At 69.4% G+C, this 57671-nt stretch carries 47 protein-coding genes, 1 tRNA gene and 1 other RNA gene (2 of these 49 running past the window's edge); 40 read left to right on the top strand and 9 right to left on the bottom strand.

The genetic code is table 11. The annotated features are described in order from the left end of the window. The 8 genes in view from ASC65_RS06745 to ASC65_RS06710 are tightly spaced (at most 47 nt apart) and all read left to right on the top strand, a layout consistent with a single transcriptional unit that may run on beyond the window. Window positions 1-909 carry the 3' portion of an oligosaccharide repeat unit polymerase gene (locus ASC65_RS06745; protein WP_082525914.1) on the top strand. 429 nt of this gene lie to the left of the window's left edge, so only the last 909 of its 1338 coding nucleotides appear in the window; its start codon lies off the left edge, out of view; it ends in the stop codon at window positions 907-909. Further along, on the top strand, window positions 906-2921 hold the full coding sequence (locus ASC65_RS06740) for an acyltransferase family protein (protein WP_056450870.1): 2016 nt from the start codon (window positions 906-908) through the stop codon (window positions 2919-2921). The genes ASC65_RS06745 and ASC65_RS06740 overlap by 4 nt, the downstream gene beginning before the upstream one ends. Continuing rightward, complete coding sequence (locus tag ASC65_RS06735) at window positions 2911-3837, top strand: NAD-dependent epimerase/dehydratase family protein (protein ID WP_056450867.1); 927 nt, start codon at window positions 2911-2913, stop codon at window positions 3835-3837. Before ASC65_RS06740 ends, ASC65_RS06735 begins: the two co-directional genes overlap by 11 nt. Window positions 3838-3884: 47 nt before the next feature. After that, the gene (neuB, locus tag ASC65_RS06730) at window positions 3885-4916 is read left to right on the top strand and encodes an N-acetylneuraminate synthase (RefSeq protein WP_056450864.1); all 1032 of its coding nucleotides are present in this window, start codon (window positions 3885-3887) and stop codon (window positions 4914-4916) included. Between the two features lie 2 nt (window positions 4917-4918). Further along, on the top strand, window positions 4919-6049 hold the full coding sequence (neuC, locus tag ASC65_RS06725) for a UDP-N-acetylglucosamine 2-epimerase (RefSeq protein WP_056450861.1): 1131 nt from the start codon (window positions 4919-4921) through the stop codon (window positions 6047-6049). A gap of 1 nt (window position 6050) precedes the next feature. Continuing rightward, window positions 6051-6659 carry a NeuD/PglB/VioB family sugar acetyltransferase gene (locus tag ASC65_RS06720; RefSeq protein WP_056450858.1) on the top strand — a complete coding sequence of 203 codons (609 nt, stop codon included), beginning with the start codon at window positions 6051-6053 and terminating at the stop codon, window positions 6657-6659. Beyond that, a complete protein-coding gene (locus tag ASC65_RS06715; protein WP_056450855.1) occupies window positions 6660-8135 on the top strand; it encodes an aminotransferase class I/II-fold pyridoxal phosphate-dependent enzyme in 1476 nt (491 codons plus the stop codon). It begins immediately after the preceding gene. Next, window positions 8132-8701 carry a sugar transferase gene (locus ASC65_RS06710; RefSeq protein WP_442854120.1) on the top strand — a complete coding sequence of 190 codons (570 nt, stop codon included), beginning with the start codon at window positions 8132-8134 and terminating at the stop codon, window positions 8699-8701. Before ASC65_RS06715 ends, ASC65_RS06710 begins: the two co-directional genes overlap by 4 nt. 18 nt (window positions 8702-8719) lie before the next feature. Here the strand turns inward: ASC65_RS06710 and ASC65_RS06705 are convergent, their stop codons facing one another. Then, window positions 8720-10636 (bottom strand): UDP-N-acetylglucosamine 4,6-dehydratase family protein, encoded by a 1917-nt coding sequence (locus tag ASC65_RS06705; RefSeq protein ID WP_056450852.1) that lies wholly within the window; start codon window positions 10634-10636, stop codon window positions 8720-8722. A gap of 381 nt (window positions 10637-11017) precedes the next feature. On the opposite strand from ASC65_RS06705, the gene ASC65_RS06700 reads away from it, so the two are divergent. From ASC65_RS06700 to ASC65_RS06685, 4 genes are all read left to right on the top strand, one after another. Then, window positions 11018-13216, top strand: a complete 2199-nt coding sequence (locus ASC65_RS06700) for an AGE family epimerase/isomerase (RefSeq protein WP_056450849.1) — start codon at window positions 11018-11020, stop codon at window positions 13214-13216. An 88-nt stretch (window positions 13217-13304) separates the two neighbouring features. Further along, on the top strand, window positions 13305-14099 hold the full coding sequence (locus tag ASC65_RS06695; protein WP_056450846.1) for a tyrosine-protein phosphatase: 795 nt from the start codon (window positions 13305-13307) through the stop codon (window positions 14097-14099). A gap of 20 nt (window positions 14100-14119) precedes the next feature. Then, window positions 14120-14809 carry a polysaccharide biosynthesis/export family protein gene (locus ASC65_RS06690; protein ID WP_056450843.1) on the top strand — a complete coding sequence of 230 codons (690 nt, stop codon included), beginning with the start codon at window positions 14120-14122 and terminating at the stop codon, window positions 14807-14809. Between the two features lie 4 nt (window positions 14810-14813). Then, window positions 14814-15836, top strand: coding sequence for a M48 family metalloprotease (locus ASC65_RS06685; RefSeq protein ID WP_056450842.1), 1023 nt, complete (start codon window positions 14814-14816; stop codon window positions 15834-15836). Here the strand turns inward: ASC65_RS06685 and ASC65_RS06680 are convergent. After that, the gene (locus tag ASC65_RS06680; RefSeq protein ID WP_200939812.1) at window positions 15826-16272 is read right to left on the bottom strand and encodes a VanZ family protein; all 447 of its coding nucleotides are present in this window, start codon (window positions 16270-16272) and stop codon (window positions 15826-15828) included. The genes ASC65_RS06685 and ASC65_RS06680 overlap by 11 nt on opposite strands. A 331-nt stretch (window positions 16273-16603) precedes the next feature. On the opposite strand from ASC65_RS06680, the gene ASC65_RS06675 reads away from it, so the two are divergent. The 5 genes from ASC65_RS06675 (at window position 16604) to ASC65_RS06655 (ending at window position 23452) form a co-directional block, all read left to right on the top strand. Beyond that, window positions 16604-18892 carry a GumC family protein gene (locus ASC65_RS06675; protein ID WP_082525910.1) on the top strand — a complete coding sequence of 763 codons (2289 nt, stop codon included), beginning with the start codon at window positions 16604-16606 and terminating at the stop codon, window positions 18890-18892. After that, window positions 18889-20169, top strand: coding sequence for a hypothetical protein (locus ASC65_RS06670; RefSeq protein ID WP_156459581.1), 1281 nt, complete (start codon window positions 18889-18891; stop codon window positions 20167-20169). The genes ASC65_RS06675 and ASC65_RS06670 overlap by 4 nt, the downstream gene beginning before the upstream one ends. 145 nt (window positions 20170-20314) lie before the next feature. Next, window positions 20315-20539, top strand: a complete 225-nt coding sequence (locus ASC65_RS06665) for a hypothetical protein (protein WP_056450838.1) — start codon at window positions 20315-20317, stop codon at window positions 20537-20539. A 44-nt stretch (window positions 20540-20583) separates the two neighbouring features. Further along, window positions 20584-21936, top strand: coding sequence for an O-antigen ligase family protein (locus ASC65_RS06660; RefSeq protein WP_056450837.1), 1353 nt, complete (start codon window positions 20584-20586; stop codon window positions 21934-21936). 4 nt (window positions 21937-21940) lie between these two features. Then, the gene (locus tag ASC65_RS06655; RefSeq protein ID WP_056450836.1) at window positions 21941-23452 is read left to right on the top strand and encodes a tryptophan halogenase family protein; all 1512 of its coding nucleotides are present in this window, start codon (window positions 21941-21943) and stop codon (window positions 23450-23452) included. 1 nt (window position 23453) lies between these two features. On the opposite strand, the gene ASC65_RS06650 is transcribed toward ASC65_RS06655, so the two are convergent. The 3 genes from ASC65_RS06650 to ASC65_RS06640 all read right to left on the bottom strand — a co-directional run bounded on the left by ASC65_RS06650 (window position 23454) and on the right by ASC65_RS06640 (window position 28649). Beyond that, window positions 23454-24059, bottom strand: coding sequence for a hypothetical protein (locus ASC65_RS06650; protein ID WP_056450835.1), 606 nt, complete (start codon window positions 24057-24059; stop codon window positions 23454-23456). Between the two features lie 105 nt (window positions 24060-24164). Continuing rightward, the gene (locus ASC65_RS06645) at window positions 24165-25679 is read right to left on the bottom strand and encodes an MFS transporter (RefSeq protein ID WP_056450832.1); all 1515 of its coding nucleotides are present in this window, start codon (window positions 25677-25679) and stop codon (window positions 24165-24167) included. A 186-nt stretch (window positions 25680-25865) separates the two neighbouring features. After that, a complete protein-coding gene (locus ASC65_RS06640; RefSeq protein WP_056450827.1) occupies window positions 25866-28649 on the bottom strand; it encodes a TonB-dependent receptor in 2784 nt (927 codons plus the stop codon). A gap of 290 nt (window positions 28650-28939) precedes the next feature. On the opposite strand from ASC65_RS06640, the gene ASC65_RS06635 reads away from it, so the two are divergent. After that, window positions 28940-30757, top strand: a complete 1818-nt coding sequence (locus tag ASC65_RS06635; RefSeq protein ID WP_056450826.1) for an alpha-amylase family glycosyl hydrolase — start codon at window positions 28940-28942, stop codon at window positions 30755-30757. 2 nt (window positions 30758-30759) lie between these two features. Beyond that, window positions 30760-32388: an alpha-amylase family glycosyl hydrolase gene (locus tag ASC65_RS06630; protein WP_235561422.1), complete on the top strand. Its 1629-nt coding sequence runs from the start codon at window positions 30760-30762 to the stop codon at window positions 32386-32388. A 5-nt stretch (window positions 32389-32393) separates the two neighbouring features. Here ASC65_RS06630 and ASC65_RS06625 read toward each other — a convergent pair whose 3' ends face one another. Further along, a complete protein-coding gene (locus ASC65_RS06625; RefSeq protein WP_200939809.1) occupies window positions 32394-33437 on the bottom strand; it encodes a LacI family DNA-binding transcriptional regulator in 1044 nt (347 codons plus the stop codon). Between the two features lie 71 nt (window positions 33438-33508). On the opposite strand from ASC65_RS06625, the gene ASC65_RS06620 reads away from it, so the two are divergent. The 8 genes from ASC65_RS06620 to ASC65_RS06585 all read left to right on the top strand — a co-directional run bounded on the left by ASC65_RS06620 (window position 33509) and on the right by ASC65_RS06585 (window position 44397). Further along, window positions 33509-35602: a glycoside hydrolase family 97 protein gene (locus ASC65_RS06620; protein ID WP_235561421.1), complete on the top strand. Its 2094-nt coding sequence runs from the start codon at window positions 33509-33511 to the stop codon at window positions 35600-35602. 95 nt (window positions 35603-35697) lie between these two features. Beyond that, on the top strand, window positions 35698-37143 hold the full coding sequence (locus ASC65_RS06615) for an MFS transporter (protein ID WP_056451417.1): 1446 nt from the start codon (window positions 35698-35700) through the stop codon (window positions 37141-37143). Continuing rightward, on the top strand, window positions 37140-38081 hold the full coding sequence (locus tag ASC65_RS06610) for an alpha/beta hydrolase (protein ID WP_056450824.1): 942 nt from the start codon (window positions 37140-37142) through the stop codon (window positions 38079-38081). Before ASC65_RS06615 ends, ASC65_RS06610 begins: the two co-directional genes overlap by 4 nt. Window positions 38082-38087: 6 nt before the next feature. Next, window positions 38088-40505, top strand: coding sequence for a glucan 1,4-alpha-glucosidase (locus tag ASC65_RS06605; RefSeq protein ID WP_056450823.1), 2418 nt, complete (start codon window positions 38088-38090; stop codon window positions 40503-40505). 39 nt (window positions 40506-40544) lie between these two features. Next, the gene (locus tag ASC65_RS06600; RefSeq protein ID WP_056450822.1) at window positions 40545-41222 is read left to right on the top strand and encodes a hypothetical protein; all 678 of its coding nucleotides are present in this window, start codon (window positions 40545-40547) and stop codon (window positions 41220-41222) included. A 39-nt stretch (window positions 41223-41261) separates the two neighbouring features. Next, window positions 41262-42278, top strand: coding sequence for an NAD-dependent epimerase/dehydratase family protein (locus ASC65_RS06595; protein ID WP_056450819.1), 1017 nt, complete (start codon window positions 41262-41264; stop codon window positions 42276-42278). 19 nt (window positions 42279-42297) lie between these two features. After that, entirely contained in the window at window positions 42298-42687 is a 390-nt protein-coding gene (locus ASC65_RS06590) for a hypothetical protein (protein WP_056450813.1), read from the top strand. Window positions 42688-43077: 390 nt separating this feature from the next. After that, window positions 43078-44397, top strand: coding sequence for an ammonium transporter (locus ASC65_RS06585; protein WP_056450809.1), 1320 nt, complete (start codon window positions 43078-43080; stop codon window positions 44395-44397). Window positions 44398-44450: 53 nt separating this feature from the next. Here the strand turns inward: ASC65_RS06585 and ASC65_RS06580 are convergent, their stop codons facing one another. Continuing rightward, a complete protein-coding gene (locus ASC65_RS06580) occupies window positions 44451-45179 on the bottom strand; it encodes a 3-deoxy-manno-octulosonate cytidylyltransferase (protein WP_082525908.1) in 729 nt (242 codons plus the stop codon). Window positions 45180-45328: 149 nt separating this feature from the next. On the opposite strand from ASC65_RS06580, the gene ASC65_RS06575 reads away from it, so the two are divergent. Then, entirely contained in the window at window positions 45329-46048 is a 720-nt protein-coding gene (locus ASC65_RS06575) for a c-type cytochrome (protein WP_056450807.1), read from the top strand. A gap of 68 nt (window positions 46049-46116) precedes the next feature. Here ASC65_RS06575 and nudC read toward each other — a convergent pair whose 3' ends face one another. Next, entirely contained in the window at window positions 46117-47046 is a 930-nt protein-coding gene (gene nudC / locus ASC65_RS06570; protein ID WP_056451413.1) for an NAD(+) diphosphatase, read from the bottom strand. A 71-nt stretch (window positions 47047-47117) separates the two neighbouring features. Between nudC and ffs the strand changes: the two genes are divergently transcribed. From ffs to ASC65_RS06560, 3 genes are all read left to right on the top strand, one after another. Then, an RNA gene (gene ffs / locus ASC65_RS16700) (signal recognition particle sRNA small type) lies at window positions 47118-47211 on the top strand. 167 nt (window positions 47212-47378) lie between these two features. Next, window positions 47379-47765: a DUF3597 domain-containing protein gene (locus ASC65_RS06565; RefSeq protein WP_056450804.1), complete on the top strand. Its 387-nt coding sequence runs from the start codon at window positions 47379-47381 to the stop codon at window positions 47763-47765. Window positions 47766-48003: 238 nt separating this feature from the next. Then, window positions 48004-49857: a DNA polymerase III subunit gamma/tau gene (locus ASC65_RS06560; RefSeq protein WP_056450801.1), complete on the top strand. Its 1854-nt coding sequence runs from the start codon at window positions 48004-48006 to the stop codon at window positions 49855-49857. Window positions 49858-50295: 438 nt separating this feature from the next. Here ASC65_RS06560 and ASC65_RS06555 read toward each other — a convergent pair whose 3' ends face one another. Continuing rightward, the gene (locus tag ASC65_RS06555) at window positions 50296-50910 is read right to left on the bottom strand and encodes a malonic semialdehyde reductase (protein ID WP_056450800.1); all 615 of its coding nucleotides are present in this window, start codon (window positions 50908-50910) and stop codon (window positions 50296-50298) included. Window positions 50911-51104: 194 nt separating this feature from the next. Here ASC65_RS06555 and ASC65_RS06550 point away from each other — a divergent pair, with 194 nt between their 5' ends. The 9 genes from ASC65_RS06550 to ASC65_RS06510 all read left to right on the top strand — a co-directional run. Further along, a complete protein-coding gene (locus ASC65_RS06550; RefSeq protein ID WP_056450799.1) occupies window positions 51105-51434 on the top strand; it encodes a YbaB/EbfC family nucleoid-associated protein in 330 nt (109 codons plus the stop codon). Further along, the gene (locus ASC65_RS06545; RefSeq protein ID WP_056450798.1) at window positions 51434-51946 is read left to right on the top strand and encodes a nuclear transport factor 2 family protein; all 513 of its coding nucleotides are present in this window, start codon (window positions 51434-51436) and stop codon (window positions 51944-51946) included. Before ASC65_RS06550 ends, ASC65_RS06545 begins: the two co-directional genes overlap by 1 nt. A 325-nt stretch (window positions 51947-52271) precedes the next feature. Further along, a complete protein-coding gene (gene recR / locus ASC65_RS06540) occupies window positions 52272-52874 on the top strand; it encodes a recombination mediator RecR (RefSeq protein WP_056450797.1) in 603 nt (200 codons plus the stop codon). A 488-nt stretch (window positions 52875-53362) separates the two neighbouring features. Next, on the top strand, window positions 53363-54598 hold the full coding sequence (locus ASC65_RS06535) for a DNA recombination protein RmuC (protein ID WP_056450796.1): 1236 nt from the start codon (window positions 53363-53365) through the stop codon (window positions 54596-54598). Between the two features lie 92 nt (window positions 54599-54690). Beyond that, the gene (locus tag ASC65_RS06530) at window positions 54691-55152 is read left to right on the top strand and encodes a hypothetical protein (protein WP_056450795.1); all 462 of its coding nucleotides are present in this window, start codon (window positions 54691-54693) and stop codon (window positions 55150-55152) included. A gap of 10 nt (window positions 55153-55162) precedes the next feature. Next, window positions 55163-55354, top strand: a complete 192-nt coding sequence (locus ASC65_RS06525) for a helix-turn-helix transcriptional regulator (protein ID WP_056450791.1) — start codon at window positions 55163-55165, stop codon at window positions 55352-55354. 32 nt (window positions 55355-55386) lie between these two features. Continuing rightward, on the top strand, window positions 55387-56370 hold the full coding sequence (locus ASC65_RS06520; protein ID WP_056450788.1) for a TraB/GumN family protein: 984 nt from the start codon (window positions 55387-55389) through the stop codon (window positions 56368-56370). A 97-nt stretch (window positions 56371-56467) separates the two neighbouring features. Further along, window positions 56468-56542: transfer RNA gene (locus tag ASC65_RS06515), tRNA-Gly, on the top strand. A gap of 29 nt (window positions 56543-56571) precedes the next feature. After that, on the top strand, window positions 56572-57671 hold the 5' portion of the coding sequence (locus ASC65_RS06510; protein WP_056450787.1) for a putative 2OG-Fe(II) oxygenase. The gene runs 382 nt beyond the window's last position; the window shows 1100 of its 1482 coding nt (coding positions 1-1100); the start codon lies at window positions 56572-56574; its stop codon lies beyond the right edge, outside the window.

Raw genomic sequence — 57671 nt, 5'->3', positions numbered from 1 at the left:
GAAGTGGCCTACAGGTCCCGGCCGGTCTGGTGGCGAGCCGCAGCTTTCGGCTTGGCTCCAGTCGTAATCACCTCGCTAGCGATGGGGGGACGGGCCCCCCTGTTCTACGCGCTTCTGATGATCGTCTTCGGCTTCGCCCTGAGGCGGCAGCTTTTCCCGGTCCGTCCTTCGCCGCGAGCGGCGCGTGCTCGCTCCCGTCGTCCGTTCAAACTCGGAACTTCGGCGAAGGTAGGCATCGCCGCACTCGGCGGGATCATGCTGCTCTATTTTGTCCAGGTCTTCTTCGCCCGCGCTGATGTCGCGGGCGGCGTCGAAGGCATGTTCGGCGTGGCCAGCACCTCATGGGGTGTGAACTTCAACGGGCGGTTTTCCAACGTCTTCTTCGCGCTGCTCGGGCCCGACGGAACCTATCTGGTGTTCGTCTTCGTGTGGTACCTGGTGCAGGGGCTGGTGATGTCCAATGCGATCTTCACAGACTACAACGGTTCGATGATGCTCGGTTCCTATGGCGTAGACTTGGTCGCCGCCGCCACACGCCGCATCAATGGACAGTTCATTGCGGACGGATACGCCGTTCTTCTACGGATGAACACTTACGGATTCCTGCCGTCGGCGTTCGGGTCATTATATGTCGATTTTCGATTCTTCGGCCTGATACCCTGCTTCCTTTGGGGATGGCTCAGCGGGAAGGTTTACGCCAATGTCAAAAGAGGCATGGATGATCGCTGGATGCTCCTTGTGCCGTTCGTGACAGTTGGCATCTTCTTTAGCTTGATCAACACCCCTATCGGCTTTTCGAATGGCTTCGTGACTCACGTCTGGATGATCGTTGCTTTCTTGGCCGCCAAGGTTCAGCGGGCATCCTTCCCGCCAATGCCGCAGGGCGCGATGCGACTCTCTGCGCGATGAAGATCAGCGAGGGGGGATACCGGCCCGAAGTTGACGGGCTGCGGGCCGTTGCTGTCGTTTCGGTGATATTGTTCCACACCGGACTGGGCATCGCGACTGGAGGCTACGTTGGCGTAGACATCTTCTTTGTTATCAGCGGATACCTGATTTCCGCGATTATTCTGCGGGAGATCAACCAGGGATCATTTTCGTTTCTTGGTTTTTATGAGCGTCGAATTCGAAGAATATTCCCGGCCCTGTTCGTCACACTGATTGCGACATCCGTTGCCTCTTGGATTATTCTGCCTCCAGATCAACTTCAGACCTACGCCCAGAGCCTGGTCGCCACCACAGGCTTTGCTTCAAACATCTTCTTCTGGCTTAAGAGCGGGTACTTCGGCGGCGATGCCGAACTCTATCCGTTGCTTCACATGTGGAGCCTGTCAGTCGAAGAACAGTACTACATCGCGTTTCCGTTCCTAGCGATCGTTGCGGGATGGGGGCGCCGGTGGCTTCTCGACGCCCTGATGGCCGCGGCACTTCTGGGATCATTCTGGCTATGCGTCGACTATGCGCCCAGAGAACAGATGATGGCGTTCTTCCTCACCCCTATGCGGGCGTGGGAACTCCTGTTTGGCGTATTCGTCGCGATTCATGAGGTCTCGTGGCGACGGGCCATTATGCGCATACGCTTCGCGAAACCGGCGCTCGAACTGATCGCCGCGGCTCTCATTGCGCTACCGATTTGGTTCTACGACAGCACGACCCTTTTTCCGGGCTGGAGCGCGGTTCCGCCGGTCCTGGGCACGGCACTGCTCATACTACTTGCCACTCCAACCTCGATGACCGGACGGATACTGGCCAGTCGACCCTTCGTGTTCGTCGGCCTGCTGTCCTACAGCGCCTACCTCTGGCACCAGCCGCTGTTCTCGCTTTCCCGAATGCAAGGCTTCGCTGAACACGGTTGGCCCGCGTACGCCGTGCTCATCTTGGCGACCTTCGCGCTAGCCTGGTTTTCGCTGAAGTGCGTAGAAACGCCTTTTCGAAACAGACAAAGATTCTCTCGGCTCCAGATCTATTCCCTTTTCCTCATCGGCTCCGCGCTCTTGATTGCCGCTGGCATGGCCGGCCATGTGAACAAGGGCTTTCCCGATCGCTTCAGTGAACGCACGCTTGCCGTCGCAGCAACCGGTGCGCCCAGCCCCCTGCGTGATGAATGCCACGTGGAGGGTGTGGACGCCCGAGGGCCGGACGGGGCCTGTCGCTACTTCGTGAAGGAACGTGTGCATTGGGCGGTCTTTGGGGACAGCCATGGCGTCGAGATCGCCTATGCACTGGCCGAACGCCTTCAGACCAAGCAAGAAGGGGTGCTGCACTTGACGTTCAGTGGCTGCCAAGCGGCCCTGACTTTCGAGTCGGATAACCCGGGATGCACGGCTTGGCTGAACAAGGCCGTAGAGTACCTTGAGCGGGACACCGAGATCACGAATGTGATCCTAGTTTTCCGTCACAGCTATTATCTTTATGGGGACCAGACGAAAACTTTCCCGAAGACGCCGACGGCACGACCCAACTTCCTGCTGGATTTACCGCCTGACGAAGCACGCCAGCGCTACGTCGCGAGCCTAGAACGGATCGTTGAGCGGCTTACGGCCTCAGGCAAGCAGGTCTACCTCGTTGCCCCGATCCCAGATCTCCCGACCCACGTCGAGCGCTACACGTTCACCGGCAACCCCAATGATTCAGACCGCATAACAGGGACCACGATTGAGTTTTACCGCGAGCGCAACGCGTTCATCCTTCCCGTTCTGCAGCGTCTGGCGCGCATGCCCAGGGTCTCTCTTCTAGACCCGAGCCAAGCCGTTTGTAGCACGAAAGGGTGCGCTTCCCTGATCGATGGAAAATCAATGTACTTCGACGACAACCACTTCAGCATCGAAGGTGCGCGTCGATTCCTTTCCGTCGAAAATGACCGCGGGGCACTGGCGCTCCCACCGATGCAATCCGCCGCGGTACAGTCAGTTGCCCCCTGAAAAAATCTTCGTCACGGGCGCGTCCGGCTTCCTCGGCCGGGCTGTGGTCGGGCGTCTGGCGGCGGGGGGGCGCTCCGTCCGCGCCGCCGCGCGCCGCGACGCCGGCGGTTGGCCCTTGGGCGTTGAGGCCGTGGGCTCGCCCGATCTTGCCGCGGGAGCGGACTGGTCTGCGGCGCTCGCGGGCGTGGACGCCGTGGTGCACTGCGCGGCGCGGGTGCATGTCCTCAAGGAGACGGCGGGGGATCCGCTGGCGGCGTTTCGGGCGGTGAATGTCGAGGGGACGCTGGCGTTGGCGCGACAAGCGGTCGCGGCGGGGGTGCGGCGGTTCGTGTTCGTGTCGAGCATCGGGGTGAACGGGGCCGAGACGCACGGGCGCGGGTTCCGGCATGACGATGCGCCGGCGCCGCACTCGCCCTATGCGGTGTCCAAATGGGAGGCCGAGCAGGGGCTTTGGGCGCTGGCGGCGGAGACCGGGCTCGAGGTGGTGGTGATTCGGCCGCCGCTGATCACCGGGCCGGAGCCGAAGGGCAATCTGGCGACGCTGGAGCGGATCCTGGCCAAAGGGCTGCCGCTGCCGTTCGGCCTGGCGGGCGGGAACCGGCGCGACCTGGTCTCGGTGGAGGTGTTGGCGGATCTGATCGACGTCGTCATCGACCACCCGGCGGCGGCGGGCGAGACCTTCCTGGTCAGCGACGGGCGGCCGGTGTCGACGCGGGCGCTGCTGGAGACGATGGCGGCGGCGCAGGGGCGACGACTGACGTTGCTGCCGGTTCCGACGGGGCTGCTGGCGGCTCCGCTGAAGCTGGCGGGCAAGGGGGCGATGGCCTCGCAGCTGTTCGGCGACCTGGAGGTCGACATCGAACACACGCGCGAAGTGCTCGGATGGGCTCCCAAGTCAGCGGTTTCAACTACCTGAGCCGCGCGGCTTGGGTTAGACCGGTCGGGCAGCCGGGAGGAGCCCATTTGAGCGTCTTCATCATCGCCGAAGCGGGCGTGAACCATAACGGCGACGCCGACCGGGCGTTGGCCATGGTCGATGCGGCGAAGGCGGCGGGGGCCGACGCGGTCAAGTTCCAGACCTTCTCGGCCGACAAGCTGGCCGCGCCGGGGGCGGAGAAGGCCGACTACCAGAAGCGCGAGACCGGCGAGGGCGGCCAGCACGAGATGCTGAAGGCGCTCGAGATGTCCGAGGACCTGCACCACCGGCTGATCGCGCGCTGCCGCGAGGTCGGGGTGGAGTTCATGTCGACCCCGTTCGACGAAGAGGCCGCCGACTTCCTGGTCGGCGCCGGCATGGCGCGGATCAAGGTTCCCTCGGGCGAGATCGTCAACCATCCCTTCCTGCGCCACCTGGCGGCGCTGGGTCGGCCGATGATCGTCTCGACAGGCATGGCGACGATGGACGAGATCACCGAGGCCGTGGCGGTCATCGCCGCGACGCGGGCGCAGCATGGCTTCAGGGAGCCGATGGCCGAGGCGGTGACCATCCTGCACTGCACCTCCAACTATCCGGCGGCTCCGTCGGACGTGAACCTGCGGGCCATGCGGACCATCGGCGAGGTCACCGGCCTGCCGGTCGGCTATTCGGATCACACCCTCGGACTGGCGGTGTCGACGGCGGCGGTGGGGCTGGGCGCGACGGTGATCGAGAAGCATTTCACGCTGGATCCGACCCTGCCCGGCCCGGACCACCGCGCCTCGCTGACGGTGCAGCAACTGACGGATCTGGTGGGCCAGATCCGCGACGTAGAGGCGGCGCTGGGCTCGGCGGTCAAGGCCCCGACCGAGGCGGAGCTGCCGGTGCGGGCGGTGGCGCGGCGGTCGGTGATGGCGCGCACCGCCCTGCCCGCCGGCCATGTGCTGAGCGCGGCCGACCTGATCCTGCTGCGCCCGGCCTCGGGCATCGCACCCAAGCATTTCGAGGAGCTGCCGGGCCGCGCGCTGAAGGCGCCGGTGGCGGCCGGCGAGCCCCTGACCTGGGAGCATCTGGCCTGAGCATGCGGCGCATCTGCTACATCTCGGGCACGCGGGCCGACTTCGGCCTGATGCGGTCGACGCTGCAAATCCTGCGCGACCATCTGGAGCTGGAGCTCGCGGTCATCGTCACCGGCATGCACCTGTCGCCCTACTACGGGAACACGGTGGAGGAGATCGAGGCGGCCGGGCTGCGCATCGCCGGGCGGGTTCCAGTGCCGCTGGACCCCGCCACCGGGGCGACCATGGCGCGGAACATCGGGACCATGATCGCCGCCTTCACCGACATTCTGGAGAGCGAGCGCCCCGACGCGGTGCTGCTGCTCGGCGACCGGGGCGAGATGCTGGCCGGCGCGCTGGCGGCGATCCACCTGAACATCCCCGTCGCCCACATCCACGGGGGCGAGCGTTCGGGCACGGTGGACGAGCCGGTGCGGCACGCCATCTCCAAGCTCAGCCACCTGCATTTCGCGGCCACCGAGGAGGCCGCCGAGCGGCTGGTGCGGATGGGCGAGAGCCCGGCCAACATCCACGTCACCGGGGCGCCGGGGCTGGACGGACTAACCGACGACGACCTGCCCCCGCGCGACGAGGTGATCCGGCTGCACGGGCTGGATCCGGCGCGGCCCTTCGCCCTGATGGTCTACCACCCGGTGCTGCAGGAGGCGGAAACGGCCGCCGACGACGCGCGCCGCATCCTCGACGCCCTGCTTGCGGCGGGCCTTCAGGTGCTGGCCCTGCTCCCTAACGCCGATGCGGGCAGCGAGGGGGTGCGGGCGGTGTTGACCGAGGCCAAGGGCGCGCCCGGCCTGACCGTGCGCACGCACCTGGCGCGGCCGGCCTTCGTTGCGGCGATGGCCCATGCGGACCTGATGGTCGGCAACTCCAGCGCCGGCATCATCGAGGCGGCCAGCTTCGGCACGCCGGTGCTGAACGTCGGCCCGCGCCAGAACCTGCGCGAGCGTAATGCCAACGTGCTCGACGTGGCGGCGGACGAGGGCGCCTTGGCCGAAGGCGTGGCCGCCCTGCTGGCGCGCGGCCGGTCTGAGCCGGCCAATGTCTATGGCGATGGGCGGGCCGGCGAGCGCATCGCGCGGCTGCTGGCCGGCGCGCCGCTGGATGCCTCCCTCCTGATGAAGGTCAACGGGTACTGAGATGATCCATCTGATCGGCGCCGGAGGGCATGCACGCGTGGTGCTGGACGCCCTGATGGAGGGCGGCTCCAACCTGTCGACCGTGGTCGTCCGGGCGAACGACCCGGGCCCGCCGCTGTTGGGCCTGCCGGTCGAGATTCCGGAGATCGCCCCGTCGATGGCCGGCCTGTCCTTCCATGTCGCGATCGGCTCGGCGGCGGCGCGCCAGAAGCTGCACCACCGGGCCGAGGCGGCCGGGGCCGCGGCGATGACCGTGCGCCATCCGGCGGCGAGCGTGTCGCGCTCCGCCAGCGTCGGCGGCGGCAGCTTCATTGCGGCCCAGGCCGTGGTCGGACCCCAGGCCAGGCTGGGGCGAAGCGTGATCGTCAACCACGGAGCGGTCGTGGACCACGACTGCAGCGTCGGCGACTTCACCCATGTGGCGCCCAACGCCAGCCTCGGCGGCGGGGTGTCGGTCGGCGGACGCTGCCTGATCGGCGCGGGCGCCGTCGTCCTGCCCGGGGTCCGCATCGGCGACGACGTGACCGTCGGCGCCGGCGCCGTGGTCACCCGCGACATCGCCGCCCACCAGACCTGGACCGGCGTGCCCGCCGCCCCGAAAGCCTCCTGAATGACCGAAATCGAGACCTTCAGCGCCCCGCGCACCGCGACCATCCGCGACGCCATGGCGACCATCAACGCCTCGGGCATGCAGATGCTGCTGCTGGTCGACGCGGCCGGACGGTTCGAGCGCACCGTCACCGACGGCGACCTGCGCCGCCTGCTGCTCGCCGGTTCGGAAATGGGCGACACCCTGGAGCGGCTGCCGGCGCTGGAGTCGGTGACGGCGCCCGAGGTGGTCACCCGCAAGGCCGCCCTGGCCCTGATGGACGCCAACGAGATCAACCATCTGCCGCTGATCGACGACGAGGGCCGGGTGGTGCGGGTGCTGAACCGCCGCGACATCGGCGCGCCGATCCTGCTGTCGACGCCGCATATGGGCGAGGCGGAGCTGCAGTTCGTCGAGGAGGCCTTCCGCACCAACTGGATCGCCCCGTTGGGGCCGAACGTCGACGCCTTCGAACGCGAGATCGCGGCGCTGGCCGGGGTGAAGCACGCCGCCGCCGTCTCCTCGGGCACGGCCGCCATCCATCTCGCGGTGCGGATGCTCGGGGTGAAGCCGGGCGACAAGGTGTTCTGCTCGACCCTGACCTTCGCGGCCTCGGCCAATCCGATCGTCTACGAGGGCGGCGAGCCGGTCTTCATCGATTCCGAGCCGGACAGCTGGAACATGTCGCCGGCGGCGCTGGAGCGGGCCTTCGATGCGGCCGTCGCCGAGGGCTGGCTGCCCAAGGCGGTGATCGTCGTGAACCTGTACGGCCAGTCGGCCGACATGGATCCCCTGCTGGCCATCTGCAATCGGCACGGGGTGCCGGTGATCGAGGACGCGGCCGAGAGCCTGGGCGCGACCTACAAGGGCAAGGAGTCGGGCTCGTTCGGCCTGATGGGGGTCTTCTCGTTCAACGGCAACAAGATCATCACCACCTCGGGCGGCGGCATGCTGGTGTCCGACGACGAGGAGCTGATCAAGCAGGCGCGCTTCCTCTCGACCCAGGCGCGCGATCCGGCCCCGCACTATCAACACAGCCAGATCGGCTTCAACTATCGCATGTCGAACATCCTGGCCGGGGTCGGCCGCGGCCAGCTGGAGGTGCTGGGCCGGCGGGTCGAGGCGCGCCGGGCGGTGTACGAGGCGTACCGCGAGGGGCTGGCGGGCATTCCCGGCCTGGAGTTCCAGCCGGAGCCGGAGTGGAGCTGGTCGAACCGCTGGCTCTCGGCCCTGACCGTCGACCCGGAAGTCGCAGGGGTCACCGCGTCCGAAGTCATCCAGCGCCTCGCCGACGAGATGATCGAGTGCCGTCCGGTGTGGAAGCCGATGCACCTGCAGCCGGTGTTCAGCCACTGCCGCCACTTCGCCCACGGCAATGAGCCGGTGTCCGACCGAATCTTCGAGCGCGGCCTGTGCATGCCCTCGGGGTCGAACATGCGTCAGGATGAAATCGACCGCATCATCGACGCCATGCGCAAGGCCCTGAACGCCCGATGAGCGTGCTGAAACGCGGATTCGACATCGTCATGGCCGGCGGAGCCCTGGTCGCCCTGTCGCCGGTCATGCTGGCGACGGCGATCGCGGTGAAGGCGACGTCGAAGGGGCCGGCGATCTATTGGTCCGACCGGGTCGGCCGGGACAACCGGATCTTCAAGATGCCCAAATTCCGCTCGATGCGGATCGAGACCCCGGCCGTGGCCACCCACCTGCTGAGCGACACCACCGTCTGGCTGACGCCGATCGGCGGCTTCCTGCGCAAGTCCAGCCTCGACGAACTGCCGCAGCTGTGGAGCATCCTGGCCGGCGACATGTCGATCGTCGGGCCGCGCCCTGCCCTGTTCAACCAGGATGACCTGATCGCCCTGCGCACCGAGGCCGGGGTGCATCGCCTCCGACCGGGGCTGACCGGCTGGGCGCAGGTCAACGGCCGCGACGAGCTGCCCATCCCGGACAAGGTGCGGCTGGACGTCGAGTACATGAACACCCGCACCTTCGGCCTCGACCTCAAGACCATCTGGATGACGGTCGGCAAGGTGCTGCGGGCCAAGGACATCTCGCACTAGGGCGAGACGCGACGGCGATCAGGCCCGCCGGATGGGCACCACGGCGGGGCGTTCCTCGGTCGGAACGGCGCGGACCTGGGCCACGGTCTCGAAGATCAGGGCGCGGGCGGCGGCGGCGTCCCCCGAGCGCGCGATCCGCTCCAGCTTCTGCACCGTCTGCTCGGTCATGCGGGCGCCCTTGATGCGGTCGGTGACGCACATGAGGCTCTGGCCGCACATCTCCGACATCTCGCTGGAGTCGACCAGTTCTTCGAACAGCTTCTCGCCGGGGCGCAGGCCGGTGACCTCGATCTCGATGTCGCGGCCGGGGGTCTTGCCGGAGAGCTCGATCAGCTGGCGGGCCAGATCCATGATCTTCACCGGCTTGCCCATGTCGAGAACGAAGACGCCCAGCGGGCCGTCGGGCTGGTGCGCCGAATGGGCCGTGGCGTGCAGGACCAGCTGCACCGCCTCCGGGATGGTCATGAAGTAGCGCTCGATGTCCGGGTGGGTGACGGTCACCGGTCCGCCGCGCTCGATCTGGGCGCGGAAGGTCGGCACCACCGAGCCGGCCGAGCCGAGCACATTGCCGAAGCGGACGACGCTGAAGCGCGTATTGCCCTCGCTGGTCTGCTGGGCGCGGACCACGGCCTCGGCCAGGCGCTTGGTGGCGCCCATGACGTTCGGCGGATCGACGGCCTTGTCGGTCGAGATGAAGACCATGTGCTTCACCCCGGCGGCGTTGGCGCTCTCGGCCACATTCCAGGTGCCGACGACATTGGTGAGCACGCTCTCACACGGATGGCGCTCCATCAGCGGCACGTGCTTGAGGGCGGCGGCGTGGAAGACGATGTCGGGACGCTCGCCGTCGAAGCACTCGTGCAGCAGGGCCTTGTTGCGGACGTCGTGCAGATATTCGCGGCGCGACAGGGTCGGCCAGCGGTCGCCGATCTCCTGGTCGATGGTGAACAGGCCGAATTCCGAATGATCCAGCATGGCCAGGTGGCCGCAGCCGAGGCTGGCGACCTGGCGGCAGATCTCCGAGCCGATCGAGCCGCCCGCGCCGGTGACCAGCACGCGGCGGCCGGCGACCAGGGCGCGCAGGGGCGAGTCGTCGAGGCGCACCGGCGCGCGGGCGAGGAGCTCCTCGAACTTGAACTCGCGCATGACCGTGTCGTCGGCGCCGGCGCCGACTTCGACCAGGCTGGGAGTGCGCAGCAGGTGCACGCCGCGGGCGCGCAGCTGGCCCAGGCGCTCGACCCCGAAGTCCGACGGGGTGATGGCGTCGTCGAGGAAGACCAGGGCCGGATCGACGCCGCGGTTGAGGAAGTCGTCCAGGACGTCGGCGGCCGGCTTGACCCCGGACAGCACCTTGGCGCCGCGCAGCTCGCGAGCGGTGGTTCCAGCGGTGTCGGTGACGATGCCGGCCGGGCGATAGTCCCCGCCCCCGCGGGACAGCTCGCGCAGGAAGGTGTCGACGCGGTCCATGCGCCCGACCAGGATCAGGGGCGTGCGGTCGTCATGCTTGCCGACGAACGGCGCCAGGGTGCGCAGCGCCTCCTTGTCGTGGACGATGCGACGCGCCAGCACCAGCGCCAGGGTCAGGATGATGTCGAGGACCGGCAGGACCAGCATGGTCGAGCGCGGCAGCGAGGCCCCGCGCTCGAGGAAGAAGTTGAAGGCCAGGAAGATGGCCGCCGACAGCACGGAGGTGCGCACGATCGGTCCGATGTCGACGATCGAGACGTATCGCCACAGGGCGCGGTCGGTTCGGAAGAACAGGTCGAGGCCGAAGCCGAGGACGGCGAAGGCGGCGGCGTGCACCCAGGCGGCGTCGATGGACTGCAGGATGGCCCCCGGCGTCACGCCGTGGCCCGAGGCCAGCAGATAGGCGCCGATGACGGCGACGAAGCGGATCGTCGCCCGCAACGTGACCTTCAGCGCCCGGATCGCCAAGATATTCGCAATACCCAAGTCAGTTACGCCCGGCGTCAGGTCCGTCAGCCCCGCCGCCACCCTTATCGGACGGCCGCCTTAAGGCACTGTGACGAAGCCTTGCCGGTCCCCTTCATCCAACGTCGATCAGTCCGGATTCATCGCGCCCCGCGCGACACCCCGAACGGCCTGCAATGGCCAACTTCCGGAAAAGTTCCCGCCTCTTAGCTCCTTACGGCAAAGCTGTCACCTTGCTGCCACGCCGCACCCGGACAGGGCCGGGATTCCGGGGGCCGAAGGCGACTCCCGCCGACGGGCGGCGCACCCGGACGCAACCGGGGCGAGACGGCGGCGCGCGAAGCCTCTAGAAAGCCGATCAGGAGCGACGGCCCCGGGGGAAAGATGACGATCTATCCGGTGATCATGTGCGGCGGCGCAGGCTCGCGCCTGTGGCCCGCCTCCCGTCCCGGACGGCCGAAACAGTTCCTCGCGCTCGCCGGCGAACACTCCCTGTTCCAGAGCACGGTCCTGCGGGTCGCGCCGCTGGCGGCCGACGGCCGGATCATCGTCGTCGCCGGCGCGAGCCACGCCTCCTCCATCGCCGCCCAGCTGGCGGACATCGAGACCGAGGCGGTGGTCCTGCTCGAACCCGAGGCGCGCGACTCCGGCCCGGCCATGGCCGCCGCCGCCGCCTTCGTCCAACGGCTCGACCCGGACGGCGTCGCCGCCATCATCGCCTCCGACCACCATATCCCGGACGGTGAAGCCTTCCGCCAGGCGGTGCTGACTGCCGCCGAGGAGGCCCGGCGCGGCCGCATCGTCACCCTGGGCGTGACCCCGACCCTCGCTTCCTCCGCCTATGGCTACATCTGCCCGGCCGGCCCCGGTCTGGCGCCGGTCAGCCGCTTCGTCGAGAAGCCGGACCCCGACACCGCCGCCCGCTACGTCCGCGAGGGCTTCCTGTGGAACAGCGGCAACTTCATCGTCGCCGCCCGCACCCTCATGGAAGAGCTGGCCGCCCACGCCCCGGCCATCGGCGAGGCCGCCGAAGCCGCCCTGCCGCCGGGCGAGACGGGGCCGATGGTGCGCCTGACCGACGCCTTCCGCGCCGCGCCGAAGATCTCGATCGACTACGCCGTCATGGAGAAGAGCGACCGCACCTCCGTGCTGCCGGTCGACTTCGCCTGGTCCGACCTCGGCGCCTGGGACTCCGTGCTGGACACCGGGACCGGCCAGTCCGGTCTGCATATCGCCATCGACAGCGAGGGCACCCTGGTCCGCGCCGCCAGCGGCATGGTCGTGGCCACCCTGGGCGTCTCGAACATCGCCATCGTCGCCGAGCCGGACGCGGTGCTGGTGTGCGACCTGGCCCAGGCCCAGCAGGTCAAGGTGCTGGTCGACCGCATCAAGGCCGAGGCTCCGCGCCACGCCGACGTGCCCGACGACCGCGACCCGGCCCCCTGGGCGCGCTTCGGCGACTGGATGCGCACCGCCGCCCTGCCGATCTGGAGCACGCTGGGCGTCCACGCCGACGGATCCTTCGTCGAGGCCCTGACGCTGCAAGGCCGGCCGCAGGAGACGCGGCGGCGGGCGCGGGTCCAGACCCGCCAGCTGTTCGTGCTGTGCCGCGCCGGGGCACTGGGCTGGCAGGGGCCGTGGCGCGAGCGGGTCGAGACCGGCCTCGACCGCTTCCTGGCCGGCTACGTCCGACCGGACGGCGCGATCCGCAATGCGCTCAATCCTGATGGCACCGTGCAGGACGACGCCGTCGTCCTCTACGAACAGGCCTTCGCTCTGCTGGCCCTGGCCACCGCCCATGCCGCCGGCATTCAGACCGATCGCTGCGAGGCCCAGGCGAGGGTCATGCTCGACCGGCTGGAGGCCGAGCAGCTGGCCGACGGCGGATGGCGCGAGAGCGGCGACCATCCCTTCCAGGCCAACGCCAACATGCACCTGTTCGAAGCCGCCCAAGCCTGGGCGGCGCGCGGCGTCGACCGGCGCTGGGACGGGATCGCCGACGCGATCGCGGCGCTGGCGCTCAGTCGCTTCATTGACGCCGAACGCGGTTTCCTGCGCGAGTTCTTCGACGCCGACTGGCGCCCCGCGGCCGGCGACGACGGCCGACTGGTCGAGCCCGGCCATCAGTTCGAATGGAGCTTCCTTTTGTCGCGCCACGCGCTGGCCCGCGGCGACGAGCGCGCCATGGCTGCGGCCCGCCGGCTCTACGGTCACGGCCTGCGCGGCATCGACCCACGGCGCGGCGTCGCCATCGACCAGCTCGACGACAGCCTGAAGGTCCGCAGCCCGGTCGCCCGTCTGTGGCCCCAGACCGAATGGCTGCGCGCAGCCCTGAACATGGCGGCCCTCACCGACGATGGAGAACGCACCCAGCGGCTGGTCGAAGCCGACGCCGCGGTGCGCGGCCTGGCCCTCTATCTCCAGCCCAACGGAACGTGGCGCGACAAGCTGAACCCCGACGGAGGCTTCATCGACGAGCCGGCGCCGGCCAGTTCGCTCTATCACATCACCGGGGCCTTCGATCAGGTGTGCCTGGCCGCCGTCGAAGGACTGATCGAGTCTGCACCGAAGGGATTGAACTAAAGTCGCAAAGCCGCGTTAGGGGTCAGCTCCGGGGGGCGCTCTTCAATCACCGCAGGCGCCTGACACGGCGCCCGACCACGAGACCGATGTGATCGACCTTCACTGCCATATCCTGCCGGGCATCGATGACGGCGCCCCCGATCTCGAGACCTCGCTCGAGATGGCGCGGATGGCTGTCGCCGACGGCATCACGGTCACCGCCTGCACCCCGCACATGATGCCGGGCTATTACGAGAACACTTCGGAAGGCGTGCGCGCCGCCGTGGTCGCCCTGCAGGCTGAACTCGACAACGCGGACATTCCGCTGCGCCTGGTCACCGGCGCCGACGTGCATCTGGTGCCCGGCCTGGCCGGCGGACTGCGCGACGGGTCCAAGCTGACCCTGGCGGACAGCCGCTATTTCCTGTTCGAGCCGCCCCACAACACCGCCCCGCCGCGCATGGCCGACGCCGTGTTCGACTGCATGGCCGCCGGCTTCCATCCGCTGATCACCCATCCCGAGCGCCTGCGCTGGATCGAGGACCACTACGAGCTGATGGTCCAGATGGCCGAAGCCGGCGCCTGGATGCAGATCACCGCCGGCTCGATCACCGGCCGCTTCGGCAAGCGCACCCAGTACTGGGCCGAGCGGATGGTCGACGAGGGCATCGTCCACATCCTGGCCACCGACGCGCACAATCTGCGCAGCCGTTCGCCCGTGCTCTCGCAGGCCGTAGAAGCGGTCGCCGAGCGCCTCGGCGAAGAGGCTGCGAAAGACATGGTGTTGACCCGACCCCTCGCCGTGCTGGACAACGAGTCGCCTGCAACGGTTCCGGCCGCAGTCGGCGCCCGTCGTCAGGCTTCGCGGCCGGGCTTCTTCAAACGCCTGTTCAAGGCCGCCTGAGCATCAAGGTACCGTCCCCTATGAAGCGTTTTCTTCCCCTGGTCCTGGTCGCCGCTCTGCTTTCGGCCTGCGGCGGTCCGAAAATGGACGTGCAGCAGATGACGGCGGCCCAGCCGAGCAATCTGCAGTTCGCCCAGGCCTCCGCCGCGGCGATCGGCGAATACCGCATCGGCGTCAGCGACAAGCTGGCGGTGCGGGTCTTCCAGGTGCCGGACCTGTCGTTCGACCAGCTGACCGTCGACACTTCGGGCAATATCCAGATGCCGCTGATCGGCGCCGTCCGCGCCACCGGCATGACGTCGGGCGAACTCGGCGCCGCGATCGCCGATAAGCTCAGCGCCCAGTACCTGCGCAATCCGCAGGTCACCGTCACCGTCACCCAGGCGGCCAGCCAGAAGATCACCATCGACGGCGCCGTCATCAAGCCGGGCGTCTACGAGATGCGCGGCTCGACCTCGCTGCTCCAGGCCGTCGCGATGGCCGAAGGGCCCAGCCGCGTCGCCGATCTGACCCAGGTCGCCGTGTTCCGCTACATCAACGGGCAGCGCTCGGTGGCCCTGTTCGACCTGCGCGCCATTCGCCAGGGCCGAGCGGATGATCCGGCCGTCCTCGGCGACGACATCATCGTGGTCGACACCTCGCAGATGAACAGCGCCATGCGCGAAATCGTCGGCGCCCTGCCCGCGCTGTCGATCTTCCGACCGTTCTGATCCGTTGCGGTCGCTCGCCCGCCTCGCTGCTGCGGGAGTCCTGGGCGCGGCCCTGGTCGCGGCGGGCTGCAACGGCGGACCGCCTCACGAAACGGCGCCGGCCGAGCCGCCGGCCTCGCCAGAGGCGCGGCTCGAGGGCCTGACGGCTCTGGACGCTCGCGTCGCCTCGGTCTCCTGGACCCTGGCCAAGGCCAATGCCGACCTCTGCCCGGTCAGCCGCCAGCGCGCCGGCTGGACCCTGCATTCAGCCAGCCAGTACGGCGCCGAGCTGCGCCCCCTGGCCGAGCGCCGCTTCGGCCTGGAGGGCGATCTTCCCGGCATCCTGGTGGCGCCGTCCGACAGCCCAGCCGCCAAGGCCGGCCTGGCGCCCGGGGATCTGATCGTCGCCGTCAACGGACAGGCCCTGGCCGCCGGCGCCGGAGGCGCGGGAGAGTCGTATGACGGGCTGAAGGCCAATATCGCCGTCGTCGACGGCGCCCTGTCCCGTGGACCGGCGCAGCTGACTGTTCGTCGCGACGGCGCCGACCGCACGGTCGAACTGAGGCCGGTGCTGGCCTGCGCCTATGACACCCAGGTCGACATCTCGGACACGCCCCGCAGCCGGTTCGACGGGCGTCATGTCTTCATCACCAACACCATGGCCGAGCTGGCCCGAAACGATGACGAACTGGCCTTCGCCCTCGGTCACGAACTCGCGCACGGCGTCCTGGAGCACCGGACCCAGCCGGACGTCACCGGCGTGAAGGGCGCGTCGAACTGGGCGATCTCGATGCGTCGGGGCCTGTCGCTCTCGGCGGAGGCCGACGCCGACAAGATGGGCGTCTATCTGGTCACGCGCGCCGGCTTCGACCCGTATCAGGGCATCGAGTTCCTGAGCCGGCTGGAGGAGGCCAACCCGCTCCTGCGCTCGCCGCAGGTCAATATGGGCGGAATCTACGAAGGCACCTCGACCCGCCGCCGGGCGCTGCAGCCGACCCTGACCGAGGTGACCGCCCGAAAGGCGGACGGGCGCGCCCTCATCCCCTGACCGGCCGCGTCGCCCAGACGCGCAGCACGAGCAGACCGGCCGCGATTCCGACCGCGTCGGCGACCACATCCCAGACGTCGGCGTCGCGCCCGATTGCGGGCAGGCCCTGGATCAATTCGATGCCGATCCCGGCGCCCAGCATGAGGGCGGCCAGAGCCACCGGCCCAAGGCGCGGCCAGCCTCGTCCGGCGAGCACGGTCAGCACCAGAAAGGCCGCGGCGTGATGCAATTTGTCCCAGGGAAGACCCGGTTCGACCCGCGGCACGGGGCGAAACGCGAGCCAGCTCATCACCGCCGCCCAAATCGACGTTACGGTACGGAACAGCCTGCGTTCCCGCCCGTTGATGCCCCTAAGTTCGGGGCTGGCATCATCTACGCCTGTCATGGAATTGGATTCACGTCTCTCGGGGAAGATTGGGACGATGGCGGCACGCAACGGCAGGAGCGGACAGGGCGAGCCGGAGAGCCGAAGGGGCCCGGAGCCGGTATCCTATCTCCCCCGCACCGCGGGCCTCTACAGCGAAGTGACTTGGGACCGGAATTGGTCGACCCGCCCGCGCCGCCCGAGAGCGAACGCCGGCGACGCTGAATCGCCGCTACCCCCGGCGGAATAGGACCTGACGGCTTGACCTGCCCCGCCGCCCCGCCGACAAGTCTGGGCGAACTGGCGAGGCCGCCCCGAAAAGCCGGGCGAATTCTTGTGCGTGCGGCGAGGCTTTGCGATAGCCTCGCACGTACCGTGACCGGCGGCTGCGGCCGCCAAACGTATGAGCGACTGCATGATGCTGGGCGATCCCTCCGCCGACGACCGTAACCTCCGCACCGGCCGGGCTCCTGCCCCGTTCGGAGACTCGGTCTACGACGACATGCACAACGCCGTCTGGACGGGCGAGGAGCCGCACGAACAGCCGGCGTTCGATCTCGCCTCCTACTGGCGGATGGCGATCAAGCACCGGATCCTGATCATCGGCTGCTTCATCGGCGCCCTGGTCATCGGGGCCGCCATCACCATGCTGATGACGCCGATCTACACCGCCCAGGCGACCCTGCAGATCGATCGCGAAGCCGCCCGCGTCTTCACCTCGGAAGACGTCACCCCGCGCGAGAGCATGAGCCAGGGCGAGGAATTCTATCAGACCCAGTACGGCCTGCTGCGCAGCCGCTCCCTGGCCGAACGCGTGGTCGAGGGCCTCGGCCTGGCCAGCTCGGACCGCGCCCTCGAGGCGCTGGGCGTCGAGGCGCCGGCGCGCACCGGCACCGCCGCGGCCCAGGCCGAGCGCCGCCGCAACCTGGCGATCGCCACCCTGCAGGCCAATCTGAGCGTCACCCCGGTGCGCGGCTCGCGCCTGGTCGCCATCGGCTATGACAACCCCGATCCGGTCGTCGCCGCCCGCGTCGCCAACGGCTTCGCCGAGAACTTCATCCAGGCCAACCTGGACCGGAAGTACGAGAGCTCGTCCTACGCTCGCGAATTCCTCGAAGAGCGGATCGCCCAGACCAAGGGCCGCCTCGAAGAGGCCGAGCGCCAACTGGTCGCCTACGCGGCCAACCAGCAGATCATCAACGTCGGCGAACCGAGCGAAGGCGGCCAGGGCGCCGGCGAGGCCCAGTCGCTGGCCTCGAACAACCTGGTCGCCCTGAACAGCTCGCTGGCCTCGGCCCGCGCCGCCCGCGTGGCCGCCGAAGAGAAGTGGCGCTCGGCCCGTTCGTCGCAGATCATGACCCTGCCGGAAGTCCTGCAGAACCCGTCGATCCAGCGCCTGACCGAGCAACGCGCCGCCCTGGAGGCCGAGTACCAGCAGAAGGCCAGCCTCTATCAGGCCGACTATCCGGAAATGCAGCGCCTGCGCGGCCAGATCAGTGAAGTCGACGGCCAGATCCAGGCCCTCGCCGCCAATATCCGCGCCTCGATCCAGAGCGAGTATGTCATCGCCGCCAACCAGGAGCGCTCGCTCCAGGGCCAGGTGAACGGCCTGAAGGGCGACGTGCTGGACCTGCGCGACCGCTCGATCCAGTACAACATCCTGCAGCGCGAGCTGGACACGACCCGCACGCTCTATGAAGGCCTGCTGCAGCGCTACAAGGAAGTCGGCGTCACCGGCGACATCACGGCCAACAACATCTCGATCGTCGACAACGCCCGCCCGCCGGCCGGACCGTCGAAGCCGAACCTGATGATCAACCTGGCGCTCGCCGCCCTGTTCGGCATCGGTCTGGGCGTCATCGCGGCCCTGGTGCTGGAAGCCCTCGACGAGAGCCTGGCGACCCCGGACGACGTCGAGAAGAAGCTTGGCGTTCCGGTCCTGGGCGTGGTGCCGCTGCTGGAGAAGGGCCAGACCACGGCCGCGGCCCTGGCCGACATCCGGTCCGGCTTCTCCGAAGCCTACTACTCGCTGCGAACGGCGCTGCAGTTCTCGACGCCCGAGGGCGCGCCCGCCAGCCTGCTGGTGTCCAGCGCCCGCCCGGCCGAGGGCAAGTCGACCACGGCCTACGCCGTCGCGCTCAACCTCGCCCGGGTCGGCAAGCGCGTGCTGCTGATCGACGGCGACCTGCGCAATCCGTCGATGCACCGTGTCGTCGGCGTCGACAACGACCGCGGCATGAGCAACCTGCTGTCGGGTTCGTCGGATCTGAACACCGTCGTCCAGCGCACCCGTCAGGACAATCTGTTCTTCATCCCCTGCGGCCCGCTGCCGCCGAACCCGGCCGAACTGTGGGGCAGCGACCGCTTCCGCCAGTTCCTGGCCGAGGCCCGCAACAACTTCGACCACGTCGTCGTCGACGGCCCGCCGGTGCTGGGCTTCGCGGACTCCCCGCTGCTGTCCGCGACCGTGGGCGGGGTCCTGTTCGTGCTCGAGTCGCGCGGCACCCGTCGCGGCCAGGCGCGCGGCGCCCTGCGCCGTCTGCGGGTCGGCCGCGCCCGCCTGCTCGGCGCGGTGCTGACCAAGTTCAACGCCAAGACGACCACCTACGGTGGGTACGACTACGCGTATGACTACAACTACGGCGGCGATCACAGCCCCGAAGCCAAGACCAAGAAGGCCAAGAAGGCTTGAGAGACCAGACGGACCCCTCGGCCGCTCCGCTCGCGCGCCGCATGGGCAAGGTCGGCGAATACGCCCCCTACGTCCTGACGGTCGGGGCCGTGTGGCTGGCCTGGCAGGTCCTTCTGCAACCCGCGATCCTGCGCGCGCCGCCTGAGATGGCGGTGCGCGTGGCCCCCGGGTCTCCGACCGTCCTGCGGCGCGCGGCTGAGGCCGAGTTCGCGGCGGGGGTCAACGCCAAGGCCAAGACGGGAGCCGAAGACTCGCGCCGCTTCGCCAACGCCGGCTCCCTGGCCCGCGACGTTCTGGCCAAGGCGCCGTTCGACGTCCGCGCCCTGCGCGTCGTCGGCCTCAGCGAGGCCAAGGCCGGACGCGACGTTGCGGCCGACGAGATCCTGACCCTGGCCGGAAACTGGAGCCTGCGGGACGATCCCGCCCACGCCTGGCTGGTCGAGAACCGGCTGAAGCGCGGCGACTACGCCTCCTCCTTCGCCCACGCCGATACCCTGGTCCGGCGCCGCGAGGACATCCGCCCGCGCGTCTTCCGCCTGTTCACCCTGGCGAGCTCAGCCGATCCGCAGCGCGCCCTCCCCCAGGTCGCCGCCCTGCTCGACAAGCGCCCGCCCTGGCGGCAGTCCTACCTCGACAGCCTGTACGGCACGACTGAAGGGCTGCAGGTCGCTGCGACGCTGGCGGTCATGCTCCAGAAGGGCAAGGCGCCGCTGACCAATGAAGAGCTGAGCCAGCTCTACATGCACCTCATCGAGAAGGGCCAGTTGCCGGCGCTGCGCACCGTGCGCGCCAGCCTCAACCGGCCGCCTGCCGCCAACGTCTCCAACGGCGGCTTCGACACCCCCGACATTCCCGCGCCCTTCCAATGGCGCCTGGCCCAGGAGGCGGGCGTCACCGTCGAGATGGTGGCCGACGACGTCCGCCCCGCCGACACCGCCCTTCGGGTCGACTACGACGGCTATTCCTCCGTTCACGTGGCGGAACAGCTGATGTTCCTGGCGCCCGGCCGCTACCGGCTGACGGCGGAAGCGCGCGCCGAGGCCGGCGATCCGGGTCGGCGGCTGGCCTGGACCGTGACCTGCGCCCCCGGCGATCTGACCATTTTGAGCACCCCTGTCGCGCCCACGCCGGCCGAGGTCTGGACCCCGATCGCGGCCGAATTCACCGTCCCCGCCTCCTGCCCCGGACAGTGGCTGCGGGTGGCGTCCCGGGCGGGCGAACGGCGCGTCAACACCATCGCCTGGATCGATCGCGTCGCGGTCACTGCGGTACGATAAGACCGTCCGTAAACCGATGTTTGTGGTTCCTTTGCACCAGTCAGGCGGGGAATCATATTGCTTTTGAAACCTTCGCCGCCTATACCCATTGTCGATACGTCGCGGGCCAGCCCGTACCAAAGACCTGATTAGAAGGGGATTAAGCATGCGTAAGACCATCGCCGCAGTTACGGCAGGCCTGCTGCTCGTGGCTGGCCAAGCCGCTGCTGCTAACAACACCGCGACTGCCCGCGTCGGTGACCGTGTCGGCGCTTCCGCTGACGCCGCCTCCGAGTTCGCTGGCATCCCGGTGCCGGTCATCCTGATCGGCGCTGCCGTTCTCATCGCCACGATCGTTGTGATCAGCGAAGACGACTCGGAAAGCGACTAAGCAGAACCGGACCGCGAAACGCCCGCGCTGAGCAGACGTAACGCGTGCCGAACAAGCTTTTGAAGGGCCAGTGGGACCTCGCCGCGATTGCGGCGATCGTTCTACTGGCTTTTTCTATTGTCCTGGGCGGCGCCAGCCGTGAGCACGCGCTCCGCCTCGCCGTCGTCGAACTCGCGGCCCTGCCGCTGCTGGTTATCGGCGCCGGGCGCCTGATCCGCACCGGCCTCTGGCGCGAGCATGCCTTCGCGCTCAGCCTGATGGGCGCCGTCGCGGCCATCCCCCTGATCCAGCTCATCCCGCTGCCGCCGTTCCTCTGGACCGCCCTCCCCGGCCGCGACGAGATGGTCCTGGCGCTCGAGCTCGCCGGCCTCCAGCCGGGCTGGGTCCCGCTCAGCGTCACCCCTGACCTGACCTGGCGCTCCTTCCTCGCCTTGCTGCCCCCGGCCGCGGTCTTCCTGACCGTCCTCGGCGCCAACCACAGCTTCACCGTCCGCCTGATCGGCGTCTATCTGCTGGCCGCCGTGGTCGGCGTGATCCTCGGCGCGGCCCAGCTGGCCAGCGGCGGAGAGGCCCTCTACCCCTGGGAGACCACCAGCGCCGGTTCGGTCACCGGCTTCTTCGCCAACCGCAACCACCTGGCGACCCTGCTGCTGTCGTGCACGCCGTTCGCCGCCGTCCTCGGCGCCGCCACCCTGCGCCGTCGCGACGACGGCCGCTGGGCCCTGTGGTTCGGCGCCCTGTTCATGGGCCTGGTGGTCATCGGCCTGGCCGCCATCCGCTCTCGCGCGGGCGTCATCCTGTTCGGCCCGGTCGCCATCGCCAGCATGCTGGCGGCCTGGATCGCCGCCGGCCGCGGCCGACCCAACAAGGCCCTGTTGACCCTCGCCGGCGGCGCCGCAGTGGCGATCGGCGCGGTGGCCGTCCTGGCCCTGCCGCCGATCCTGGCCCGCTTCGACGTCCAGTCGGCGCCCGAGGGCCGTTTCGAGGGCTGGCCCATCGTCTCCGACGCCGCCCAGGCCTGGCTGCCGCTCGGCTCAGGCATCGGCAGCTTCGACGTGGTGTTCCGCTCGGTCGAGCCGCTGGAGCAGCTGGATCCGACCTTCTTCAACCACGCCCACAACGAATACCTCGAGACCTGGCTTGAGGCCGGCTGGCCCGGCGTCATCCTGATCGTCCTGGTCCTCGTCTGGTTCGGCCGCCGCCTGTGGAGCGCCTGGAAGTCGCCGCCGTCGCGCGAACGCGATCTGCAGCGCGCCGCCACCATCGGCCTGGTCGTGATGATGGCCCACTCCGCGGTCGACTATCCGCTCCGCACGGCGACCCTGGCCTGCCTCTTCGCCCTTTGCGCCGCCATCCTAGAGAAGGCCGGGCGACCGACCGACCGCGAACTGGCCTGACCCCATGGCCGAGCCGATCCGCAGCGTCCTGATCGTCGGGGGCGGGACGGCCGGCTGGATGGCCGCCGCCGCCCTGCAGCGCACCCTCGGCCCGCACGCCAAGGTCACCCTGGTCGAGTCCGAGGAGATCGGCATCGTCGGCGTCGGCGAGGCCACCGTGCCCCCGATCCGCGACTTCAACGTCATGATCGGCCTCGACGAGGCCGAGTTCATGCGCGAGACCAAGGCCACCCTGAAGCTGGCCATCGCGCTCGAGAACTGGGGCGCGCTGGGCCATCGCTATCTGCACCCCTTCGGCACCTTCGGCCCGGGACCGACCCTGGCAGACTTCCAGCAGACCTATTTCGCCCTCAAGGCCCAGGGCCTGGCCGACGACCTGGAGCGCTATTCGATCTGCTGGTGCGCCGCCGAGGCGGGCAAGGTCGGGGTGCGCAGCCCCGATCCGCGCAACCCGCTGAACGGCCTTTTCACCGCCTACCATTTCGACGCCACCCTCTACGCCCGCTACCTGCGGCGGGTCTGCGAGACCCGCGGCGTGACGCGGGTCGAGGGCAAGGTGGTCGACGTCGTCCAGCGCGCCGGGGACGGCTTCGTCGAGAGCATCACCCTGGAGGACGGCCGCAGCCTGGCCGCCGACCTGTTCATCGACTGCACCGGCTTCCGCGGCCTGCTGATCGAGGGCGCGCTGAAGGCGGGCTACGAAGACTGGTCGCACTGGCTGCCCTGCAACCGCGCGATGGCCGTGCCCTGCGCCAAGGTCGGGCCGGTCTCGCCCTACACCCTGTCGACGGCGCGCGAAGCCGGCTGGCAGTGGCGCATCCAGCTGCAGCACCGCACCGGCAACGGCTACGTCTACTGCTCGGACCACATCACCGACGACCAGGCCCGCGAGACTCTGCTGGCCAATCTCGACGGCGAGCCCCTGGCCGAACCGCGCGGGCTGAAGTTCGTCACCGGCCGGCGCAAGAAATACTGGGATCGGAACGTCGTCACCCTGGGCCTGTCGAGCGGCTTCATCGAGCCGCTGGAGTCGACCAGCATCCACCTGGTCCAGGCGGGCATCACGCGGCTGCTGCAGCATTTCCCGGACAAGGACTTCAGCCCCGTCAACATCGCCGCCTACAACCGCCGCCTGGGGCGTGAGGTCGAGCTGATCCGGGACTTCGTGATCCTGCACTATCACGCGACCCAGAGGGACGACACGCCGTTCTGGCGGCAGGTGGCGGCCATGCCGATCCCCGACAGCCTGGCCGAACGGGTCGATGCCTTCCGCGACCGGGCGCTGCTCTATCAGGTCGGGGCGGACGAGTATTTCAGCCAGGGCTCCTGGCTGGCGGTGATGTACGGCCAGGGCGTCGTCCCGCGCGGACCGAACCCGCTGTACCAGTACCAGGACGCCCAGCGCTCGGCGGCCGGCCTGCGCAACATCGCCGAGGTCATCGACCGCACGGTCGCCGCCCTGCCCGACCACGAAGCTTTCCTGAAGGCCAACAACATGTGGTCCGGCGACGCCTGACCTATCCGGCCGGGGCCGGCGCCGGCGAAGCGGGTGCGGTCGTCGGCGGGGCTTCGACGACATCCGGCGCGGCCTGCTGCAACTGGCCGCCCTCGCGCCAGGCCGCGGCCGGATTCAGCGCCGCCGTCGCCTCCAGGAAGGTCCCCGGCTTCATCGACGGCTCCGGCGCGGTCTGTAGCCCGACGACCCGAGCCATGTCGGCGATGAAGGTGATGCAGTTGCGGCGGCGCAGGTCATAGGTCCGCCCCTCGGGACTGTTCCACCAGTCGGCCCGGGCGCGCAGGGCGCGATAGGCGTCGTCGCTGATCGCCAGGCGCAGGAACGGCCGCCCCTCGGCGATGTAGCGGGGATCCGGATGGGTCACCACGCCGCGCCCCTTGGAGAACAGCAGCTGCGGCCCCGGACTGTAGGCGGTGAAGCCGGCCGACCAGTCCACAGGCGTCCCGCTGTCCTGCATCGTGCCGGTGGCCTGCACATAGGCGTGGGGGAACAGAAGTTCGTTGCCGCGGATCCGCGCCCCGGGGTGGGCGTAGAAGGTCACCATCACCTCGGCCCAGGCCTGGCCGGCGGCCAGCGCCAATAGGAAACCCAGCACCCAGGCGCGCATGTGCGGCTCCGTCGACTCCCGCCCCGATCGTGACGGCGTCCCGGAAACGCATGAGGGCCGCCGGGGATGCCCCGACGGCCCTCTCAGTTCAGCTTGGCGAGCGGATCAGTGCGAGGCGGGCGCCGCCACCACGTCCGACACCGCGACCTTGGCGCGCGCCGCCGCAATGGCGAACACGGTCAGGATCACATAGCCGATAGCCGGGATGATGAAGGCGATGTTCAGGCCTTCGGTGTCGGCGACCCGGCCGCCCAGCAGCGGCAGGACGGCGCCGCCGATGATGGCCATGCAGAGCAGACCCGAGGTGGCCGAAGCCGGGGCCGAGGACCGCTCCAGGGTCAGGGTGAAGATGGCCGGGAACATGACCGAGTTGAACAGGCCGACGGCGAGGGCGGCGAAGGCCGCGTTGACGCCGCCGGTCTGGGTCACGATCGCGCAGAGGATCGCGGCGCAGGTGGTGCAGACGGCCAGCAGGACGCCGGCCGGAACGCGGGTCAGGAAGGCGCTGCCGGCGAAGCGGCCCATCAGGGCGCCGGCCCAGTAGAGCGCGACCAGACGGCCGGCGTCGTGGATCGGCAGGCCCAGGGTGCCTTCCGAATGCAGCAGGTTGGTCATCAGGCTGCCGATGGTCACTTCCGACCCGACGTAGACGAAGATGGCCAGGGCGCCGAAGATCGCCCAGCCGGAGCCGAGCGCCTTGAGGGGCGAACCCGGGGTGTCCGAGCCGGCGGTGGCCGTCGCCGCCGTCAGCTTGCCGCGCACGCTCCAGATGAAGGCGCCGAGTACGGCGAAGAAGATCGCCAGGCCGATGAAGATGGTGTCGATGTTGCGCAGGGTCGCAGCACGGGCGTCGCCATCGACGACGGCCGGGGCGGCGGCTTCGGCGGCGGCGACGGCCGGAGCGGCCGCGGCCATGCCGCCGATGTAGTTGTGCAGGAAGATCACCCAGCCGACGACCAGGCCGGCTGCGGCGCCGATGGCCAGCCAGCCCTTCACGTCACGACGCAGCATGCCGATCAGGACGCCGGCGACGATGCCGATGCCGACGCCGAGCAGGATGAGGATCAGGGCCGTGGGCGAGGCCAGGGCGCTGACGCCGCCGACGGCGAAGATGCCGCCCGACAGCATGACCGTGGCGCCGAGCAGCGGTCCGACGACCGTGCCCAGCGAGTTGAAGGCCTGCGAGAAGACGAGGCGGAAGTGCGAGCCCTTGGGATCGCCCAGCGAGGCCGCCAGGGGGTTGGCCGCGACCTGCAGCAGGGTCACGCCCGCTGCGATCACGAACAGGGCCACCAGCACGCCCGGATAGAAGTCCATCACGGTGGACAGCGGCACGATCAGGGCGCCCAGAACCATGACCGCCAGGGCCCCGACGATCGACTTGGCGTAGCCCAGCTTGGCCAGCACGGCGGCGGCCGGCAGCGAGACGATGCCGTAAGCGGTGAACCAGGCGAACTGGGTCAGCAGCGCTTCGGTGTAGTTGAGGTCGAAGACCCCCTTCACCGCCGCGATCAGCGGATCGATCAGGGAGGTCGCGAACCCCCAGGCGAAGAACAGCGTGGTCACATAGGCGAAGGCTGCGCCTGTGCGGCGCACCGTGGAGGCTTGGTGGTCCGTCATTTCACTCCCCGTGGCCGGGCGTCCAACGCGCGCGGCCGTTGAGCCCTTGGTTCCATCCGGAAACGCTTCCGTCCAGCGGTTTGAGGAATTTCGTAACCAAATGTGGCCGCCGCGCGGGCCCTGCGCGCAATAAAAAGGCCGCCGCGGTCTCCCGCGGCGGCCCAGCAGGCTGATCGGTTGGGACGATCAGTACTTGTAGTTGACGCCGAACAGGAAGGTGCGGCCGTACTGCTGGTGGTCGATGATCCGGCGCTCGTCGCCGTTCTCGTAGGTGAAGAACGGCTCGTCGGTCATGTTGTTGACCTGGAACAGCATGGACAGGCCTTCCAGGGTTCCCGACTGGAACTCGTAGCCGAGCTGAGCGTCGACGACGCTCTCGGCGCCGACCTGGCGCAGGGTGCGGCCGTTGCCGAAGCCGGCGACCTCGCCCAGGAACTCGGAGCGATAGCGGTTCGAGATCCGGGCCTGCAGGCCGTTCTTCTCATAGTACAGGGTCAGGTTGGCGACGGTTTCCGAGAGGCCCGGCACCGCGGTCGGCGGCGCAGCCGGATCGGGCTGGATCTTGCTCTTGGTCTGCGAGACCGAGAACTGGCCGCCGAAGCCTTCCGCCCACGAACCCATGAAGTCGAACGGGGTCGAAACCGCGAACTCGACGCCATAGATCTTGCCGCCTTCACCGTTCTGCGGCGAGGAGATGATGCCCTGACGCAGCGCCGGCTCGGGACCGTTCACCGGGTAGCCGGTGAAGTCTTCGAGCGAGTTCCGGGTGTAGATGAAGGTATCCAGGTCCTTGTAGAAGGCGGCCAGCGAGACATAGGCCGAGCGGCCGAAATACTGCTCGAACGATACGTCGTAGACGTTGGCGATCCAGGGACGCAGCTCAGGATTGCCGCCCGACCCGCCCCACGGCGAGGCGTTGATGTCGGTGCTGCCGGCCAGCGAGGCGTTATAGCTGAACTGACGGCTGGCGCGCATGTCGTCCATGCGCGGACGGGCCAGGACCCGGGCCGCGGCGACGCGGACGTAGCGCTGGTCGGCGACCTCGAGGATCAGGTTCATGCTGGGCAGGAACTCGGTGTACTCCTCGCCGCCCGAGACCGGGGTCGACACGGTCGAGGCGCCGGTGCCCGAGGCCGCGTAGCCGTTCGAGCTCTGGTTGATGAACTGGGTCTGGAAACCGAAGTTGCCGGTCAGCGGCATCGAGCCCAGCTGGGTGTCCAGGTTGGCGCGCATGTAGGCCGTGGTGACCTTCTCCTCGACCTGCCAGTTGCCGGCGAGGACGTCCGAGTTCGGGTTGCGGACCTGGTTGTAGAAGCCGTCGCGGACCAGGCCGAGCGCGTCGTAGCTGATCACCCGGTCAATGCCGAGATAGGCCAGCGAGGTCGGCTCGAGCAGGTAGGCGGTCGGCACCAGCGGGCTCGCGCCGCCCGGGACGCCCAGGAAGTACTGGTCGTTGATGAACTCTTTTTCGCGGCTGTTGGCGTTGACGCCGATGTCGACCGAGCGGAACGGGCCGCTGTCGAAGATGGTCGTCATCTGCAGACGGCCGGCGAACAGTTCGTCGTTGATGGTCGGGGTGTTGAGGTAGCCGTCCTGGCCGCCCGGGATCACGTCGCCGCCCCAGCCTTGCGGGCTGGTCAGGCGGATCAGGTTCGGATCGGCGTAGTCGAGCTGGTTGTCGAACTGCACCACGCCGTCGTCGTTGATGGCGAAGTCCAGGGTGTCCAGGGCGCCGTCGATGTTGCGGCCGGTCCCGGAATAGGTCTCCAGGACCATGTCGTTGCGTTCGACGCCCGAGTAGCTGAGGTCAGCCTCGAAGGTGAAGCGCTCGTTCGGCGAGTACTCGGTGTTGAAGCCGAAGGCCTTGACCTCGCTCTCGCGCTTGTTGACGTCGTTGCGGATGACGCCCTTCACATTGGTGAAGGTGCCGGCCGTGACCATGCCGTCCTCGATGGTGTAGCCGGGCTGCAGTTGCGGACCCGGACGGCAGACGGGGGACTGCACATTGCCGCCGGCGGCGCACGCGCCGGGGGTGGCTTCCGCCTGGCCGCCCCACGCCAGCGGGAACTCGATGCCGCGCATGATCTGGGTGTTGTCGAACTTCGAATAGAAGGCGTCGAAGGTCGTGTGCCACTGCTCGTTCGGGCGGAACTCGACCACGCCCATGAAGCCGTCGCGCTCGAGTTCGCTCGACATGACGTACGGCTTGACGCCGCCGATCACCAGCTCGCCGGCGCCGACCGAGGGATAGCCCCAGGCGTTGAAGCGCTCCGACTGGTACGGCGAGGTCATGTGGGCGTAGCCCAGCGCGATGCCGATGGTGTCGTTCGCGAACTGGTCGATGTACGAGATGCTGTAGCGGACGCCGTCGTCGTTGGTGCCGGCGTTCAGCGCGCCGATGTCGTTCACTTCATAGCGGACGTTGGCGGCGATCGCCCGGCGGCCGTAGGCCAGCGGGCGCATGGTCTGCAGGTCGACGGTGCCGGCCAGGCCCTGACCGATCAGGGCGGCGTCCGGGGTCTTGTAGACGGTCACGCCCGACAGCAGCTCCGACGGATACTGGTCGAACTCGACGCCGCGGTTGTCGCCGGTGGTGACCTGTTCGCGGCCGTTGAGCAGGGCGGTGGTGAAGTCCGGACCGAGGCCGCGGATGGAGATGGCCTGGCTGCGGCCGTCGAGGCGCTGGGCGGTCAGGCCCGGCAGGCGCGCCAGGGACTCGGCGATCGAGACGTCCGGCAGCTTGCCGATGTCTTCAGCGGTGATGACCTCGACGATCGAGGTGTTCTCGCGTTTGGCGGCGATGGAGCTTTCGATCGACGAGCGGATGCCGGTGACGACGACTTCGTCGACCTGGGTCGCCTCTTGCGCGGCGTCCTGAGCCGAAGCCGCGCCCGTGAAAGCCAGGGCGGCGACGACGCCGGCAGCAGCGCTGGCGAGCAGGCGCGTACGACGGGTGACTTGGGTGTTCATCTCATTCTCCCTAGGCCAGCGCATTTCTATCGAAGCGTCCGGCGTCATCGCAAAGTTATGCAAACTTGCTGGCCGCTTGCAAGCATGCATTCACCGCAGCTCGCCCCGACGTGGCGGAAATGTGACGCCTTGCACCTGCCATATCGCAGTGCACAAAGGAAAAAGCCTTGTACGACAGCCATTCCTCGGCAAATTGTGAACTGGTTGACAGGCGGCCGAACGACTGCAAAATCTTGCAAACTGATCCAGCGGGCCACGACGTCCGCGGACATTACCACGGGGACGAAGCGATGACCGGAAGCGTAAAGCGGCCGATTCGAGGGCGTGCGTTCGTCGCCTGCGCCCTGCTGGCGACCCTGGCGGCCGCCCCGGCTCTGGCCCAGACGACCCCCGCCCTGCAAGCGTTGCGGGAGCGTCCGGCTGAGGATGAGGTGATTTATTTCGTCCTGCCGGACCGGTTCGCCGACGGCGACGCCGCCAACAACCTCGGCGGCCTGAGCGGCGACCGCCTCGCCACCGGCTACGATCCGACCGATCCGGGCTTCTACCACGGCGGCGACCTGCGCGGCCTGATGGGCAAGCTCGACTATCTGCAAGGCATGGGCGTCACCGCCCTGTGGCTGGCCCCCGTCTTCGAGAACAAGCCCGTGCAGGGCCCGCCCGGACACCAGAGCTCGGCCTACCACGGCTACTGGATCACCGACTTCACGCGCGTCGACCCGCATTTCGGGACCAATGACGACTTCCGCGCCCTGGTCGACGCCGCCCATGCGCGCGGCATGAAGGTCTATCTGGACATCGTCATCAACCACACTGCGGACGTCATCCAGTACCGCGAGTGCCCGCAGAACGACTGCGGCTACCGCTGGAAGGGCGACTATCCCTACAGCCGTCGCGGCGGGCTGACCGGCGAGGCGATCAACGAGGGCTTCACCGGCGCACCGGGCTCCGACTTCAGCCGGATGACCAGCCTGGACTACGCCTACACCCCCTACGTCCCGGCGGGCGAAGAGACGCGCAAGAAACCCGACTGGCTCAACGACCCGGCCAACTACCACAACCGCGGCAACAGCGCCTGGTACAGCGAAGCCCGCATGGACGGCGACTTCGCCGGCCTCGATGACCTGTTCACTGAAAAGCCGGACGTGGTGCAGGGCTTCATCGACGTCTACGGCGCCTGGATCGACGACTACGGCATCGACGGCTACCGCATCGACACCGCCCGCCACGTGAACCCGGAGTTCTGGCAGGTCTTCAGCCCGGCCATCCTCGAACGCGCCCGCGCCAAGGGCATCCCGAACTTCCACATCTTCGGCGAAACCTACGACTTCACGAGCGGCACGGCGGCCATGCACACCGTGGTCGACGGCCTGCCGACCGTGCTCGACTTCGCCTACCAGCGCGTCGTCCAGAACCTGGTCACGGGCAAGGGCGGCGGCCCGGCCGACATGGGCTATCTGCTGATGGAGGATCCCATCTACGCGGGCGGCGAGGCGACGGCGCGCAAGCTGCCGACCTTCACCGGCAACCACGACATGGGCCGCATCGGCCACCTGATCCTCAAGGACATGCCGGACGTCTCGGACGCCGAACTGCTGGACCGCGCCGCCCTGGCGCACGCCCTGGTCATCCTCGGCCGCGGCGTGCCGGTGATCTACTACGGCGACGAGCAGGGCTTCACCGGCGACGGCGACGACCGCCGCGCCCGCCAGGACATGTTCGAGACGCGCGTCGGCTCCTATGCGGACGACCGGCGGATCGGCGCGGCCTCGGAGACCTTCGACGCCAACGCCGACATGTACCGGCGCATCGCCGAGATGACCCGCGCCCGCGCCGCCGACGCCCGCCTGCGCCACGGCAGGGTGGTGACGCGCACCGCCGACCAGGAGCCCGGCATTTTGGCCCTCTCCAGACTTGATGATGACGGCGAGACGCTGGTGGTGTTCAACACCTCCACCGAAGCGCGTGACGTCAACGTCGCCGTCGAGCTCGGCTCCGCCCAATGGCGAGCCCTGCTCGGCCAGTGCCCCGCCCGCAGCTCTGCGCCGGGCTCAGTATCCGTTTCCGTGCCCGCCCTGGGCTACATTGTCTGCGTCTCCGAAGGCTGAGAGTGACCGCCCAAATTCTCGAACTCCCGACCGCCGCCCCCCACGCCGCCGAATGGTGGCGCGGCGCCGTCGTCTACCAGGTCTATCCGCGCAGCTTCGCCGACTCGAACGGCGACGGCGTCGGCGACCTGAAGGGGATCACCAACCGGCTGGAGCACATCGCCTCGCTGGGCGTGGACGCCGTCTGGCTGTCGCCCTTCTTCACCTCGCCGATGAAGGACTTCGGCTATGACGTCGCCGACTACTGCGACGTCGACCCGATCTTCGGAACGCTGGCCGATTTCGACGAACTGATCGGCAAGGCCCACGCCCTGGGCCTGCGCATCATCATCGATCTGGTCTTCTCGCACACCTCGGAGGAGCACCCCTGGTTCCGGGAGAGCCGCCAGTCGCGGACCAATCCCAAGGCCGACTGGTACGTCTGGGCCGACGCCAAGGCCGACGGCTCGCCGCCGTCCAACTGGCAGTCCGTCTTCGGCGGCCCGGCCTGGACCTGGGACGCCCGCCGCGGCCAGTACTACATGCACAATTTCCTGCCCGAGCAGCCTCAGCTGAACGTGCACAATCCGGACGTCCAGGACGCTCTGCTGGACGCCGCCCGCTTCTGGCTGGATCGCGGCGTCGACGGCTTCCGCTTCGACGCCATCAACTTCTCGATGCACGACCCGAAGCTGACCGATAACCCGCCGCTGCCGCCGGGCGGCAAGCGGACGCGGCCGTTCGACTTCCAGGACAAGGTGCACAACCAGTCCCAGCCCGAGATCGTCGACTTCCTGGCGCGCATTCGGGCCCTGACCGACAGCTACGGCGGCCGCTTCAGCGTGGCCGAGGTCGGCGGCGACCACGCCGAGCGCGAGATGCAGGCCTTCACCTCAGGCGACGATCACCTGAACAGCGCCTACGGCTTCCTCTACCTCTACGCCCCGGCCCTGAAGCACGCCCTGGTGCACGAGGGCGCCGAGGCCTGGCACGGCCGCGACGGCCAGGGCTGGCCGTCCTGGACCTTCTCCAACCACGACGCGCCGCGAGCCATCTCGCGCTGGGCCGAGGGCCGCGACCTCAAGGCCCTGGCCGAGACGGCCATGCTGCTGCTGATGTGCCTGCGCGGGAACGTCTTCGTCTACTACGGCGAGGAGCTGGGCCTGCCCCAGGGCGAGGTGCCCTTCGAGCGCTTGGTGGATCCGGAAGCCATCGCCAACTGGCCCCAGACCCTGGGCCGAGACGGCGCCCGCACCCCGATGCCCTGGACCGCGGACCAGCCCCACGCCGGCTTCTCGACCGCCGAGCCCTGGCTGCCGGTCGATCCGCGCCACGTCGGCCTCGCCGTCGACCGGCAGGAGCAGGACCCGTCCTCGATGCTGCACGCCACGCGTCGCCTCATCGCCCTGCGCAAGGCCCATCCGGCCCTGACCCGCGGCGAGATGACGATGGTCGACTCAGGCGACGAGGTGCTGAGCTTCGAGCGCGTGCTCGACGGCGACCGCCTGCTCTGCGTATTCAACCTCGGGCACAAGGCCGCGGCCTGGGATGCCCCCAAGGGCTGGCGCGTGCTGGAGGCCGTCAACATCGGCGCCGGCTCGGCCGGGGTCCTGCCGCCGCTCGCCGGGCTGGTCCTGGCCGCCGACGCCTGATGGTCTCAGCCGCCGCAGCTCTCGCGCACGATCAGGTCCGTCGGAATGCGTTCCGAGCGGCCGACCGATGCGCCCGGGTTGTCGAGCAGCTTCGACACCAACAGGCGTCCGGCCTTCATCGTGTCCTGCGCGATGGTCGACAGGGCCGGGCGCGAGTAGCGGCTGAACGGCACATTGTCGAAGCCGATCACCGATACGTCCTCAGGCACGCGCAGGCCGGCGTTCAGCAGGGCCCGCACGGCGCCCAGCGCAATCTGGTCCGAGGCGCAGACGATGCCGTCGAACTTCGTCCCGCGCCGGATCAGGCCGTCGACCGAGGCCTCGGCGGACTCGACCTCGAAATGGGCTTCCATGATCAGGTCGGCGTCGACCTCCAGCCCCGACTTGGCCAGGGCCTCCAGGTAGCCGCGATGACGCTGCATGGCTTCGGGCGGGTCCAGGTCGCCCAGGAAGACGATGCGCTTGCGACCCAGCCGCGCCAGGTGAAGCGTCGCCCGGCGTCCGCCGGCCAGATTGTCCGAACCGACCGAGCAATAGGCCTGGTCCGGCATCTCGGCGCCCCAGACCACGAAGCGGCCGTCGGTCTCGGCCAGCCGGTTCAGGCTCTGGTGCAGGAACGACTGGCCCAGGAAGATCACGCCGTCGGCGCGGGTGTTCATGGCCGCGGACAGGTCGTCGTACGAGGTCGGCGAGAAGTGGCTCATGATGACGTCGCAGTCGCGCTCCCGCGCGGCCTCGCCGACGCCGGCCAGAAGCTCAAGGAAGAAGGGGTCGCTCAGCCGGCCCTCGCGGCCCTGCGGCCGGGGCGTGACCAGGGCGATGATGCCCTCGGCGCCGACCGGACCGGCCGGCATGTAGCGGCGGAACGGGTAGTCATGCTCGCGCGCCAGCTTCCAGATCAGTTGCTTGGTGCGGGCGTTGACGGCCGGATGATCGTTGAGCGCGCGCGAGGCCGTGGAGATCGACACCCCGGCCAGCTGGGCCAGGTCTTCGAGGCGGGTGTTTCGGCGGCTCACGTTGCGTTTCCGGCTAATGGTCAGGCTGCAAATTTTGCTGCAAACCTTGCGTCATCTGCGCTGCGCCTGCCGTCCTTGGCAAGCCCTCATGACCGGAGAAACCCGTGATCCTGACCCGCCGCTTCCTGATCTCGACCACCGCCCTGATGGCCGCCCTGCCCGCCTCGGCGCTGGCCCAACCGCTCGCCCAGGACGTGGCCCAGGCCCCCGCCGGCGCGGTCGGCCAAGCCAGCGCCTCGTCGCCCGGCGGCGTGCTCACGGTCCAGGTCGGCGTCACCGGCGAGGGCCGGCCGGAGTATACGGTCAGCCGGATGGGCCGGCCGGTGATCGAGGCCTCGCGCCTCGGTTTCATCCTCACCGACGCGACCAAGCTGGAGCGCAACTTCACCGTCACCGCCGACGCCCCGACCTCGCATGACGAGCCCTGGGAGCAGCCATGGGGCGAGAAGCGCCACATGCAGAACCGCTACACCGAGTGGCGCACCCACTTCGTCGAGCGCGCGCCGCTGAGCCGCAGGTTCGACGTGGTCTTCCGCATCTATGACGACGGCGTCGGCTTCCGTTACGAGTTCCCCGAACAGGCCAACCTCAAGACCCTGAACGTCTCCGAGGAGCTGACCGAGTTCGCCGTCGCCGACGCGGGCGAGGCCTGGTGGGTCCCGGCCTTCGAGTGGAACCGCGAGGAGTACCTCTACAACCGCACCCGCATCGACGAGGTCGGCGTCGCCCAGACCCCGATCACCCTGCGCACCGACGGCGGCCTGCACGTCTCGCTGCACGAGGCGGCCCTGGTCGACTATTCGGGCATGAACCTGCGCCGCGTGGGCGGCGGCCGCTTCAAGGCGGCGCTGACGCCGGGCTTGACCAACGCCGTGGTCACCCGCGACCTGCCCTTCCATACCCCCTGGCGCACCCTGCAGATCACCGACACCGCCGGCGAGCTGGTCACCTCGGGCCTGATCCTGAACCTCAACGAGCCCAACAAGCTGGGCGACGTCAGCTGGTTCAAGCCGATGAAATACGTCGGCATCTGGTGGGACATGCACCTGGACCGGAAGACCTGGGCCTCGGGTCCCAAGCACGGCGCGACCACCGACTACACCCTCAAGCACATCGACTTCGCGGCCCAGCACGGCTTCGGCGGCGTCCTGGTCGAGGGCTGGAACAAGGGCTGGGACGGCGAGTGGTTCGGCAACGGCTGGGACTACAGCTTCACCGAGCCCTATGCCGACTGGGACATCCAGCGCATCGCCGACTATGCGCGCTCGAAGGGCGTCGAGATCATCGGCCACCACGAGACCGGCGGGAACGCCTTCCACTACGAACAGCAGATGGACGCGGGCTTCGCCCTGTACCAGCGCATGGGCTGGCACTCCGTGAAGACGGGCTATGTGGCCGACGCCGGCGGCGCCCGGGTGCGCGGTCTGGACGGACAGGCGACCATGGCCTGGCACGAGAGCCAGCCGATGGTGCAGCACCACCAGCGGGTCATCGAATCCGCCGCCCGCCACCAGGTCGCGGTCAACGCCCACGAGCCGCTGAAGGACACCGGCCTTCGCCGGACCTATCCGAACATCATCAGCCGCGAGGGCCAGCGCGGCATGGAGTACAACGCCTGGGGCAACCCGGGGAATCCGCCGGAGCACGAGGTCAACCTGGTGTTCACCCGCATGCTCGCCGGGCCGATGGACTTCACCCCCGGCATCTTCGGCATGAACACCCGCGCGCCGGACGGCGTGGCCACCACCTGGGCCAAGCAGCTGGCCCTGTACGTGACCCTCTACAGCCCGATCCAGATGGCCGCCGACATCCTCGAGAACTACGAGGCCAACCCCGGCCCGTTCCAGTTCATCAAGGACGTGGTCACCGACTGGGAGGACACCCGCGTCCTCAACGGCGAGGTCGGCGACTTCGTCACCATCGCCCGCAAGGACCGCAACTCCGACCAGTGGTTCCTGGGCGCCATCACCGACGAGGAGCCGCGCAACCTGCCGGCGTCGCTCAGCTTCCTTGAGCCGGGACGCCGCTACCGCGCCGAGATCTACCGTGACGCCCCGGGCGCCCACTGGAAGACCAACCGCGAGGCCATCGACATCGTGACCCAGGAGGTCACCGCCGCCGACACCCTCACTCTGCGCCTCGCCCCCGGCGGCGGCCAGGCCATCCGCTTCGTGCCCCTAGGAAGAGGTCGTCGTTGACCCCCACCACGCCTGACGCCGTCGCCGCGGCCCCCGTTTCCGGAACCGTCGACCAGACCGTCCGCCCGCGCCTCAGCGGGCTGGCGATCTGGAACATGTGCGTCGGCTTCTTCGGCATCCAGATCGGCTTCGGTCTGCAGAACGCCAACACCAGCCGGATCTTCCAGACCCTCGGCGCCGAGGTGGATTCCCTGGCCATCCTGTGGATCGCGGCGCCGCTGACCGGCCTGCTGGTGCAGCCGATCATCGGCCATTTCAGCGACAAGACCTGGACGCCGCTGGGCCGGCGCAGGCCCTACTTCCTGGTCGGGGCCATCCTGACCACCCTGGCCCTGCTGGTGATGCCGCACAGCCCCTACCTGTGGGTCGCGGCCTCCATGCTCTGGATCATGGACGCCTCCATCAATGTGACCATGGAGCCGTTCCGGGCCTTCGTCGGCGACAATCTGCCCGAGGAGCAGCGCGCGACGGGCTATGCGATGCAGAGCTTCTTCATCGGGGCCGGGGCGGTGTTCGCCTCCTGCCTGCCGTGGATGCTGTCGAACTGGTTCGACGTCGCCTCCACCGCGCCCGAGGGCGTGGTGCCGCTCAGCGTGCGCATCTCCTTCTACGTCGGCGCCGCGGCCCTCCTGGCCGCCGTGCTGTGGACCGTGGTCACCACCCGCGAATACAGCCCGGCCCAGATCGAGGCCTTCGAACAGGCGCGCGGCGACGCCGTCCCGACCACCCCCGAGCGGAGCGCGGCCGCCTACAGCTGGGGCGGCCTGCCGTGGGTCGTGATCGGCCTCGGCGCCGCCCTCGCCGTGGCCTATCTGGGCCTGGCCAAGGAGCTCTATGTCCTGGCCGGCCTGATCGTGACCGCCGGCCTGCTGCAGTGGGCCGTCGCCCTATTCCGCGGCCGGAAAGTCTCCAACGGACTGACCGAGATCGTCGACGACCTGTTCGCCATGCCCAAGACCATGCGCGGCCTGGCCGTCGTGCAGTTCTTCAGCTGGTTCGCCCTGTTCTCGATGTGGATCTACATGACCCCGGCGGTCACCGCCGTGCACTTCGCCTCGCCCGATGCGACCTCGGCCGGCTACGCCCAGGGCGCCGACTGGGTGGGGGTGCTGATGGGCATCTACAACGGCGTCGCCGCCCTCGCCGCCTTCCTGATCCCGGTGCTGGCCCGCCGCACCGGGCTGCGCGGCGCCCATGCGGTCAATCTGCTGCTCGGCGCCGCAGGCTTCCTCGGCGTCTTCCTGATCCGCGATCCGGCCCTGCTGTGGCTGCCGATGATCGGCGTGGGCTTCGCCTGGGCGTCGATCGTCTCCCTGCCCTACGCCATCCTGTCGAACGCCGTGCCGGGCCGGAAAATGGGCGTCTACATGGGCATCTTCAACATCTTCATCGTGGTGCCCCAGTTGGTCGCCGCCACCCTGCTCGGCGTCCTGCTGAAGACCTTCTTCGCGGATCAGGCGGTGTTCGCCCTGGTCCTCGGCGGCGCCAGCTTCGCCCTCGCCGCGGTCGCCAGCCTGATGGTCCCCAAGGAGGCGGCATGAGCTTCGATCGCCGCGCCCTCCTGGCCGCCCTCGCGGCCGCGCCGCTCGTCGCCCAGGCGAGCCGGGCTCGCGCCGACGCGCCCACCCAGGGCCGCCTGGTCGAGCATCCGCAGATGGCCTCCGCCTTCGTCCAGCCTCGCGACGTCACCGTCTGGCTGCCGCCCGGCTACGACGCCTCGGACCGCCACTACCCCGTCCTCTACATGCACGACGGCCAGAACCTGTTCGACGCCTCGCGCGCGCCCTACGGGGCCGAATGGGGGGTGGACGAGCACGTCGCCCGGCTCAGCGCCAACGGCCAGATCCGCACCCCCATCGTGGTCGGGATCGGCAATACGGACCTGCGCCTGCGCGAATACATCCCGGCCAATCTGATCGCCGCCCTGCCCGACGACATGCGCGCCGACGTCCAGGCGATCTACGGCGGCGAGCCGCTGTCGGACGGCTATCTGCGCTTCATTGTCCGCGAGCTGAAACCCTTCATCGACCGGACCTACCGCACCAATCCGGGCCGCGTGGACACGGCGATCATGGGCTCGAGCATGGGCGGGCTGATCTCGATGTACGCCCTGATGCGCTACCCCCTGACCTTCGGGGGCGCGGCCTGCGTCTCGACCCACTGGCCGATCCGCATCGAGCAGCTCACCGACCCCGCCGCCCTCGCGGCCTGGCGCGATCGCCTGACCGAGGCCTGGACCGGCGTGATCAAGGCCGACCTGCCGCCCAAGGGCGGTCACTTCCTCTATTTCGACCGCGGCGACGAAAGCACCGACGCCTTCTACGCCGAGTTCCAGAGCCGCATCGACGCCACGATCCGCGGCGAAGGATGGACGCCCGACCGCTTCCGCTCCCTCGTCTTCCCCGGCGCCGAACACAACGAAAAGTCCTGGAACCAGCGGCTCGACGTCCCCCTCGTCTTCCTGCTTCCCACTCAGTGAGCCCCCATGCGTAACCTGACCCGCCTCCTCTGCGGCGCCGCCGCGCTCGCCTTCGCCGGGACCGCCTCGGCCCAGTCGGTCGCCCCTGGCGCGCCGGGCGATGCGCCGACCTGGGTCAACGCCGCCAAGACCGGCGCGGGCGCGTCCTACGAGGCCTATGTCGACGGCCAGTACCGCGACGGCGGCCCGACCGGCGAGGTGTCCAAGGTCTGGTTCTCCATCGCCGACGGCGTCCTCACCGAGACCATGTACGGCCTGATCCACCAGGCCCAGATCAAGCAGCTGCGCTTCGCCGTCGTCACCGAGGACGGCCTGTCGGTCGAGGGGACCGACACCACCAGCCGCACCGAATACCTGCACGTCGACGCGCAAGGGCGCCCGCTCTCGCCGGCCTATCGCGTCATCACCACCGACAAGGCCGGCCGCTACGAGATCGAGAAACAGATCTTCACCAACCCCGACGGCCAGGCGCTCGTCGTGCGCACGCAGATCCGCGCCCTGAAGGGCGACATCACCCCGTACCTGCTGCTCGAGCCGCACATGGCGAATACGGGTGTGGGGGATCGGGGGGATGCGCGTCGCGACGCCGAATGGGAAATCGCTCGGCAGGAAGGGGTCGTTGAGACGACCTTTGGCGCCCTTCGCGCATCGGAGGATGACGTCCACCTCGCCCTTCTCGCCGACCACCCATTCACCGCGAAGAGCGTTGGCTTCGTCGGCATCTCCGACGGATTGACCGACTTGGCCGACGGACGCTTGGACAACCGCTACGGCACAACGGGCGATGCCTCCGGCAACATAATGCTCACAGGCGCCCTCCCTGCGATTCGGACAGGCGAGAGCGCGAGCCACGACTTCGTCATCGGCTTCGGAAGCAGCGCCGGTGCGGCGGAAACCGCGGCCGCCGAACCCTTCATCCTCGGCCTGGACCGCGTCCTCGCCAAGTTCAACGGCGAAGGCGACGCCGTCGGCTGGGAGGATTACCTCGCCTCCCTCACCGACCTGCCCCGCATCGCCGAACAGTCCACCGACGGCGGCAAACTCGCCTACGCCTCGGCCCTGATGCTGAAGACGCAGGAGGACCGCACCCACGCCGGCGCTTTGATCGCTTCGCTGTCCAACCCGTGGGGCGACACCGTCGACGCCACCAACAGCTCGACCGGCTACAAGGCGGTCTGGCCGCGCGACTTCTACCAGGTGGCCATGGCCCTGCTGGCGCTGGGCGACACCGAGACGCCGCAGGCCGCCTTCCGCTACCTGCCGCAGGTGCAGGTCGACGCGCAGACGCCGGGCAACACCGGCGCCACCGGCTGGTTCCTGCAGAAGACCCACGTCGACGGCGAGATCGAATGGGTCGGCGTCCAGCTGGACCAGACCGCCATGCCCATCATGCTGGGCTGGAAGCTGTGGAAACAGGGCCTCGTCTCCGACGCCGAGATGACCCGCATGTACGGCGAGATGATCAAGCCGGCCGCCGACTTCCTGGTCGACGGCGGCCAGATGGGCCTGCTGTGGAACGACCGCAGCGTGAGCCCGCCCTGGACCCAGCAGGAGCGCTGGGAGGAGCAGGAGGGCTACTCGCCCTCGACGACCGCCGCCGTCATCGCCGGCCTGACCACCGCCGCCGACATCGCCCGCGCCGCCGGCGACGCCCCGGGCGCCGCCCGCTATCAGGCCGCGGCCGACGACTACGCCTCCAAGGTCGAGGCGCGGATGTTCACCACCTCCGGCGAGTTCGGCGACGGCCGGTATTTCGTGCGCATTACCCGCAACGAGAACCCCAACGACAAGGGCCTGCTCGGCGAGAACAACGGCCAGCCGGCCATGCCCGAGGACCGCATCATCGACGGCGGCTTCCTGGAGCTGGTCCGCTACGGCGTGCGCTCGCCCCTGGCCCCGTCGATCACCGACACCCTGCCCGAGTACGACGACCAGACCCGCGAGGACCGCTTCCGCGTCCGCTATGACGTCAACGGCGTCCCGGGCTACCGCCGCTACGGCAACGACGGCTACGGCGAGCAGACCGACACCGGCGGCAACTACGGCGTCGGCGGCCAGATGCACCCCGGCCAGCGCGGCCGGATCTGGCCCTTCTTCACCGGCGAGCGCGGCCACTATGAACTGGCCGCCGTGCTGGCCCAGCCCTCGCACGACCCGGCCTGGACCCAGGCCCACCTCGACAACATCCGCCAGACCTACGTCCGCGGCATGGAGAGCTTCGCCAACGGCGGCCTGCTGCTGCCGGAACAGGCCTGGGACGGCGTCGGCGACGACACCGCCCACGACTATGCGCCGGGCCAGGGCACCAACTCGGCGACGCCGCTGGCCTGGACCCATGCGGAGTACGTCAAGCTGCTGCGCTCGCTCGCCGACCGCGCCGTCTGGGATCGATACGCGCCGGTCGAGGAACGCTACGCCAAGTAAGCGGTTTTTGGCTCAGCGTTGCTGTTCCGGATAATCGACATGCGTCTCGCCGCCCTGGCCCTCACTTCCGTCCTGGGGGCCGCCGCGCTCCTCGGCGGCTGCGCCTCCCTGCCGGGACAGCAGCCGCCGCAGGGCTATTCGACCGCGCTGACGCTGTGGACCCGCAGCGGCGAGCGCTGCGACTTCGCCCATCCGGACCGGGCCCGGCTGCGCGCCGCCGCCACCAGCCGCGACTACGTCCGTCCCGCAAGAGACGGCGCCGACAGCGCCTATGACGTCCGCGGCGCCGAGGTGCACGGGCGCCTGCTGCGCGGGACCTACTGCCTCACCGTGACCCGCGGTCCGATCGGCGCCGAGCCGACCTCGACCTACGGCTTCACCGTCACCGTCGGCGGGCGCAATCCCGAGACCCTGGCGGTGCGCCCGGCCTACGCCTCGGGGCGCACGGCCGAGGCGACGCCGCTGCGGGTGCATGTGGCGATCGCCGCGGCCCCGGCGGACGACACCGAGAGCATCGCCGACTTCGACCTCGGCGCGATTCCCGGCGACGGCGTCGACGCAGCGCCCGAAGCCCCGGCCCGCAACCTGCGCTGGCCCCGGCAGGCCGCCGACACCCTGCGCCTCGTCGCCCTGATCCAGGAATCGACCGACCCGAACGCCCCCGGCCCGGTCCCGCCGGAGCGTGTCCGCGAGGTCCTGTTCGGCGTCGGCGACTGACGGGATGACGAAACGCCGCAGGACGCGTAACGAAGCGCCATGACCGGCCCCGTCCTCGTCACCGGCTCGGCCGGTTTCATCGGCTTCCACACGGCGCAGCGCCTGCTGGCGCGCGGCGAGACCGTCGTCGGCGTCGACAACCTGAACAGCTACTACGACCCGGCGCTCAAGCACGCCCGGCTGGAGCGGCTGCAGGCCCATCCGAACTACATCCACCACACCCTGGACCTCGCCGACCGGCCGGGCATGACCGCGTTGTTCGCCGAGCATTCGCCGCGCCGCATCGTCCATCTCGGGGCCCAGGCGGGGGTGCGCTACAGCCTCGAACAGCCCGAGAGCTACGTCGACTCCAACGTCGTCGGCTTCCTGACCATCCTCGAGGGCGCGCGGGCGGTGAAGGCCGACAGCCTGGTCTTCGCCTCCACCAGCTCGGCCTTCGGGGCCAACGGCGCCCTGCCCTTCTCGGTGCGCCAGGGCGTGGCCCATCCGATGACGGTCTACGCCGCCACCAAGATCGCCAACGAGGCGATGGCCCACTCCTACGCCCACCTGTTCGGCATCCCCTCGACGGGCCTGCGCTTCTTCACCGTCTACGGCCCGTGGGGCCGGCCCGACATGGCCCTGTTCAAATTCACCAAGGCCATCCTCGAGGGCCGCCCGATCGACGTCTACGGCCACGGCCAGATGGAGCGCGACTTCACCTATGTGGACGACATCGTCGACGGGGTGATCGGCGCCCTCGACAAGCCCGCGACGGTCGATCCGGCCTGGGACGCTACTAAGCCCAACCCCTCGACCTCCGGCGTCGCCCCCTGGCGCATCCTCAACCTCGGCGCCGGCCGCCGCGAGCAGCTGATGCGCTATATCGAGGTGCTCGAGGACGCCCTCGGCCAGAAGGCCGAGCTGAACATGATGCCGGTCCAGGAGGGCGACGTGGCCCGCACCGAGGCCGACGTCACCGAAACCCGCGCCGCCCTCGGCTACGCGCCGTCCACCCCGATCGACATCGGCGTGAAGCGGTTCGTGGACTGGTACCGGGGGTTCTACGGGGTGTGAGGCGGGCAGGAGGTGGGCGATGGATGCTGAACTGCGCAGAGAGGCCGCAACGCTCCGCATCATGGGTTCGGAAAAGGCCGCGGAGTACCTGATACAGCACTATCCGCGCGGTAGCCGCCGATCGGGGGACGCCCTTGTGCTGGTTCAGCATCTGTCGTGGAGGGTTGCCGACCAGATGCGACTGGCGCGGCACTATCTGGGAGGCCAGCCCCACGCCAGCGCCCGCGTGTTTGAGGCCTTCGCCTCCTTCATGTCGCTCAGAAGCTTTGCGCAGGCAGTTCGAGACGTCTGGCCTGAGAGGCCCGATGACCAGCAGCTGTTCCGCTACAACCTCGGCACGGCCATTCGGAAGTACGAGACCAGCGAGGCAAACACGGCCGTCATCGACGCCCTCCTCAATGAGCACTGACCTTGTCATCCCGGACGCCGCTCAGCGGTGATCCGGGACGCGACGCATCCACACCTCCGAGAGCTGCGCCAGCAGCGATCCGGGAGACGCGCGAGGTCCCAGCTGTCTCCCGGAGCTCTGCGATTTCCAGGAGGGCATCACAGTTGCGCGCCACGTCCCGGCTCTCCGCTTCGCTTCGGCCGGGATAACAAGCGCCCACCGCACCCGCGAACACCTGCGGCACATCCGTGCGCCAAGACCCCTGACGTTACGTCAACCGTGCAGCGACACAGGAAGTTATTGCACCGCACACGAAATAGTTTGCCTGGTGCACCGCGATAGGGTCACATCCCGGTCCGCGGGTCGAACGCGGGTTCGGGCCGAGTCTTCACCTCCAGACCCGGACCGTCGATGCGCCGCTTGCTCGCCCCTGTTCTCGCATTTCTGGCCGCCGGCCTCGCCGCCGCGCCCGCCCTGGCGGCGCCCGCCGCGCCCCTGCTGGCCCACCAGGCGCCGCTGGAGCTGAACGAGGCGTCCTCGGCCTGGATCCTGACCTCGACCGCCCTGGTCCTGCTGATGACCCTGCCGGGCCTGGCCCTGTTCTACGGCGGCATGGTCCGGCGCAAGAACGTCATCGCCACCATCGCCCATTCGACCGCTGCGCTCTGCATCGTCACCGTGCTCTGGTTCATCGCCGGCTACAGCCTGTCCTTCGGCTCCAGCGCCGAGGCGACCAACGGCTTCATCGGCGGCTTCCAGGCGGCCTTCCTGAACGGGGTGACGCCGTCGACGGCGCACAGCCTGGCGCCGGGCCTGCCCGAGTTCCTGTGGATCGCCTACCAGCTGACCTTCGCCATCATCACCCCGGCCCTGATCGCCGGGGCCTTCGCCGAGCGGATGAAATTCTCGGCCTCGGTGCTGTTCTTCACCCTCTGGCACCTGATCGTCTATGCGCCGATCTGCCACCAGGTCTGGGGCGGCGGCTGGATGGGCTCGCTGGGCGTGCTCGACTTCGCCGGCGGCGCCGTGGTCCACGTCAATGCCGGTGTCGCCGGCCTCGTCGCCGCCCTGGTGCTCGGCCCGCGCCACGGTTTCGGCCGAGACAACATGGCCCCGCACAACCTGGCCTTCACCGCCATCGGCACCGGCCTGCTGTTCGTCGGCTGGCTGGGCTTCAACGCCGGCTCGGCCTGGGCCGCCGACGGCATCGCCGGGGTCGCCGCCTTCAACACCATGCTCGCCGCCGCCGCCGCCGCCATCGGCTGGACCGCCGTGGAGTGGATCGACCACAAGCGCCCGACCCTGCTGGGCCTGCTGTCCGGCGTCGTCGCCGGCCTGGTGGGCGTCACCCCGGCCGCCGGCCTGGTCGACCCCAAGGGCGCCTTCATCATCGGCCTGGTCAGCGGCCCGGCCTGCTACGCCGGCGCCGTCTGGCTCAAGCGCGCCCTCAAATACGACGACAGCCTCGACGCCTTCGGCGTGCACGGCGTGGGCGGCATCGTCGGCGCCGTCCTGACCGGCGTCTTCGCCACCGCCGCGATCAACCCGGTCGCGGAAGCTGCGAACGTCGTGAACCAGATCATCGGCCTGCTGGCGGTGATCGCGTGGTCAGGCGTCGGCACCTTCGCCATCCTGATGGTGTGCAAATTCACCACCGGCCTGCGGGTGACGAAGGAAGAGGAGATCGAAGGGCTGGATTACACTCAGCACGGGGAAACCATCCACCAGTAGGGGCGAGCTCGACGCCGCTCCGCGGCGTCGGGGATGACAAGCGCCCGCAACCCCTAGTCCCTCACCTGCGCCCGCGCCGCCTCCAGGTCCGCCGGGTTGTCGACCGACAGCGGAGCCTCATCGATCACCGCGGCCCAGATTTGCAGGCCCATCTCCAGGGCCCGCAGTTGCTCCAGCTTCTCGCGACGCTCCAGCGGCGAGGGCGGGGCGGCGCAGAAGCGCTCCAGGGCCTCGCGGCGATAGCCGTACAGGCCGATGTGCCGCCAGACGGGGGCGTCGCCGTACAGGGTCGAGCGGGTGAAATAGAGGGCGCGGCCGTGGCGCACGCCTTCACGGAGGGCCAGCACCGCCTTGACCACGTCGGGGTTGGCGCGGTCCGAAGCGTCGGCCTCGGGGGCGACCAGGGTGGCGATGTCGCAAGACGGCTCGGCCTCGAGCAGCCGGGCGCAGGTCACGGCCAGGCCCGGATCGGCGAAAGGCATGTCACCCTGCAGGTTGATGACCGCATCGTGGCGGCCGTGCGGGTCCAGGGCGTCCAGCGCCGCGCGGATGCGGTCAGAGCCGGAGGGCAGGTCCGGGTCGGTCAGGATGGCGGTTCCGCCGATCGATTCGATCGCCGCGACGATCTCCGCATCCCCCGCCGCCACCGCCACGGGCAGGCCGGACCGGGCCGCCTGTTCATAGGCGCGCACGATCATCGGCTTGCCTCCGATGTCGGCCAGCGGCTTGTTCGGCAGGCGCGTGGCGGCCATGCGGGCCGGAATCAGGACGAGCGGGTTCATGGTCGGTTCCTGCCTGCGACGCCCGGACACCGAAAAGGGCGCGTCGGGCCGGTTGCGAAGGCGGCGCTAGCGTGTAAGAGACGCCCACGCAAGAATTCGCCCTCGCCGTGTCATGGCCAGGGCCACAAAGAACGGGATGCGACGACGCGATGAGCGGCGATCTGAAGTGGAATAAGATTATCGGCGCCGGCCTGGCTGTGGCCTTCGTCATCGTCGGCCTGCCGCAAGTGACGGCCGCCGTCTTCCACACCGAGACCCCTGAGAAGATGGGCTATTTCGTCGACGCGCCGGAAGAGGCCGCTGCGGGCGCCGCCGCTCCGGTGCTGCCGCCGGATTGGGGCACCGTCCTGCCGACCGCCGATCTGGCCGCCGGTGAGCAAGCCTTCGCGCGCTGTCAGGCCTGTCACACCGCCACCGCCGGCGGCGCCGACGGCACCGGACCGAACCTGTACGGCGTGGTCGGCGGCCCGGTCATGCACCGCGCCGGCTTCGCCTATTCGGACGCCATGGCGGCCCACAAGGCCGAAGCGCCGACCTGGGGCCTTGACGAGCTGGACCAGTTCCTGACCGCCCCGGCCCGCTACGTCCCGGGCACCAAGATGTCGTTCGCCGGCATCCGCGACACCCAGACCCGCGTCAACCTGATCGCCTGGCTCCGCTCGCAGGGCTCCAGCCTCGCCATCCCGGCGCCGGACCCCTCGCGTCAGCCGGGCGCCGCCGCCCCCGCCGCTCCGGCCGAGGGCGAAGCCCCGGCTCCGGGCGCCGAGACCGCAACGGCCCCCGCCGGCGGCCCCGCCGGTTCGGCTCCGATCACCGGCGCCGCCGCCCAGTCGACCACCCAGACGAGCCCGGTCGCTCCGGCCCACTAAGCCGCCGATCAGGTCCAGCGCTTCCAGACGGGCGTCCGTGATCCACGGGCGCCCGTTTTGCTTGCCCGCTAGACGTCGCCGTCCGCCCAGGCCTGCAGCAGGGTCCGGGCGATGGCGATGCGCGGCGGGGCCTTGATGGTCGGATGCGTCCCCGCCAGGCAGGCCTTGGCCTCACCGCGGGTCAGCCAGGCCACGGCCTCCAGCTCGGTCTGATCGGGACGGGCGTCGTCCGAATCGACCTCGCACAGCAGCCCGATCATCAGCTGCGACGGGAAGGGCCAGGGCTGGCTCGAGTGGTAGCCCACCGCCGTCACCGTCAGCCCGGCCTCCTCGGCGATCTCGCGGGCGCAGGCCTCCTCGATGGTCTCTCCCGGCTCCAGGAAGCCGGCCAGGGCCGACATCCGCCCCTCGGGCCAGGCGTGCTGCCGCCCCAGCAGGCAGCGCGGCTCGTCGCCGCCCTTGTAGATCGCCAGCATGATGGTCACCGGGTCGACGCGCGGGAAATGCTCGGTCCCACAGGCCGGGCAGATCCGCTTCCAGCCGCCCGAGGCGTCCTCGCTCCGCGTGCCGCAGGCGGCGCAGAAGCCGTGCCGCCGTCGCCAGTCGAACAGCGACTTGGCCCCGCCCGCCATGGCCGCGTCGGGCCCGGGCAGCATGGCCGCCGCTTCGCGCATCTCGTGGAAGGCGCCCAGGCCCTGCAGCGGACCGGCCGTCGGATCGATCGAGCCCTCGACCTCGACGGCGAACACCGGCGCCCCCTTCCACAGGCCCATGAAGGCCTCGCGGTCCAGCGCCACGGCCCGCGCATGCTCCAGCGACAGCCACTGCAGGCGCGGCCCGTCGGCATGGTCCTCGACCAGCGGCCGCCCCTCCCACAGCACCAGGGCCAGGGCCTCGGGGTTTGCGGCCTGCTCGGCCAGCCACTCGGGATCGTTGCGTCGGTCGCCGGCCCGATCGAGCGGATTGCCGGCGAAGGTGTTCAGCAGGGGAAGAGCCATGGCCCTGACATAGCCCGCCACGGCGCCGCTCGGGAGGCTTGATTCGCGCGCCGCGACCGGCCATATCCCTCCACGGAGATCGCGGGCGAAGGCTTCGCCAATCTGGTCAGGGCCGGAAGGCAGCAGCCACAACGAATTCCCCTTCGGGTCGCGGTCTCCACCTTCCCTCACATTGTTAGTGCGCTACCGCTCGGCTCGCGGAGCCTCGCTGCTTGAGCGCGTGCTTAGTGCGCTAGCCCCGCGACTTGAGCGCGGTTCACTGCGCGAACTCTGTGCGGAACCCCGCCTGCCTGGATTCGCTCTCAAGGCTTCATCCTTGAGGAGCAGGCGACATGGGTATTCTCGGCAACATTCTCGGCAAGATCTTCAAGAAGCGCGACGCCGCGCCCGCCCCGACCCCTGCGCCCGCCCCCGCCCCGACCCAGGCCGCACCCGCGCCGGCGCCTGCCCCCGCCGCGCCCCAGCCGGTCGACGTCGCCGGCATCCTCGATTTCATGAACGAGCAGCGCGAGCAGAAGCTGAACTGGCGCACCTCCATCGTCGACCTGATGAAACTGACCGGCATGGAGAGCTCCCTGGCCGAGCGGAAGGAGCTGGCCGACGAACTGGGCTACACCGGCGACAAGTCCGACACCGCGACCATGAACATCTGGCTGCACAAGCAGGTCATCCAGAAGATCCGCGAGAACGGCGGCCAGATTCCCGACCTGACCGACTGATCCGATCCCGCGAAGCGGGCGTCCATGGGAGTTTCCGCCCGTCCGGCCGGCTGGTTCGTCACGAAGAACACCAAGGGATCACGAAGGTCACGAAGGCGTCCGGGCGCCCTTGGTGCCCTTCGTGTTTCCTTCGCGCCCTTGGTGACGAACCTTCGCTGCGCGAAGCATCTACAGCCATATGCCGCCGCTGCGCGGTCAGGCGTTTCAAATGGCCCGTCGATCATCGTAAGACAGGACCATGAGCGACGCCGATCCGAGTCTCGAAGGCCCTCCGTGGGAGGAGGACGCGCCCGAAGTCGAGGAGCGCGACCCCAATACCGAGGACATGTTCGGCGCCCCCGCGGCGCCCGAGCCTGACGCCGCGCCCCCTGCGCCCGTCGCCGAGGCGAAGAAGCCCGTGGCCGTGCACGAGCCCGCCCCGGTCGAGGGTGACGGGGAGGCCTACACCGTCCTGGCCCGCAAATATCGGCCGCGCACCTTCGAGGACCTGATCGGCCAGGAGGCCATGGTCCGCACCCTGACCAACGCCTTCGCCACCGGTCGCATCGCCCACGCCTTCATGCTCACCGGCGTCCGCGGGGTCGGCAAGACCACCACCGCCCGCCTGCTGGCCCGCGCGCTGAACAATGAGACCGACGTCATCGACCGGCCCTCGCTGGAGCTGACCGCCCACGGGCGGCACGACGGCGCCATCATGGCCGGCCAGCACATGGACGTGGTCGAGATGGACGCCGCGTCCCACACCGGCATCGACGGCATCCGCGACATCATCGAGAGCGTCCGCTACGCCCCGGTCGAGGCGCGCTACAAGGTCTACGTCCTCGACGAAGTCCACATGCTCTCGAACCAGGCCTTCAACGCCCTGCTGAAGACCCTGGAAGAGCCGCCGCCGCACGCCAAATTCATCTTCGCCACCACCGAGATCCGCAAGGTGCCGGTGACCATCCTCAGCCGCTGCCAGCGCTTCGACCTGCGCCGCGTCGAGCCCGAGATTCTGGTCGAGCACCTCGGCCGCGTCGCCGACCGCGAGGGCATGAAGATCGAGCAGGAGGCCCTGGCCCTGATCGCCCGCGCCGCCGAAGGCTCGGTGCGCGACGGCCTCTCCCTGCTCGACCAGGCCCTGGTCCAGGGCGAGCGCGGCGAGACGGTCCAGGCCACGGTCGTGCGCGACATGCTCGGCCTCGCGGACCGCAGCCAGACCATCGCCCTGTTCGAGGCCGTCATGGCCGGCCGCACGCCCGAGGCGCTGGAGCTGTTCCGCACCCTCTACGGCTACGGCGCCGACCCGGTGCAGGTGACCAACGACCTGCTCGAACATTGCCACGCCGCTTCGGTGGCCAAGATGCTCGGCCCGCAGGCCACCCGCCTGCCCAACGACCAGGCCGCCAAGCTGGCGGCGCTCGGCTCGGTGATCTCGGCCGGCTCGCTGGCCCGCGTCTGGCAGATGCTGCTCAAGGCCCTGGACGAGGTGCGCCGCGCCCCCAACCCGGCCGACGCCGTCGAGATGGCCATCGTCCGCCTCGCCTACGCCGCCGACCTGCCCGGCCCGGAGGAAGCCCTCAAGGCCCTGCGCGACGGCGAGCCCATGGGCGGTGGCGGCGCGGCCCCGCGCGGCCCGTCCGGCGGCGGCGGCGGCGGAGCCTCCGCCCAGCTGGCGGCCCGGCCGGTGCAGGCCCCGGCCCTGCCCGACCCGCAGTCCTTCGAGGCGGTCGTCGCCCTGATCGGCGACAAGCGCGAGGTCGGCCTGCAGATGGACGTGCAGCGCTTCGTGAAGCCGGTCGCCTTCAAGCCCGGCGCCATCACCTATGAGTCCGCCCAGGGCGCGCCCATCGACCTGGCCCGCCGCCTCTCCGCCCGCCTCAAGGAATGGACCGGCCGCACCTGGCTGATCGCCGCCAACGGCCAGGGCGGCGGCGAGACCATGATCGAGATCGACCGCCGCAAACGCGCCCAGGAACGGGCCGAGGTCGAGGCCGACCCGTTCGTGAAGGCCGTACTGGAAGCCTTCCCGGGGGCCCGGCTGGGCGAGATCAAGACGCTCGCCCCGCCGGTCGAGCTGCCGGCGATCCCGGACGAGGCGGACGAGGACTGAGGAGGAGCGGCGAACCCTCTCCCATTGGGAGAGGGCTTGAGCCTCCGGGAGCGAAGCGATCGGCAAGGCGAAAGGGTGAGGGTCGACTGGGGCATTCGGCGCAAGCCGCGTCGCCGTCGGAGCGGCGGCTTAAGCCGACTGAAGCATCCGGCCCTCATCCGACCGGGCTTCGCCCGGCCACCTTCTCCCATCGGGAGAAGGGAATAAGTGGTGGGGCGCCGCCGCCGTCCCGGATCGCCGCTGCGTTCACAGGAATGACAAGCTCCGCGCCCCCACCTCCGTCATCCTCGCCCTTGTGGCGAGGATCCAGGAACTCGGTGGCCGACGAGGGTCCCACGGCTCACCGCGCGTATGGGCCCTCGGGACAAGCCCGAGGGTGACGGAAAACGGGGAGCGCGAGTCCGGGAGCATCGCCCCCTCGACCCTCGACCCTCGACCCTACAGAATCTGAGCCGCCTCCTCGAACCCCAGCCGCGGCGAGCGCGGGAACAGGTTCTCGTCCGACCCGTAGCCCAGGTTGACGATGAAGTTCGGCTCCACATTCCCATCCGGGAAGAACTCGGCCTTCACGCCGGCCGGGTCGAAGCCCGACATCGGGCCGACGTCGAGGCCCAGGGCGCGCGCCGCCAGCAGGAAGTAGCCGCCCTGCAGCGAGCTGTTGCGGAAGGCGGTCTCCTTGCGGCCGGCCTCTTCGCCGAACCAGTCCTTGGCGCCCGGGGCGTGCGGGAACAGCACCGGCAGGTGCTCGTGGAAGTCCAGGTCGTGGCCGATGATGACGGTGACCGGAGCCTGGGCCGTCTTGGCCTGGTTGCCTTCGCTCATCAGCGGCACGAGGCGGGCCTTGGCCTCGGGCGAGGTCACGAAGACGAAGCGGGCGGGCGTGGCGTTGACCGCGGTCGGGCCGAATTTGGTCAGGTCGTACAACTGGCGCAGCAGCGCCTCGGGCACCGGCCGGTCGGTCCAGCCGTTGCGCGTGCGCGCCTCGGTGAACAGCTGCGCCAGGGCCGCTTCGGAGAGCGGGGCGTCGCGGGTGGTGACGGCGTCAAAAGCCATGGGATGAACCCTCCTGATTGGTAATAGCAACTGTGACGAATGCTATTTGGGAGAGTCGTCGGCGAGCGCCAGCCCTACCGCAACAAATTCTGTTGCAGATCGTCGTTCAGTGAGCGCGCCCTCGACCCTCGCCCCTCGACCCTCACCCTTCTCCGCCCTTGGCGCCGCCCCGCCCGAGCGCCTATCTAGGGCCCATGAAAGACCTCAACGCCCTCATGCAGCAGGCCCAGCAGATGCAGCAGAAGCTGCAAGACGCCCAGGCCAAGATGGCCGAGACCACCGCGTCCGGCACCTCCGGCGGCGGCCTCGTCACCGTGGCGCTCAAGGGCGCCGGCGAGGTCACGGCCGTGACCATCGACGACAGCCTGCTGGTCCCCGGCGAGGGCGAGATCCTCGCCGACCTGATCGTCGCCGCCCACGCCGACGCCAAGCGCAAGCTGGACGACGTCAACTCCGCCCTGATGCGCGAAGCCGCCGGCCCGATGGCCGGGATGAACATTCCGGGCATGCCCAAGCTGTTCTGATGTCGGGACCCCTGCTCGCCCTCGTCGTGCTGCTCGCCCCGCTTGCCGGGCCGCAGGCGATGCCGAGCCCGCTGCCCATGGCGGCGCCCGATTCCGCGCGGATGGCCGACGCCCAGGGCCGCAGACCTGCCGCCCTTCCCGCCGCCCTCGCCCGCGAGATTCACGCCTACGAACGCGCCCAGATCGAGGGCGACCGCGCCGAGCTGGAGCGGATCATCGCCGATGATTTCGTCCTCGTCGGCGGCGACGGGACCCGCGTCGGCAAGGCCAGCCACATCGCCGAGTTCACCAATCCGGACCTCGACCTCGAGCCGGTCGTCCTGCGCGACGTGGTCGAGCACGTCTGGCGCGACGGCGCCGCCCTCGGCGCCACGGTCGACCTGAAGGGGACCTCGGGCGGCGTCGCCTTCCAGCAGACCCTCCGCTACATGGACGTCTGGGCCCTGCGCGACGGCCGCTGGCAGGTCGTCTACGGCCAGGCCACGCGCGTGCCCAACGCTGCGGGGCAGTAGTTGGCAGACTCGCCGTCAGGCTCCGCGCTCGGAGCGCCGGCCGGTTGGTTCGTCACGAAGGACACGAAGGATACACGAAGGGCACGAAGAGACCTGGGATGCGTCCCGCTCCGCGCCTGCCTCTCACGTGTGTTGAATCGCGGCGTAGCCGCATTGCTCATTGAGGCCGGCCCCGGCCTTCTCCGCCGCACAAGCCCCTTCGTGCCCTTCGTGCCCCCTTCGTGCCCTTCGTGACGAACCAGCACTCTCACGTGCAGGAGCGCCGACCGTCACCGGAACACGCGCCGCCATAGGCAACCGCGCGAGCGCCATGCTAAGCGCAGGCATGGCCGCTTCCGCCGGACCCGAAATCGAACGGCTCATCAGCCTGCTGGCCAAGTTGCCCGGCATGGGGCCGCGTTCGGCCCGCCGCGCCGCCCTGGCCCTGCTCAAGAAGCGCGAACAACTGCTCGTGCCGCTGGCCGCCTCGCTCGCCGAGACCGCGGAGAAGGTCTCGTCCTGCTCGGTCTGCGGTGCGCCCGATACCCGCAACCCCTGCTCGATCTGTTCTGACGGCAGTCGCGACAACGGCCTGATCTGCGTGGTCGAGGAGGCCGGCGCCCTGTGGGCCATGGAGCGCTCGGGCGCCTTCCGCGGCAAATACCATGTCCTCGGCGGCCTGCTGTCGGCGCTGGACGGCGTCGGCCCCGACGCCTTGCGCGTCGCCGAACTGGTCGGCCGGGTGCGCGGCGGCGAGGCCCGCGAGGTCGTCCTGGCCCTGCCGGCTACCGTCGACGGCCAGACCACGGCCCACTACATCGCCGAACGCCTCGCCGGCCCCGGCGTCGAGATCACCTCCCTGGCCCGCGGCGTCCCCGTCGGCGGCGAGCTCGACTGGCTCGACGACGGCACCATCGTCCAGGCCCTGCGGGCGCGTAGGCCGGCGTAGCCAACCGCGCGCAGCGCAATTCGTGACGTTCCTCGTGAGGCCAAGGCCTGAAGGTTCGTCACGAAGACCACAAAGGGTTCACGAAGGGCGCAAAGGGGCCTGAGCCTGGCGCGGAGACCTTCGTGTTCTTCGCGCCCCCTTCGTGTCCTTCGTGACGAACCAACCCTCGGCGGGGCCCAAACCCTTCGATTCCGACTTGGCCGGATAGCCCCACGCCCCACGTCCGGAACTGACGCACACGCCCGCTAGCCTTCGCCCCGTTCGCGTGTGGCGAGGGCCTGGAGACGGCGGCGTGATTCAGACGATTCAGACGATTCAGACTCTGTTTTTCGCTCGGCCCCGGCCGCTCGATTCAGACCATTCAGACGATTCAGACTCTCTTTTTGCGGCGGGACGTCGAGGGCCGATTTCAGACGATTCAGACCTTTCAGACTCTGTTTTTCGCGCCCCGCTCGCCGCGGCCGGCGACTCTCGCTAAGGAACGGAGCATGAACGTTCTGGTCGCCGTCCTCGCCGTCCTTTCCGCCCTGCTGCTGGGCGGCTTCCTGTGGGCCTTCATGGGCTGGCAGCGCGCACGCGCCGAGCTCGTCGCGGCCGAGGATCGCATCGAACTCGTCGAAGAGAGCCGGGTCACCATGACCGACCTCCTCAAGGCCCAGGCGGCGCAGTCCGCCCAGGCCGTCGCCGATCAGATGGTGACGCGGGCGACCGAGACCTTCCAGGCCCAGGACCGGGTCGCGCGCGAGCGCATGGAGGCCCAGCTCAAGCCGGTCGCCGAGACCCTGGCCAAATTCCAAGAACACGTCGCGGCCCTGGAGAAGAACCGCGCCGAAGAGACCGGCGGCCTCAAGGAGCAGCTGCAGCTGCTGATGACCGCCTCGGCCGCGACCCGCGACGAGGCCCGCAAGCTGACCGAGGCCCTGCGCGGCAACACCGGCCGCCGCGGCCGCTGGGGCGAGCAGACCTGCCGCAATGTGCTCGAGGCCGCCGGCATGGCCGGCCGCTTCGACTTCGTCGAACAGACCTCGGCCTCGGACGATGAAGGTCGCCGGCAACGGCCGGACTTCCTCGTGCGCATGGCGGGGGGCGGCCAGTTCGTCATCGACGCCAAGGTGCCGCTGGCCTTCTCCGACGAAGGCGAGGGCGACGACGAGGCGCGGGCCCGCGCAGCCTCGCTGCGCACCGCCGCCAGCATGAAGAACCACATGCGCCAGCTGGCCTCGAAGGCCTATCAGGAGCAGTTCAAGCCCAGCCCGGACTTCGTGGCCATGTTCGTGCCCAGCGACGCCTTCCTGGCCGCCGCCCTCGACCACGAGCCGGAACTGATGACCGACGCCATGACCTCGCGCGTGGTCATCGTCACGCCGACCACCCTGTTCGCCCTTTGCAAGGCCGTCGCCTACGGCTGGCGCGCCGAGGAGCAGGCGCGCAACGCCGAGGAGGTCGCGAAGCTCGGCAAGGAGCTCTACAAGCGCCTGTCCGTCATGGGCGCCCACGCCGCCGGCGTCGGCAGGGCCCTCGACACCGCCGTCGGCAAATACAACCAGTTCGTCGGCTCGCTGGAGAGCCAGGTCATGGTCTCGGCCCGCCGCTTCGAAGACCTGCAGGTCGACCACGAGGGCAAGGAGCTGCCCGAACTGACACCGATCGAGCAGTCGCCGCGCGCCCTCAGCCGGCCCGAACTGACCGAAGCCCCCAAGCTCCGCATCGCCGAGGGCGGCTAAGGCAAGCTTTCTTGCCGCTTTGACAAGCACCCTTGACACGCCGTCCGCGCCATATGTAAAACGTCCTTGTCACTGCAATAGGGCGTCCCGCCATGGCCAAGGGCCTCAAGTCCGTCTTCCTCTGGTCCGCCGTCGGCCTCGTCGCCCTGATCGGCGGCTTGTTCCTCGCCGGCGTGGTGATCGGCTTCATGTCGGCCCACAATGATGCCATCACCTTCGAATCCAGCGCCGTTTGGGTCATCACCATCTTCGCCATCCTGGTCATGACCGGCTCCCTGGTCAGCGGCATCGCCTGGATGCGCACCATCGACGAGGCGGCCCAGGAGGCCCACAAGTCGGCCTGGTACTGGGGCGGCACGGCGGGCCTGGCCGTCGGCGGCGTCCTGTTGATCATGGCCACCCTGCCCCAGGCCGAGACCCTGAAGCTGCCCAGCCTCTTCTCCGAGCGGACCGATCCCGCCGCCTACCTGGCCACCGGCGCCTTCGCCATGCTCACCCTCATGCTCATCGGCTACCTGATCGCCTGGGCGTGGTGGTGGTGGAAGCGTCGGTAAGGCCCGCCCCATGAACAACCGCCTCAAGGTGCTCCGCGCCGAGCGCAACTGGAGCCAGGCCGAGCTCGCCGACCGCCTCGGCGTGTCCCGCCAGACCGTCAACGCCCTGGAGACCGGTCGCTACGACCCCTCCCTGCCCCTGGCCTTCAAGATCGCCCGCGTCTTCGAACAGCCCATCGAATCGATCTTCTCCGACGACTGACGTCGGCCGCATTTCCAGCCCAAGGATCTCCCATGACCCTCCGTCGCCGCCTCACGTCCACCGCCGCCGCCGCCGGCCGTCTTGCCGCAGGCATGGTGCTGGGCCTCGGCCTCGTCGCCGCCGTCGCCACCCCGGTCGACGCCTTCGCCCAGGCAGCCGTCGCCGCCCCCGCCGCCGTCGCCGCGCCCCGCGCCGTCCCCCAGGCCGACGGCTCCGGCCCGGCCCTGTGGGTCATCCGGGACGCGGACTCGACCCTCTACCTGTTCGGCACCGTCCATGTCCTGCGCCCGACCACGGCCTGGGGCTCGCAGCGCGTCGACGCCGCCTTTGACAGCGCCGACAAGCTGATCCTCGAGATCTCCAACCCCGACGACCAGGCCGCCTTCATGCCGGTCATCCAGCAGCACGGCCTGTCCCCCGACCGCCCGCTCTCGAGCCTGCTGAACGCGGAGGAGCGGGCCAAGCTCGACGCCGCCGCCCAGATGCTCGGCGCCAGCGGCGCCAATTTCGATCCGATGCGCCCCTGGCTGGCCGCCCTGACCCTGTCGGTCGCCCCCCTGGCCAAGGCCGGCTATGACCCGACCTCGGGCGTCGAGTTGATCCTCTCCGCCCGCGCCAAGGCCGCCGGCAAGGAGGTCACCGGCTTCGAGACCATCGACGAGCAGGTCCGCATCCTGGCCGGCTTCCCGGAGGCCGACCAGCTCGACTTCCTGCGCGAGACCCTGAAGGAGTTCGACACCGCCACCACCGACCTCGACGCCCTGGTCGCGGCCTGGGCCGCCGGCGACGTGGCGTCCATCGAACGCCTCGGCGTGAAGCCGATGCAGGAGGGCAACGCCGCCGTCTATGAGGCCCTGCTGGTCAGGCGGAACACCAACTGGGCCGACCAGATCCAGACCCTGCTGGACGGCTCGGGCACCGCCTTCATCGCCGTCGGCGCCGCCCACCTGGCGGGCGACGACAGCGTCCAGTCGATCCTGGCGCGCCGCGGCGTGACGGTCAGCGAAGCGAACTGACCCGCCGCCTGCACAACGAGGGCCCGGCCGCTGCGCCGGGCCCTTTTCTTTTGCCCGCGCCCGGTTATGGTCCGCCTCCGCCCGGCGCGTCCGGCATGCGGCCGTAGTTCAGAGGTAGAACGTCAGCTTCCCAAGCTGAATGTCGCGGGTTCGATTCCCGCCGGCCGCTCCAATCCTTCTGACGGGGCGGGAGCAGCGAGTATGAGCCGGGACTGGACCAGCACCCTCGTCCGCGCGCGCTCGGCGCAGGACGGCGGCGACCTGGCGCTCGCCGCCCGGCTGCTGGCCGACGCCGGCGGCGACCCCACGGCCCCGGATGACGCCCTGCGCCTTCTGTCGGGCGTCCTGCGCGCCCAGGGCCGGCACGCCGAAGCCCTGCCCCTGCTCGAGACCCTGACGCGGCGACGGCCGACCAGCGCGGTGGCCGAACACAACCTCGCGGCGGCGCTGGGGGACTGTGGTCGCGCTGGCGATAGCGAACAGGCGGCCGAACGCGCCCTGACCAAGGGTGGCGCGGCGCCGGAGACGTGGCTGGTGCTGGGGCGGGCGCGAACCAGCCAGGGCAAGCTCGCCCAGGCCGAAGACGCGTTTCGCCAGGCGCTGGCGCAGCGCCCCGACTTTCTCCCCGCCTACCGCGACCTGGCCCAGCTGCTGTGGATGCAGGACGGCGACTTAACCCGCATGACCCAGGCCGTCGCGCCGCTGGCCGCTCTCGCCGGCGTTCGGGAGGATGCGGCGCTGCTGTACGCCACCATCCTGCGGGACACCGCGGGCGACGGCGCGGCGCTGCAGAGCCTTGCGGCGTGGGTGGAGCGCGGCTCAGTCGAGGCGGCCCTTGCCGCCGCGGCCGCCGCCTCAGGCCTCGACCCGCGACTGGCCCTGCAGCACGCCCAACGCGCCCAGGCGCAGGCGCCGCATGATCAACGGGCGCGGCTGGCCGTCCTGACCGCCCTAATCGCCGCCGGACGCGCGGAGCTGGCGACGGCGGGCCTCGAGGATCACCTGCGGCGAGACCCCGGCGACCAGCACGCCCGCGCCCTCCTGCTGACCGCCTGGCGGCTGGTCGACGATCCCCGCGCCTTGACGACAGAGGACTATGCACGGCTGGTGCGGACCTATCGGCTCGCCGAAGACGACGCGGCGGACCGGGGCGCCTGGCTGGCGCGCACCGCCGCCGCGCTGCGCCGTCTCCACCCCTTCCGCAGCCACCCGTTCCAGCAGTCCATCCAGCATGGCGCCCAGTCGATGATCGACCCGCGGGCGGCCGGCGATCCCGACATCGACCGCCTGTTCGAGGCGCT

It is taken from the genome of Brevundimonas sp. Root1279, assembly GCF_001425945.1.
In the GTDB taxonomy this organism is placed as follows: Bacteria; Pseudomonadota; Alphaproteobacteria; order Caulobacterales; family Caulobacteraceae; genus Brevundimonas.
This window is presented reverse-complemented; position numbering and strand designations above follow the sequence as displayed.

Bases quoted from the DNA above. Each gene is read 5' to 3' on its own strand.
- ASC65_RS06740 (WP_056450870.1), top strand. From the start codon at position 906: ATGAAGATCAGCGAGGGGGGATACCGGCCCGAAGTTGACGGGCTGCGG.
- neuC (WP_056450861.1), top strand. From the start codon at position 4,919: ATGCGGCGCATCTGCTACATCTCGGGCACGCGGGCCGACTTCGGCCTG.
- ASC65_RS06720 (WP_056450858.1), top strand. From the start codon at position 6,051: ATGATCCATCTGATCGGCGCCGGAGGGCATGCACGCGTGGTGCTGGAC.
- ASC65_RS06715 (WP_056450855.1), top strand. From the start codon at position 6,660: ATGACCGAAATCGAGACCTTCAGCGCCCCGCGCACCGCGACCATCCGC.
- ASC65_RS06710 (WP_442854120.1), top strand. From the start codon at position 8,132: ATGAGCGTGCTGAAACGCGGATTCGACATCGTCATGGCCGGCGGAGCC.
- ASC65_RS06700 (WP_056450849.1), top strand. From the start codon at position 11,018: ATGACGATCTATCCGGTGATCATGTGCGGCGGCGCAGGCTCGCGCCTG.
- ASC65_RS06690 (WP_056450843.1), top strand. From the start codon at position 14,120: ATGAAGCGTTTTCTTCCCCTGGTCCTGGTCGCCGCTCTGCTTTCGGCC.
- ASC65_RS06675 (WP_082525910.1), top strand. From the start codon at position 16,604: ATGAGCGACTGCATGATGCTGGGCGATCCCTCCGCCGACGACCGTAAC.
- ASC65_RS06665 (WP_056450838.1), top strand. From the start codon at position 20,315: ATGCGTAAGACCATCGCCGCAGTTACGGCAGGCCTGCTGCTCGTGGCT.
- ASC65_RS06655 (WP_056450836.1), top strand. From the start codon at position 21,941: ATGGCCGAGCCGATCCGCAGCGTCCTGATCGTCGGGGGCGGGACGGCC.
- ASC65_RS06650 (WP_056450835.1), bottom strand. From the start codon at position 24,059: ATGCGCGCCTGGGTGCTGGGTTTCCTATTGGCGCTGGCCGCCGGCCAG.
- ASC65_RS06645 (WP_056450832.1), bottom strand. From the start codon at position 25,679: ATGACGGACCACCAAGCCTCCACGGTGCGCCGCACAGGCGCAGCCTTC.
- ASC65_RS06640 (WP_056450827.1), bottom strand. From the start codon at position 28,649: ATGAACACCCAAGTCACCCGTCGTACGCGCCTGCTCGCCAGCGCTGCT.
- ASC65_RS06635 (WP_056450826.1), top strand. From the start codon at position 28,940: ATGACCGGAAGCGTAAAGCGGCCGATTCGAGGGCGTGCGTTCGTCGCC.
- ASC65_RS06615 (WP_056451417.1), top strand. From the start codon at position 35,698: ATGTGCGTCGGCTTCTTCGGCATCCAGATCGGCTTCGGTCTGCAGAAC.
- ASC65_RS06610 (WP_056450824.1), top strand. From the start codon at position 37,140: ATGAGCTTCGATCGCCGCGCCCTCCTGGCCGCCCTCGCGGCCGCGCCG.
- ASC65_RS06605 (WP_056450823.1), top strand. From the start codon at position 38,088: ATGCGTAACCTGACCCGCCTCCTCTGCGGCGCCGCCGCGCTCGCCTTC.
- ASC65_RS06600 (WP_056450822.1), top strand. From the start codon at position 40,545: ATGCGTCTCGCCGCCCTGGCCCTCACTTCCGTCCTGGGGGCCGCCGCG.
- ASC65_RS06595 (WP_056450819.1), top strand. From the start codon at position 41,262: ATGACCGGCCCCGTCCTCGTCACCGGCTCGGCCGGTTTCATCGGCTTC.
- ASC65_RS06590 (WP_056450813.1), top strand. From the start codon at position 42,298: ATGGATGCTGAACTGCGCAGAGAGGCCGCAACGCTCCGCATCATGGGT.
- ASC65_RS06585 (WP_056450809.1), top strand. From the start codon at position 43,078: ATGCGCCGCTTGCTCGCCCCTGTTCTCGCATTTCTGGCCGCCGGCCTC.
- ASC65_RS06580 (WP_082525908.1), bottom strand. From the start codon at position 45,179: ATGAACCCGCTCGTCCTGATTCCGGCCCGCATGGCCGCCACGCGCCTG.
- ASC65_RS06575 (WP_056450807.1), top strand. From the start codon at position 45,329: ATGAGCGGCGATCTGAAGTGGAATAAGATTATCGGCGCCGGCCTGGCT.
- nudC (WP_056451413.1), bottom strand. From the start codon at position 47,046: ATGGCTCTTCCCCTGCTGAACACCTTCGCCGGCAATCCGCTCGATCGG.
- ASC65_RS06565 (WP_056450804.1), top strand. From the start codon at position 47,379: ATGGGTATTCTCGGCAACATTCTCGGCAAGATCTTCAAGAAGCGCGAC.
- ASC65_RS06560 (WP_056450801.1), top strand. From the start codon at position 48,004: ATGAGCGACGCCGATCCGAGTCTCGAAGGCCCTCCGTGGGAGGAGGAC.
- ASC65_RS06555 (WP_056450800.1), bottom strand. From the start codon at position 50,910: ATGGCTTTTGACGCCGTCACCACCCGCGACGCCCCGCTCTCCGAAGCG.
- ASC65_RS06550 (WP_056450799.1), top strand. From the start codon at position 51,105: ATGAAAGACCTCAACGCCCTCATGCAGCAGGCCCAGCAGATGCAGCAG.
- ASC65_RS06545 (WP_056450798.1), top strand. From the start codon at position 51,434: ATGTCGGGACCCCTGCTCGCCCTCGTCGTGCTGCTCGCCCCGCTTGCC.
- recR (WP_056450797.1), top strand. From the start codon at position 52,272: ATGGCCGCTTCCGCCGGACCCGAAATCGAACGGCTCATCAGCCTGCTG.
- ASC65_RS06535 (WP_056450796.1), top strand. From the start codon at position 53,363: ATGAACGTTCTGGTCGCCGTCCTCGCCGTCCTTTCCGCCCTGCTGCTG.
- ASC65_RS06530 (WP_056450795.1), top strand. From the start codon at position 54,691: ATGGCCAAGGGCCTCAAGTCCGTCTTCCTCTGGTCCGCCGTCGGCCTC.
- ASC65_RS06525 (WP_056450791.1), top strand. From the start codon at position 55,163: ATGAACAACCGCCTCAAGGTGCTCCGCGCCGAGCGCAACTGGAGCCAG.
- ASC65_RS06520 (WP_056450788.1), top strand. From the start codon at position 55,387: ATGACCCTCCGTCGCCGCCTCACGTCCACCGCCGCCGCCGCCGGCCGT.